At 38.8% G+C, this 57,671-nt stretch carries 39 protein-coding genes (1 of these 39 only partly in view); 25 read left to right on the top strand and 14 right to left on the bottom strand.

Annotated elements, in window-relative coordinates:
• Positions 1-44 precede the first annotated feature (44 nt).
• A complete protein-coding gene (locus tag U859_RS0120260) occupies positions 45-923 on the bottom strand; it encodes an AraC family transcriptional regulator (protein ID WP_025145142.1) in 879 nt (292 codons plus the stop codon).
• A gap of 219 nt (positions 924-1,142) precedes the next feature.
• Between U859_RS0120260 and U859_RS0120255 the strand changes: the two genes are divergently transcribed.
• The 4 genes from U859_RS0120255 to U859_RS0120240 all read left to right on the top strand — a co-directional run bounded on the left by U859_RS0120255 (position 1,143) and on the right by U859_RS0120240 (position 7,878).
• Positions 1,143-3,881 carry a DUF1553 domain-containing protein gene (locus U859_RS0120255; RefSeq protein ID WP_025145141.1) on the top strand — a complete coding sequence of 913 codons (2,739 nt, stop codon included), beginning with the start codon at positions 1,143-1,145 and terminating at the stop codon, positions 3,879-3,881.
• Between the two features lie 12 nt (positions 3,882-3,893).
• Complete coding sequence (locus U859_RS0120250; protein ID WP_025145140.1) at positions 3,894-5,405, top strand: DUF1501 domain-containing protein; 1,512 nt, start codon at positions 3,894-3,896, stop codon at positions 5,403-5,405.
• 144 nt (positions 5,406-5,549) lie between these two features.
• Complete coding sequence (locus tag U859_RS0120245; RefSeq protein WP_025145139.1) at positions 5,550-6,482, top strand: sugar phosphate isomerase/epimerase family protein; 933 nt, start codon at positions 5,550-5,552, stop codon at positions 6,480-6,482.
• Position 6,483: 1 nt separating this feature from the next.
• Positions 6,484-7,878, top strand: a complete 1,395-nt coding sequence (locus U859_RS0120240; protein ID WP_025145138.1) for a c-type cytochrome domain-containing protein — start codon at positions 6,484-6,486, stop codon at positions 7,876-7,878.
• A gap of 27 nt (positions 7,879-7,905) precedes the next feature.
• Here the strand turns inward: U859_RS0120240 and U859_RS0120235 are convergent, their stop codons facing one another.
• Positions 7,906-10,446, bottom strand: a complete 2,541-nt coding sequence (locus U859_RS0120235; protein ID WP_025145137.1) for a T9SS C-terminal target domain-containing protein — start codon at positions 10,444-10,446, stop codon at positions 7,906-7,908.
• A gap of 99 nt (positions 10,447-10,545) precedes the next feature.
• Between U859_RS0120235 and U859_RS0120230 the strand changes: the two genes are divergently transcribed.
• Both U859_RS0120230 and U859_RS0120225 read left to right on the top strand, forming a co-directional pair.
• Positions 10,546-11,883, top strand: coding sequence for a GH1 family beta-glucosidase (locus U859_RS0120230; protein ID WP_025145136.1), 1,338 nt, complete (start codon positions 10,546-10,548; stop codon positions 11,881-11,883).
• Between the two features lie 95 nt (positions 11,884-11,978).
• On the top strand, positions 11,979-12,419 hold the full coding sequence (locus tag U859_RS0120225; RefSeq protein ID WP_025145135.1) for a DUF2007 domain-containing protein: 441 nt from the start codon (positions 11,979-11,981) through the stop codon (positions 12,417-12,419).
• 481 nt (positions 12,420-12,900) lie between these two features.
• Here U859_RS0120225 and U859_RS0120215 read toward each other — a convergent pair whose 3' ends face one another.
• Positions 12,901-13,359: a lipocalin family protein gene (locus tag U859_RS0120215; RefSeq protein ID WP_025145134.1), complete on the bottom strand. Its 459-nt coding sequence runs from the start codon at positions 13,357-13,359 to the stop codon at positions 12,901-12,903.
• A 110-nt stretch (positions 13,360-13,469) separates the two neighbouring features.
• On the bottom strand, positions 13,470-15,749 hold the full coding sequence (locus tag U859_RS0120210; RefSeq protein ID WP_025145133.1) for an aconitate hydratase: 2,280 nt from the start codon (positions 15,747-15,749) through the stop codon (positions 13,470-13,472).
• Positions 15,750-15,957: 208 nt separating this feature from the next.
• On the opposite strand from U859_RS0120210, the gene U859_RS0120205 reads away from it, so the two are divergent.
• Positions 15,958-16,902 carry an erythromycin esterase family protein gene (locus U859_RS0120205; protein ID WP_084153118.1) on the top strand — a complete coding sequence of 315 codons (945 nt, stop codon included), beginning with the start codon at positions 15,958-15,960 and terminating at the stop codon, positions 16,900-16,902.
• A gap of 141 nt (positions 16,903-17,043) precedes the next feature.
• On the opposite strand, the gene U859_RS0120200 is transcribed toward U859_RS0120205, so the two are convergent.
• Positions 17,044-17,700: a polysaccharide deacetylase family protein gene (locus tag U859_RS0120200; protein ID WP_025145131.1), complete on the bottom strand. Its 657-nt coding sequence runs from the start codon at positions 17,698-17,700 to the stop codon at positions 17,044-17,046.
• A gap of 73 nt (positions 17,701-17,773) precedes the next feature.
• Here U859_RS0120200 and U859_RS0120195 point away from each other — a divergent pair, with 73 nt between their 5' ends.
• The 4 genes from U859_RS0120195 (at position 17,774) to U859_RS0120160 (ending at position 23,160) form a co-directional block, all read left to right on the top strand.
• The gene (locus tag U859_RS0120195) at positions 17,774-19,123 is read left to right on the top strand and encodes a TolC family protein (RefSeq protein ID WP_025145130.1); all 1,350 of its coding nucleotides are present in this window, start codon (positions 17,774-17,776) and stop codon (positions 19,121-19,123) included.
• A gap of 105 nt (positions 19,124-19,228) precedes the next feature.
• Positions 19,229-20,560 (top strand): efflux RND transporter periplasmic adaptor subunit, encoded by a 1,332-nt coding sequence (locus tag U859_RS0120185; protein WP_025145129.1) that lies wholly within the window; start codon positions 19,229-19,231, stop codon positions 20,558-20,560.
• Positions 20,561-20,634: 74 nt separating this feature from the next.
• Entirely contained in the window at positions 20,635-21,636 is a 1,002-nt protein-coding gene (locus U859_RS0120180; RefSeq protein WP_025145128.1) for an NAD(P)H-dependent glycerol-3-phosphate dehydrogenase, read from the top strand.
• A 1,179-nt stretch (positions 21,637-22,815) separates the two neighbouring features.
• Positions 22,816-23,160, top strand: a complete 345-nt coding sequence (locus tag U859_RS0120160; RefSeq protein ID WP_025145126.1) for a hypothetical protein — start codon at positions 22,816-22,818, stop codon at positions 23,158-23,160.
• A 57-nt stretch (positions 23,161-23,217) separates the two neighbouring features.
• On the opposite strand, the gene rimO is transcribed toward U859_RS0120160, so the two are convergent.
• From rimO to rpmB, 6 genes are all read right to left on the bottom strand, one after another.
• Complete coding sequence (gene rimO / locus U859_RS0120155; protein WP_025145125.1) at positions 23,218-24,549, bottom strand: 30S ribosomal protein S12 methylthiotransferase RimO; 1,332 nt, start codon at positions 24,547-24,549, stop codon at positions 23,218-23,220.
• A 92-nt stretch (positions 24,550-24,641) separates the two neighbouring features.
• Entirely contained in the window at positions 24,642-25,016 is a 375-nt protein-coding gene (locus tag U859_RS0120150) for a GxxExxY protein (RefSeq protein ID WP_025145124.1), read from the bottom strand.
• A 74-nt stretch (positions 25,017-25,090) separates the two neighbouring features.
• Entirely contained in the window at positions 25,091-26,053 is a 963-nt protein-coding gene (gene ftsY / locus U859_RS0120145; RefSeq protein ID WP_025145123.1) for a signal recognition particle-docking protein FtsY, read from the bottom strand.
• A gap of 83 nt (positions 26,054-26,136) precedes the next feature.
• On the bottom strand, positions 26,137-26,292 hold the full coding sequence (locus tag U859_RS31485) for a DUF4295 domain-containing protein (RefSeq protein ID WP_010599808.1): 156 nt from the start codon (positions 26,290-26,292) through the stop codon (positions 26,137-26,139).
• 97 nt (positions 26,293-26,389) lie between these two features.
• Positions 26,390-26,572 carry a 50S ribosomal protein L33 gene (gene rpmG / locus U859_RS0120135; protein ID WP_025145122.1) on the bottom strand — a complete coding sequence of 61 codons (183 nt, stop codon included), beginning with the start codon at positions 26,570-26,572 and terminating at the stop codon, positions 26,390-26,392.
• A 44-nt stretch (positions 26,573-26,616) separates the two neighbouring features.
• Positions 26,617-26,850 (bottom strand): 50S ribosomal protein L28, encoded by a 234-nt coding sequence (gene rpmB, locus U859_RS0120130; protein WP_025145121.1) that lies wholly within the window; start codon positions 26,848-26,850, stop codon positions 26,617-26,619.
• Positions 26,851-27,142: 292 nt separating this feature from the next.
• Between rpmB and acs the strand changes: the two genes are divergently transcribed.
• A complete protein-coding gene (gene acs, locus U859_RS0120125; protein WP_025145120.1) occupies positions 27,143-29,038 on the top strand; it encodes an acetate--CoA ligase in 1,896 nt (631 codons plus the stop codon).
• A gap of 70 nt (positions 29,039-29,108) precedes the next feature.
• Here the strand turns inward: acs and U859_RS0120120 are convergent, their stop codons facing one another.
• The gene (locus U859_RS0120120) at positions 29,109-30,488 is read right to left on the bottom strand and encodes a RagB/SusD family nutrient uptake outer membrane protein (RefSeq protein WP_025145119.1); all 1,380 of its coding nucleotides are present in this window, start codon (positions 30,486-30,488) and stop codon (positions 29,109-29,111) included.
• Between the two features lie 16 nt (positions 30,489-30,504).
• The gene (locus U859_RS0120115; RefSeq protein WP_025145118.1) at positions 30,505-33,594 is read right to left on the bottom strand and encodes a SusC/RagA family TonB-linked outer membrane protein; all 3,090 of its coding nucleotides are present in this window, start codon (positions 33,592-33,594) and stop codon (positions 30,505-30,507) included.
• A 198-nt stretch (positions 33,595-33,792) separates the two neighbouring features.
• On the opposite strand from U859_RS0120115, the gene U859_RS0120110 reads away from it, so the two are divergent.
• Both U859_RS0120110 and U859_RS0120105 read left to right on the top strand, forming a co-directional pair.
• Positions 33,793-33,978 (top strand): CsbD family protein, encoded by a 186-nt coding sequence (locus U859_RS0120110; protein WP_025145117.1) that lies wholly within the window; start codon positions 33,793-33,795, stop codon positions 33,976-33,978.
• Between the two features lie 64 nt (positions 33,979-34,042).
• Complete coding sequence (locus U859_RS0120105; RefSeq protein WP_025145116.1) at positions 34,043-35,092, top strand: glycoside hydrolase family 130 protein; 1,050 nt, start codon at positions 34,043-34,045, stop codon at positions 35,090-35,092.
• Positions 35,093-35,720: 628 nt separating this feature from the next.
• Here the strand turns inward: U859_RS0120105 and U859_RS0120100 are convergent.
• Positions 35,721-38,654, bottom strand: coding sequence for a M16 family metallopeptidase (locus U859_RS0120100; protein WP_025145115.1), 2,934 nt, complete (start codon positions 38,652-38,654; stop codon positions 35,721-35,723).
• 225 nt (positions 38,655-38,879) lie between these two features.
• On the opposite strand from U859_RS0120100, the gene surE reads away from it, so the two are divergent.
• The 11 genes from surE to U859_RS0120045 all read left to right on the top strand — a co-directional run.
• Positions 38,880-39,725, top strand: coding sequence for a 5'/3'-nucleotidase SurE (gene surE / locus U859_RS0120095; protein ID WP_025145114.1), 846 nt, complete (start codon positions 38,880-38,882; stop codon positions 39,723-39,725).
• A gap of 12 nt (positions 39,726-39,737) precedes the next feature.
• Positions 39,738-40,010, top strand: coding sequence for a hypothetical protein (locus U859_RS0120090; protein ID WP_025145113.1), 273 nt, complete (start codon positions 39,738-39,740; stop codon positions 40,008-40,010).
• A 149-nt stretch (positions 40,011-40,159) separates the two neighbouring features.
• A complete protein-coding gene (gene lpxB, locus U859_RS0120085) occupies positions 40,160-41,263 on the top strand; it encodes a lipid-A-disaccharide synthase (RefSeq protein WP_025145112.1) in 1,104 nt (367 codons plus the stop codon).
• A gap of 190 nt (positions 41,264-41,453) precedes the next feature.
• Positions 41,454-44,672, top strand: a complete 3,219-nt coding sequence (locus tag U859_RS0120080; RefSeq protein WP_025145111.1) for a SusC/RagA family TonB-linked outer membrane protein — start codon at positions 41,454-41,456, stop codon at positions 44,670-44,672.
• Between the two features lie 11 nt (positions 44,673-44,683).
• Positions 44,684-46,339 carry a RagB/SusD family nutrient uptake outer membrane protein gene (locus tag U859_RS0120075; RefSeq protein WP_025145110.1) on the top strand — a complete coding sequence of 552 codons (1,656 nt, stop codon included), beginning with the start codon at positions 44,684-44,686 and terminating at the stop codon, positions 46,337-46,339.
• Between the two features lie 196 nt (positions 46,340-46,535).
• Positions 46,536-47,540, top strand: coding sequence for a LacI family DNA-binding transcriptional regulator (locus tag U859_RS0120070; RefSeq protein WP_025145109.1), 1,005 nt, complete (start codon positions 46,536-46,538; stop codon positions 47,538-47,540).
• 217 nt (positions 47,541-47,757) lie between these two features.
• Positions 47,758-50,202 carry a glutaminase family protein gene (locus U859_RS0120065; RefSeq protein WP_025145108.1) on the top strand — a complete coding sequence of 815 codons (2,445 nt, stop codon included), beginning with the start codon at positions 47,758-47,760 and terminating at the stop codon, positions 50,200-50,202.
• 117 nt (positions 50,203-50,319) lie between these two features.
• Positions 50,320-52,587 (top strand): GH92 family glycosyl hydrolase, encoded by a 2,268-nt coding sequence (locus U859_RS0120060; RefSeq protein ID WP_025145107.1) that lies wholly within the window; start codon positions 50,320-50,322, stop codon positions 52,585-52,587.
• Positions 52,588-52,653: 66 nt separating this feature from the next.
• Positions 52,654-53,529 carry an ROK family protein gene (locus tag U859_RS0120055; RefSeq protein WP_025145106.1) on the top strand — a complete coding sequence of 292 codons (876 nt, stop codon included), beginning with the start codon at positions 52,654-52,656 and terminating at the stop codon, positions 53,527-53,529.
• A gap of 784 nt (positions 53,530-54,313) precedes the next feature.
• Entirely contained in the window at positions 54,314-54,874 is a 561-nt protein-coding gene (locus U859_RS0120050) for a discoidin domain-containing protein (protein WP_025145105.1), read from the top strand.
• Positions 54,875-54,999: 125 nt separating this feature from the next.
• On the top strand, positions 55,000-57,671 hold the 5' portion of the coding sequence (locus U859_RS0120045; RefSeq protein WP_240183079.1) for a SusC/RagA family TonB-linked outer membrane protein. Its footprint extends 550 nt past the window's final position; only the first 2,672 of its 3,222 coding nucleotides appear in the window; it begins with the start codon at positions 55,000-55,002; its stop codon lies off the right edge, out of view.

Genomic DNA, 57,671 nt, shown 5'->3' with positions numbered 1-57,671 from the left:
AGAGAAATATTTAAACCAAGCAGATGGTAACACCTGATTGCACGTTAATTAAACCTATTATCCCTATACTGTTTTGGCGAAATGCCCATAATACTGGAGAAAAGCCTGCTAAAATAATAAGGATCGTTGATGCCGATTTTTTGGGCAATTTCATTGATCCGTAAATTGGTAAACAGTAAATACTGGGTGGTTTTCTGGATTTTGAGCTGGTTAAAGTAATCGATAGGGGAGGTTCCTGTTTTCTTTTTAAATATGGCAGATAAATAAGATGGAGATAAGTAAACCGCTAAAGCCAGTTCTTTTAAACTCAGGATCTTTTCAATATTGTTTCGCATAAAATCAATAAGCTCTTCTACTTTATCAGGCTCAATGATTTTATCGGTCTGTTTGTCGGTATAAATAATTTCTGCAATGTAGTGGTGGAAACATAAATTGGCATAAATAATATTTTCACGGCTAAAACCTCTTTCCAATCGGTTGTAAATAGTGTTGAACAACATATTCCTTTCATCGTTAAACCCTGCATAAGCTTTATAGTGCTGTAAGGAATCTACAAGCTGGTCGGCACCAGGCCCTGAAAAGTGGAACCAATAAATAGTCCATGGTAAAATCGGATCAGCCTGATAAATGTGTGCTGTTTTTTTAGGAATAATGATGAAGTTGCCGGCCTCTACATGGTAAGAAGTACCCTGAAATTCTACATTTCCTTTACCTTCGGTACAATAAATCAAAATGTGCTGATCTGCTCCATGTTTTCTTTGTGCATAATGATTCAATGCTTTACGGTAATAGCCAATATCGGTAACAAATAAATTGTTTATGATACCGTTTGCGATGCATTGTTTTAAAACTACGTTCTTTGGAACGATAATGGATTTCTGGAAATCGAAACTATTTTTTTCTCTGATCGGGTATCTCTCCATATTGATGTTCTAAAAAAAAGTAATATAATCCATCTTTTGTGCAAATTAATACATTTTTGTGTATTATATTTTTATCCACCTTTGGTTTACAGTAAATGAAACTTAGCGATTTAGCAAAAATAATATGTTCTATCATTATTTAGAACATTGTTTAGCTTAGTTTAACTTTGTTTACAAATAAAAAACTGCTAAAAATTAAACCAAGTTTACGCTAACCAAATGTTATTGAAAAAGAAAATATTATTTGCGTCCGGTTTTACACTGGTTGTGATCACTTTAATTATCTTTTCACTCTTTTCTTCAGAAAAACAAATTGATTTTAACTCACAGGTAAAGCCTATTCTGAATAAAAAATGCATTTCGTGCCATGGTGGGGTTAAGCAGCAGGGTGGTTTTAGCGTTTTATTTAGGGAAGAAGCTTTGGCCAAAACCAAAAGCGGTAAACCAGCAATTATTCCTGGCAATCCGGAGGAGAGCGAATTTATTAAGCGCCTAAAATCCAACGATCCTGAAGAAAGGATGCCCTATAAACACCCTGCCTTAAACAATGATGAAATCGATATACTTAGTGGTTGGATAAAACAGGGGGCAAAATGGGGCAACCACTGGGCCTACGTAAGTGTAAAGCCAACCGAGGTACCTGATGTAAATAACGATTGGGTGCGCAACGACCTGGATAAATTTATTTTTGCAAAACTGGAAGAAAATAAACTCGAACCTTCTAAAACGGCTGATAAAGCTACGTTGTTAAGAAGAGTAAGTTTAGATCTGATCGGTACCTATCCGTCAGATCAGTTGGCGAAATTTTACCTCAGCAGTAAAGACGAACAGCAGGCCTATAATGTACTGGTTGATAGTTTGCTGGCTTCGCCGAAGTTTGGCGAACGCTGGGCATCAATGTGGCTGGATATTGCCCGTTATGCCGATACCAAAGGTTATGAGAGCGATCCCAACAGGAACATCTGGAGCTACCGGGATTGGGTGATTAAGGCCTTTAACCGCGATATGCCTTACGATCAGTTTATTACTGATCAGATCGCCGGCGACCTCTTTCCGAAGCCGACCGATGCCCAGTACATTGCAACAGCATTTAGCAGGAATACACCAACCAACGATGAAGGGGGAACCAATAATGAAGAATTTAGAACGGCCGCAGTTTTAGACCGGGTAAACGCCACCTGGGAAGGTCTGATGAGTACCACTTTTTCTTGTGTACAATGTCATAGTCACCCATACGATCCTTTCAAACATGATGAATATTATAAATTCATGTCGTATTTTAACAATACCAGGGATGAGGATGTGCCGGGAGAATACCCCTTATTTAAAAATTTTAACGATAGCCTGAAAAATCAGCTTAACAACCTGACGAGTTGGGTTAAAACCGTTTCGGGTAAAGAAAGGGCGTCAGAAATGGAGTTATTTTTAAAAACCGGACAGCCAGCTATAAATTCGACTACGGCCGATCAATTGGTTAATTCGGTAATTGGCAATAACAATATTGCACTGTATTTTAAAAACAGTTCATCAGCAAGGTTAAAAACGGTTAAGCTCGACAATATTGATCAGTTGATCATGCGCTATAATTGCAGCAAAGCAAATGGCATCATGAGTTTACATTTGGGCTCGCCTAACGGACCTGTTTTAAAATCATGGAAACTGGCACAAACGAGTGGTTATCAGAATGTGGAAATCGATTTTCCAAAACATGCTGGGGTGAAGGATGTGTATCTCAAATACACCAATTCTTCCGTTAAAAATCCTGACGAATTTATGGTGTACTTCGATTGGTTTTACTTTACCAGGCAATTCCCCGGAAAAGGTACTCCTGAATACTTAACATACAAAAAGACATTTAATACTTTAATGGACGCGCAGGTGCCTACTACGCCGATCATGGTCGAAAATCCATTAAGCATGCAGCGTAAAAACTATGTATTTGAGCGTGGCGCCTGGACATCAAAAGGTAAAGAAGTAAAAGCAGGTGTGCCCAATTCTCTGGCTTTTGCCATGCCGAAAAATGCACCCGATAATCGCATGGGCTTAGCGATGTGGCTTACTGATAAAAGAAATCCACTGGTATCGCGTACCATGGTCAACCGCTTATGGGAGCAGCTTTACGGCGCTGGTTTGGTAGAAACGCTAGAAGATATGGGGACGCAGGGAATGGCGCCAACTCATCAGGAACTTTTAGATTTTATGGCCTACCAGTTTATGTATAAATACAATTGGAGTGTTAAAAAAATGCTGAAAGAGCTTGTGATGATGGCTACTTACAGACAGGACAGTAAAGTTTCTAATGAATTAAAAGAAAAAGATCTTTTTAATAAGTTTTATGCACGTGGCTCGAGGGTGAGGCTGAGTGCAGAGCAGATCAGAGACCAGAGTTTAGCCGTTTGTGGTGTGTTGAGCAATAAAATGTATGGTCCGCCGGTAATGCCATGGCAGCCAGAAGGTATTTGGTTTTCGCCTTATAATGGTGCGAAATGGATCACCAGTGGAGGAGAAGAACAGTATCGTAGGGGGATTTACACTTATTGGAAACGCACTGCTCCCTATCCATCTGCAATTGCTTTTGATGGCGCTTCAAGAGTGGTGTGCAGTCCGCGACGCATTCGTACCAACACTCCTTTACAGGCTTTGGTTACGCTAAATGATAGCGTGTATATCGATCTGGCGAGAAAACTAGCCCTTCGTATGGAAAAAGTAGGTGGAAATACCAGTAAAACTAAAATTGCAAAGGGCTACGAAATGATTTTATATAAAAGCATTCCTCAAAACAGATTAAAGGTATTTGAAGACCTGTATGCTAAGGCTTTTGAGGAGTTTAAAAAGAATTCGGCAAGTGTATCGGCGTTTATGGGCGATAAACAAAAGAAATATAAGCCAGAAGAGGCAGCAATGGTATTAGTGGCCAATGCCATGCTCAATCTGGATGAAGTAGTTACTAAAAATTAATCTGATCAGGTTATGACGAGAGACGAATTAAATGCACATCGGTTAATTAAAGAAGCACACGAAGCAAATGCAAGGTTACACTCCAGAAGGCACTTTTTAAAAGAAAGCGCCATGGGGCTTGGTGCTTTGGCAATGGGTTCGCTATTGGGTAGCTGTGGTAATCTTTTTTCAGATAAACAGACAAGGATTGCCTATGATCCTGCCCATCCATTATTGCCAAAATCGCCACCACTTGTTGGTAAAGCTAAAAGTGTAATTTATTTGCATATGGCCGGTGCCCCATCGCAATTGGAATTATTCGATTTTAAACCCGAACTGATGAAAATGGATGGACAGGATTGTCCGCCTTCTTTACTGGCAGGTAAAAAATTTGCTTTTATCACCGGGGTACCTAAAATGCTTGGTCCGCAGGCTACTTTTGCCAAACATGGCCAATCAGGTGCTTTAGTAAGTGATAACCTACCCCATTTTTCTACGATGGTAGATGAGGTGACCTTTTTAAAGGCGGTAAAAACTGATCAGTTTAATCATGCCCCTGCCCAACTATTGGTTCACACTGGTTCGCCACGCTTAGGCCGGCCGAGCATGGGCAGTTGGGTAACTTATGGTTTGGGTTCAGAAAACCAGAACCTGCCAGGCTATGTGGTGTTAACCAGTGGAGGTAGTTTTCCCGATGCTGGTAAAAGTGTTTGGGGAAGTGGTTTTTTACCTTCTGTTTATCAAGGGGTACAATGTAGGAGTGAAGGCGATCCGGTATTGTTTATTAAAGACCCCGATGGAATGAACCGGGATTTGAGAAAAGCATCTATCGAAGCCATTAACAAAGCTAACGAACAGCAATATCAGGAATATAACGATCCGGAGATTTTATCACGGATAGCCCAGTATGAAATGGCCTACCGCATGCAGATATCGGCACCAGAGGTGATGAATATTAACGATGAACCAGCTTATATTCATGAAATGTATGGCACACAACCCGGTAAAGCCTGTTTCGCCAATAATGTACTGCTTGCGCGAAAACTGGTTGAAAAAGGTGTACGCTATATTCAGTTATTCGATTGGGGCTGGGATGCACATGGTGATAATCCAAACAACTCACTTAATATTGGACTGAAGAATAAATGCAGGACCATTGACAGGCCAATTACAGCTTTACTGCTCGATCTAAAACAACGCGGTTTATTAGAAGAAACCCTGGTAGTGTGGGGCGGCGAATTTGGCCGTACACCGATGATGGAAAACCGGAACGGGATACAGAATCCATTTAAAGGCAGAGATCACCATACCGAGGCATTTACCATTTGGATGGCCGGAGGTGGTGTAAAGAAAGGCTTTACACATGGCGAAACCGATGAAATAGGCTATAGTGCCATTAGTGGTAAAGTTGATGCTTTTGATATTCAGGCCACCATATTAAACCAGCTGGGTTTTGATCACGAACAATTTACCTATCCTTTCCAGGGCCGTCCGTTTAGGTTAACCGATGTGGCAGGGAAGGTAATTAGGGAGGTTGTAGCTTAATTTAGTCCGGAGTCGGTAGTCGGGAGTCGGGAGTCCGAAGTCGATTAGACTATCAAGCATGAACTATTGACCAATAATCAAAGTTCAATTACCAATTGGCTATGACCTATGAACCAATAAACTATTGACCAATGAACCAATAAAATGAACCAAACAAGAAGAAAATTTTTACAAAATACAGCGGTTGTTACGGCGGCTTCAGTGCTGGCTCCAATACAGCATATCAGTGCTAATCCTTTTAAAAATATAAAGTCAAAAGCGGGATACGAATTGTTATTTATGCAAACCGACTGGGGTTTCGAAGGTACAAGAGATGAGTTTTGTGCTGCTGCCAAAAAAGAGGGGTATGAAGGTATAGAAGTGTGGTGGCCGGGAGAGGATAAGGCTGTAAAAGAACTTTTTGATGCTGTAAAAAAATATAAACTGGAGATTGGATTTTTGTGTGCGGGATCACAATCAAATATTAAAGAACATCTTGTTTCCTTTAAAAAGAGCCTGGATGCCATTTGCGCCAATACTTATCAAAAACCTGTTTACATCAATTGCCACTCGGGGAAAGATTATTTCACCTATGAAGAAAACAAACAGATTATCGATTACGTAACGGCCAAAAGAAAATCGTCGGGGATACCTATTTACCACGAAACCCACCGTAGCCGGATGATGTTCGCAGCACCTGTTGCCCGAAATTTTGCCGAGAAAAACCCCGAGCTCAGGTTTACCCTGGATATTTCGCATTGGTGTAATGTGCACGAAAGTTTGCTGGCCGATCAAAAACAGACCATCGATTTTATCCTGGAAAAAACAGATCATATCCATTCGCGGGTTGGTCATCCCGAAGGACCGCAGGTTAATGATCCATGTGCACCAGAGTGGACAAAAGTAGTAGAAGCACACCTGGCCTGGTGGGATAAAGTGATTGAACGTAAAAAGAAAAACGGTGAAAGAATGACCATCCTTACCGAATTTGGGCCGGCAGATTATATGCCCACTTTGCCTTACACCCGCCAACCTGTTGCCGATCAATGGGGAATAAATGTTTATATGATGAACTTATTAAGAAAAAGGTATCAGTAAAATGTTAGAATTTTTCGGCCGTTTTCACCCGGTTTTTGTCCACCTACCCATTGGGATTTTATTGTTGGCCTGTATTTGTATCCTTTTGTCACTGAAGCAGAAATTTGCCAATTTAAAGCATGCAATCCCGTTAATGCTGCTTTTCGGAGCTTTAAGTGCAATTGTTTCCTGCGTAACAGGATATCTTTTAGCCAATGGCGGCGATTATGATGTTAACCTGGTGAGTTATCACCAATGGATGGGGATCAGTGTCGCTGTTTTGTCGATTATTTTATGGATTATTTATAAAAAGGTTAAATCTAACGGAGTATTAGCTGCGGTTGCGACAATTCTTGTGATATTAATTTCTATTACTGGCCATTTAGGCGGTTCTTTAACCCATGGTTCTGATTATTTAACTGCTCCATTAAAACCGGATGGTGCTAAAAATGGCGCAGCTATACCACCAATTCCTAACGTACAGGAAGCCTTTGTTTACCAGAATGCCATTCAGCCGCTTTTAAAAAACAGATGTTACAGTTGCCATGGCAGTGAAAAGCAAAAAGGCAAACTTCGGTTAGATCAGGAAGAATACATTTTAAAAGGCGGTGAAGATGGACATACAGTTGTTAAGGGAAAAGCTGATGAAAGCGAGCTAATCAAACGGATTTTATTGCCTTTAAACGATGAAGATCACATGGCGCCTAAAGAAAAGCCACAGCTTAGCACCAATGAAATTGCATTGTTAAAATGGTGGATCAACAACGGGGCCGATTTTAAAAAGAAATTTAAGGATCTCCCACAAGGTGACGATATCAAACCAGTATTGGCTAGTTTACAAAAAGGTGAAGATGCGACTGCGGAAATAAAAAATAATGACATCCCAACGGAAGAGATTTCTGCAGCTGATGATAAATCGTTGAAAAAATTGGCAGATGCAGGGGTAACGATCGTTCCTGTCTCGCAAAATACAAATTACCTATCTGCAAATTTTGTTAATGTACAAGTAATGGGGAAAGATATTTTAGACCTCCTTAAATCAATTGATAAACAATTGCTTTGGCTTAAGTTAGAAAATGCTAAAGTGAATGATCAAACATTAACTGCCATTAAAGATTGTAAAAATTTAAGCAGGTTAAACTTGAATAATACCCAAATAACCGATGCTGGTTTAGTAGCGCTGAAAGATTTAGATCAGCTGCAATCATTAAGTCTGGTAGGCACAAAAGTGACTTTAAAGGGTATCGATCAGTTAAAAAAACTTAAAAACTTAAAATTTCTGTACTTATACCAAACCAAAATAACTAAGGCCGACCTGGCTGCAATAAAAAAACTATTGCCTAAAACAAATTTAGATACCGGAAATTATAGAATACCTACATTGTCTCAAGATACTACCGTGTTTAAAGCACCTTAAATATTTATAGCAGGGTAAATGATTAAATTACCTGAGTAGCGTTACCGAACCTGAATATTTAACATTGTTATTGGATAGGTTAGTGCCCAATATGATATAATAATATACCCCAACAGGGAGATCATTGCCTTTAAAAGTACCGTTCCAGTTTTCAAAAATATTGTCGGTAAAGAAAACCCTGGAACCAAGACGGTTGAAAATCTGAATGCTGTATTTCTTGAGGTTGGTCACACCAACAAGCAGTTCATCATTTATTCCATCGCCATTTGGTGAAAATGCATTAGGGACAAAGGTAGATGCGTTTTTTTTGATGATCAGGTCGCCCTGGGTAATTGAATTTGAACAGCCGTTTTTCGAAAAAGCCGTTAGCCTAATTCTGAATAATCCATCGGTTTGATAAATGTGGGTGGGGCTTTGCTCTGTAGAGGTAAATCCGTCGCCAAAATTCCATTCATAAAAATCACCATAAAGCGATGTATTGGTAAATGTTATGGGTACCGGAGCAGAAAACTTTATGTTAAAAGTGGGTTCGGTGTAAAATTTGGCAACTGGAATTCTGGCGATAGCCGGAACAACAATTGTTGCTGGTTCGGCACTACAAGTACCTGATGTTAATACGACCCGATACTCACCTGCCACATTAAAATCAGTTACCGGAATTTCAATGGCATTTGTGGTTGAAGAATAATTGTTTGGCCCGCTCCAGGCATAAGTGATGCCTTCTTGTGCTGGTATAGATAATTTGATGATGTCTGTTAAACAAAACGAAGCCTGATTAATACTGATTTCCGGCTTTTCCGGTTTCAACTCTACCAAAATATCTTTTATAAAGGTAGAAGTGCAGCCATTATTGCTTTCAACTGTCAGTGTGATTGTTTTAGGCCCAGGATTGGTAAAGGTTAATATTTTACCGTCGTTATTGATGGCAACCTGGCTTTTTACCCCTATGCCAAAATCCCAGGTAAGCTTCGTATAATTTTTAGAAGTATTGATAAACGAAAAAGACTGGTTGGTTTCGCACCTGTTATTTACCTCAATCGAAAACATTGCTTCAGGTTTTAAATCGACTGATAAAATGTCTACCGAATTTACTTCACTCACACAATCTCCAACCTGAACATAAAGTTTATAGGTTCCTGCTATTTCCGGCCCGATTGCCGGAATTTCGGGGTTCTGGTTGGTTGAAATAAAATCATTCGGCCCTGACCAGTGGTAGGTTGCTAAATTTAAAAAAGGAGTTGATAATTTTAATACATCTCCCTGGCATAAATTAACCTTCGAAGCCGTTATAGCAGGTTTTTCTGGTGTGTTTGCTACAATAAAAGTCTGCGTTGTAACTACGTTGCATCCGTTTGTGCCTTTGGCTTCCAGAACTACAATTTTCTCTCCCGGTGTATTGTATGTTACCGTAAATGGCCCTGCTGTTGTGGCAGAAGCCAGACTCGCTCCTTCACCAAAAGACCATTTTAAAGAGGCAAAGTTTGTCGCTTTACTTTCGAAAGTATAGGCCTGGCTATCAGTACATGGATTTAGTTTTTTAACATCAATTTCGGCTGTTGGACCTGCGAAATCTGCCGTTCCACCGAATTCTATGGTAAAGCCATTATTCCCTCCAGAAAAATTATCTATTAATATAGCATAAACATGGTCCTGTTGCAGTTCTACATATTTTACAAACCCATTTTGGCCAGCCGGGCAACCTAGCGCTTCAGTCAAATCAGTTTCAGTCATACTTAGGCCGGTTTTATAATAGGAGGGGCTACAGGTTACGCCACTGCCTGATGCACACCGGATAGCATTTGCCGCATTTATTTTACTACAATCCCCGTTCAGGCCCAAATCGTAAAAAACCCAGTCAATGTCGTTTGTGGTTACAGTGGGTGTGATTACAAAAGTAAAATCGCCAGGAGCAGAAGCTTTAAACATATACCAGGCAGAGTTAGATTCTGTACCCAGGCAGGTTCCGGCCGATTCGTGATTGTTTGCCCCCGAGCCAGTTACATTTAACTGGGTAAATGTTTCTTTGGTACACAATACTGAAAATGTTCCACAATCTTGTCCTGGCTGTATCGGTGGGAAATAATTATCGATACAGAGTTTAAAAGTACCAGTAACATCGTTCGCTGCACTTACCCTAACATAGTAAACCTGTCCAACCGTTAAAGCACCCTTGTATAAAGAAATAACATTATTTGATGTCGCTTGAGTGCCTGGCTGCTCGGCAATAGAATTACTAGCCGGATCATACGAATACAAGGCAACTAATGGGCCAATTAAGGTATTTGTACTATTGGCATCAATTTTTCCGCTAACGGAGATATTTACATCAAATTTAGATGCCGTAAACTTATACCAAACATCTTTACCAACTGCCGGCCAGTTTAAAGCTTTATTATAATTGCTTGGGGTAGCTTCTAAATTGTTAAATTCCGCATCGCCACTACAATATGCACTGGTATTGGTAATGTTTATGGCATTTATCAGTTCATCATTAATGGGTGGGGCAAATTTTCCAAAGGCAGAGAGATTTAGTATGACCAAAAGAAAAAGAATTAATGAGTAGCGCATAGGTAAAAATATTAAAAATTGTTTTTATTTCGAATCATTTTAATTGTTAATGATTTGTTAATATTAAACTTGCAACTTATGGCAATTAATTGGTAAACAATGGTTAATGCGAGCGATTTTGGTCAGGATTTTTTGTGGGGGGTAGCTACTGCTGCAGCTCAGATAGAGGGTACTGCAACCCAGTATGGCAAAGGGCCTTCTATTTGGGACACCTTTACGGCGAAAAATGGGAAAATAAAAAAGAACCATAAATTAGATCCAGCCTGCGATTTTTATCACCGATACACTGAAGATATTGCCCTGGTTAAACTTTTGGGTTTTAAAGTCTTTAGGTTTTCTATTGCCTGGTCGCGGATTTTGCCTGCAGGTAGGGGAGAAATCAATCAGGAAGGCATCAGGTTTTATCATAACCTCATCGATGAATGTTTGTCAAACGGGATTACCCCTTATATCACGCTGTATCATTGGGATTTGCCCCAAGCTTTGGAAGATGAAGGTGGTTGGACCAGCTTTAGTATTAATGCTGCTTTTAATGCTTTCGTAAGTATCTGTGCTTTAGAATATGGCGACAAAGTAAAAAACTGGATCGTATTGAACGAACCTTTCGGTTATACTTCATTAGGGTATATGCTGGGCATCCATGCACCCGGCAAAACGGGCTTAAGCAATTTCTTCCCTGCTGTATTACATACTGCTTTGGCACAGGCCGAAGGCGGTAAAATTTTACGCGCAGAAATCAGCAAGGCCAATATTGGTACCACTTTTTCCTGCTCCGAAATTATCCCCAATACACAAAGCGATAGCGATATCCTTGCCGCAAAACGGGTAGACTGTTTAATGAACCGTTTATTTGTAGAGCCAACACAGGGAATGGGTTTCCCAACTGCTGATTGGGATCTGCTTGAAAAATTTCAGATCGAATATGGTACATGGCGACTTCAGGAAAGGATGAAGTTTGATTTTGACTTTATCGGACTTCAAAATTATTTTCCGCTCGTGGTAAAATACAACGCTTTTATTCCCGTAATCCAGGCTTGGGAAGTAAAAGCCAAAAGCCGGAAAAAACCACATACAGCAATGGGTTGGGAAATAAATGCGGATAGTTTTTATAACATCGTAAAGCAATTTGCTGCTTATCCGAATATCAAAAACATCATCATTACCGAAAATGGAGCCGCTTATCACGATAAGTTAGTTGATGGTAAAGTAGAAGATGCCGAACGGATTGAATATTTTAAACTTTACCTTGAAGCCCTTTTGAAACTTAAAAATGAAGGCATAAATGTTACCGGTTATATGGCCTGGACATTGATGGATAATTTTGAGTGGGCCGAAGGTTTTACCGCCAGATTCGGCTTGATTTACAACGATTTTAAAACACAACAGCGCACCATTAAAGATTCAGGTTATTGGTGGCAGGATTTTCTGAAGAAATAAAGCCTGTAGCGCGCTATGTTATGCTAGTTTTAGCCACGGATGTGCGGAAAACACGGAATATTTATATATTCAACATTTTTATCTAAATTAACCGCATGAACGATAGAACAGTTGTTTACAGCACTTTTTACAATCCGATGGAAGCCAATATTATTAAGGCTAAACTGGAAGACAGTGGTTTTGCCTGTTTCCTCGCCGATGAAAATGTAGCTACTATTCAACCCTTGTACAATCAGGCCATCGGTGGCGTAAAACTGATCGTTTTTGAAAGAGATGTAGAAGCGATCAATGCTTTGTTTGCTGAAGATAATAGTTTGAGCATTGAGTCATCCGATGAGGTAGTTGATGGTCAAAAGTTAACAGAAGAGCAGCTAGCCTGTCCAAAATGTGGATCAAAGGATGTTGGCTTTGGAATGGCTACAAAAAAGAAATTTAGTTGGTGGGTTATTCTAACTTCCGTTCTGGTTGGTGTTTTTCTTCCTTTTAAGGGGAATAAATCTTTTCATTGCTATAATTGCGGCCACGAGTTTAAATAAGTTTGAGTACATTTTTTGAAGCGCAAAGGCAATAGCAACTTTTAAGGTTGGCTCCCGTGCTTCGCTGTATCCTTACGCTGCGCTTCAGGGATGCCGCTGCGCCCGGGGCTAGAAAGTTCTTTTACTGCAAGAAAGACAAGCCTCACCTCATCGTATTCAAGCATGCATTTTGTTGAATAAAGCATTTTTGGTTAAAGTTGTTCCTGTCCCTGCTATATAAACCCGATATACGCGTATGCTGGTTTTTTTCTAACCAGCAGCAGCATTAGCGGGACCAACTCCAACCTAAGAACTACTGTACCTGCTTTCCAAATAAAAAAGGAATTACAATCTCATTTATTAGCATGCCAAAATAGCGAAAGAGATTGCTTCGCCGGCTGAAAAGCCTTCTCGCAATGACGAGTTTCATAACGAAAAATCCCGCTTTGAATGAACAAAGCGGGATTGGTGAGTGTAATATTATGAAAATTACAGTATAATGCTATAATCTATGAGCAGTGACCGTTGTATTTTCGATATGAGTTTCCCCGTTCTTATTACCAATGCTAGATTTATCGGTTCTTTTTAAAATCAGGATATTATTTGAAATAGAAAAAGTAAAACTATCGTGGTTAAAGGCTAAATTTCCACTCAGATTTAATTTATCTCCAGTAAAGGTATATTTTACCTGAACATCTTCTATGGTATTCTGATTATTTCCTAACAAATCTTTGAAATAAAAAATGGCATGTAAACTGCCGTCTTCTTTAAATTCTAGGGTTGGCCTCGGACTTTCATCTTTAGTGTCATCCTGGTCTTTTCCTGTGTTTTCGAAATTCGTGATCACGTATGAATCAACCTGCCATTTTCCAACAATAGAAATATTGTTGGGCTCGGTTTTTTTGCATGCTGTTAAATTAAATATTGTAAGGATGGCAAATGATAGTAAAAGTTTTTTCATGTTTTAAGCAAATAGAAATGTGATAAAAAATCCCGTTCTGAATTAACAAAACGGGATTTATATTATTTACATCCAGACTTCGGACTACCGACTCCGGACTTTCGGACTAATTAAAGCGCTGCCTTAGCCGCTGCTTCTGCCCTGATGATATTTAATGCACCACCAGCTTTAAACCACTCAATTTGTTGAGCGTTATAACTGTGGTTAACCAAAAATTGCTCTTCTGTGCCATCAGCATGGTGTAATACCAACGTTAATGGTTGGTCAGGAGTAAAAGTTGTTAAACCTAAGATGTCGATGGTATCATCTTCTAAGATTTTATCATAATCATCTTTATTAGCAAATGTTAAACCTAACATTCCTTGTTTTTTAAGGTTGGTTTCGTGAATACGGGCAAAAGATTTTACCAATACGGCACGAACACCTAAGTGACGAGGCTCCATAGCGGCGTGCTCACGAGATGAACCTTCACCATAGTTTTCATCACCCACTACGATTGATCCTAAACCAGCCGCTTTATAATCGCGTTGTGTTGCAGGAACCGGACCGTACTCGCCGGTTAATTCATTTTTAACGTTATCTGTTTTATCGTTGAAGTAGTTAACTGCACCAATAAGCATGTTGTTAGAAATGTTATCTAAGTGACCACGGAATTTTAACCATGGACCAGCCATAGAAATATGATCGGTTGTACATTTACCTTTGGCCTTGATTAAAAGTTTCAAACCTTTTAAGTCTGTACCTTCCCAAGGACTAAATGGATCTAACAATTGTAAACGGTGAGAAGTTGGAGAAACCAAAACCTCAACTTTAGAACCATCAGCAGCCGGTGCCTGGAAACCTGCATCTTCTACAGCGAAACCTTTTGTTGGCAATTCGTCACCAGTAGGTGGATCTAATTTAACCTGCTCGCCTTTATCGTTTGTTAACGTATCGGTTAATGGGTTAAAACCTAAATTACCTGAAATGGCAATTGCAGCAACCATTTCTGGCGAAGCTACGAAAGCGAAAGTATTTGGGTTACCATCCGCACGTTTAGCAAAGTTTCTGTTAAACGAGTGTACAATTGTATTTTTTTCTGCTTTTTCTGCACCTGTACGATCCCACATACCAATACATGGTCCGCAGGCATTGGTGAAGATTGTTGCATCTAAATCTTCGAAAGTTTTTAAGAAACCATCACGGTTGGCAGTGTAGCGTACCTGCTCAGATCCCGGGTTAATACCGAAAGCCGATTTGGTAACCAAACCTTTTGCAATAGCCTGGTTTGCGATAGAAGCTGCTCTTGATAAATCTTCGTAAGAAGAGTTGGTACAAGAACCGATCAATCCCCATTCTACTTTTAAAGGCCAGCCGTTTTTCTCAGCTTCCACTTTCATTTGAGAAACCGGAGTAGCTAAATCTGGTGTAAACGGACCGTTTAAATAAGGTTCTAATTCATCAAGGTTGATTTCAATCACCTGATCAAAATAATTTTCCGGATCAGCATAAACTTCATCATCACCTGTTAAATAGGCGGCAATTTTGTTAGCCTCATCAGCAACTTCATCTCTGCCTGTAGCACGTAAATAACGCTCCATGCTCTCATCATAACCAAAGGTAGAAGTGGTTGCACCAATTTCTGCACCCATGTTACAAATGGTACCTTTACCAGTACAGCTTAAGTTGATAGCGCCATCACCAAAATATTCTACAATAGCACCAGTACCACCTTTTACGGTAAGGATACCAGCAACTTTAAGGATAACATCTTTCGCAGCAGTCCAGCCGTTCAATTTTCCTGTTAATTTAACACCGATTAATTTAGGGAATTTAAGCTCCCAGGGTAAACCAGCCATTACATCACAGGCATCAGCACCACCAACACCAATAGCAACCATACCCAAACCACCAGCATTCACCGTGTGTGAGTCGGTTCCGATCATCATTCCACCCGGGAAAGCATAATTTTCTAAAACTACCTGGTGGATAATACCTGCACCTGGTTTCCAGAAACCGATACCATATTTGTTTGATACAGAAGATAAGAAATCAAAAACTTCAGCACTTTCAGTTTTAGCATGAGGTAAATCTATCGCAGCACCTTCTTTTGCAGTAATTAAGTGATCACAGTGCACAGTAGATGGAACAGCCACCTGTGGTCTTCCTGCCTGCATAAACTGCAATAATGCCATTTGTGCAGTTGCATCCTGCATCGCTACGCGATCTGGTGCAAAATCTACGTAATCAGAACCACGTTTAAACGCCGTTTTAGGATCTCCATCCCAAAGGTGTGCATACAATATTTTTTCAGATAATGTTAAAGGCCTGCCAACTATTTTACGCGCAGCCTCAACACGGCTACCGAAGTTTGCATAAACCTTTTTAATCATGTCTATATCAAAAGCCATCGATTTTTATTGGTTAAAAGGTAATACTTCTATTCTACTAGCTGCGAATTTACAAAAAAAATAGACCTCTTAAGGTCATCCTTAGATCATTGTATTATTTGGAAATATTCTAAATAGTTGGGGCTTAATAAATTTTTGATTTTATTGCAGATCAGCCATTAAGTTTTATGGAATCTGCTGATTCTGATCATCAATTTGATAAAAGATAATGAGAAAAATATGCTACTTGATCTTGTTGCTCGGTGCAACTTTTAATGCGAAAAGCCAGGAAAATAATGCCGAAAAGTTAAATTGGCTGAATAGAAATGCTGTCGATCTGAAATCTACCTATCTGAAAACGTTATCAGCGCAATTGGGCCAAAACGTTATTGTGGGCCTGGGAGAGGCTTCACACGGAACAGAAGAGTTCTTTCAGGAAAAAAATAAGATAGTGAAATACCTGATTACGGATCAGAAATATTCACAGATAGGTTTCGAAGTTCCGGATGAGGCAATGGCAAAAGTAAATGATTATGTGACCTCTGGTAAAGGCGATTTAAAAGTATTGCTTAAAGATTTCAGGTTGTATCATACGAAATCCTTTTCCGATCTTTTCGAATGGGTAAAAAATTATAATCTTGATCCAAAACATACCAAAATAGAAGTTTTTGGCTTCGATAATGTCGGTTACACCAATCCTTTTGAACGCGATAGCCTGATGGCAAACAATGCGGTAGAACGGCAGACAAAAACCAATGCTAAAATGGTCGTTTGGTCACATAACCTACATATGTTAAAAGATACTACAGGCGGGTATAAAGCTTTTGGCTATTTCCTGAATAAACATTACAAAACAGACTTCTTTAACATTGCCTTTGATACTTATCAGGGGAAAGTGAATACCATCAGTGTAAATGAAGATGGTACCAGTGAGGTGACGGCGCATCAGCTGGAAGTCCCAACCACAGGTTTCACCGCGCTATTTGCAAAAGCCAAATATGATAGCTTTTTCATTAATTTTCGTGGTGATAATCCTTTCTCAGGAGTAAAAGATTCAATCACCAATATCTGGGCTGATTGGAGGGCACCTTATGCCATGCCGGTAAGAGTGGGTAATGATTTTGATGCCATTATCTTTATTAAAAATACCGCGGCATCGCTTCCGTTAAACTAAAAATTCCATTTATTTCTTCGCTGTTCAAAACCGGACATATTTGTACGTTTTTGAACAGTTTTTTATTTTGTTTTATTTTAAGATTCTGATAATCAAATATTTGTTTGCTTATTTTTTGCTTGGCATAAGATTGGCTTAACGCTATAATGTTGAGAAAGTGAAACCTTTTTCAGTAAAATATGCTAATGCCCTGGGAAGTGCATAAGATAAACGGTCGAATGCTTTTAAACTATCATGAAAAACAATTATAGAACCATTTTCTGTATGTTTTACTACGTTTTGATAGCATTTTTCGGGTGCGAGATTGATATCGAAATCGCCGCTGAGCACATCCCACATTACGATGTTGAGCCCTGAGTCGGTAGTCTGAAGTCGTGAGTCTGACTCCGGACTCCGGACTTCAGACTTCAGACTCCGAATCTGACTTTTCTTAATTCTCCCATATGGTGGGCGAAAAAGATTAGTTTGCGTAAGTTTCTGGCATTTTAGTGTATTTTCGAGATAGGTTTCATCATCGGTTTTCCAGCCTTTTAAATGGTTAAAAGTATGGTTGCCGATGGCATGCCCGTCGTTTTTTACACGTTCAAAAACCTCGGGGTGTTTTACGATATTATCGCCAATGCAAAAAAATGTAGCTTTAGCATTGAAAGCTTTTAAAGTTTTTAATACAAAATCTGTAACATTGGGTATAGGTCCATCGTCAAAGGTCAAATAAATAACTTTTTCGGTGCGGGATTTATTCCATAACAGTGATGGATAATACCATTTTAGCAGAAGCGGTGATTTGATCAGGTACATTTAGAACCAAAGTTACTAAATGCCTGTACAGATTGAAATTATTAAAGTTGTTTATATAGATTTGAAACAAATTATGAAGATGTTTACCAAGAATAAGTTAATTACCGGATCTGCGTTATTAGTGGCATTAAGCTTTAGTCAGCAAATTAGGGCTCAAGATGTTATCAGTATTCAACAAGCGGTCGAAAACACATTAAAAAACAATCTAAACATCAAACAGGCTGCTTTTAGTGCTTCTTTGAGTGAAGAAAATGTGCGCCAGTCTAAAAATGCTTTATTGCCAACCGTAAATGGTACCATTAACCAATCCATGCAATGGGGTAGGAGTCAGCAGGTATCCGGTTTATTCGAAAACACTCAGAATTATAATTTAAGTCCAAATGTGAGTACCAATGTTTCGCTTTTTGGTGGTGGAACGAAAATAAACCAGATCAGGCAGAATAAAATTTTATTGGCCGCCAACCAAACCAATGTAGAAAAAGTAAAAAACGATCTTATTCTTCAGGTAGTAACCGCTTATCTTCAGGTTTTAAATAACGAAGATCAGGTTAAGGCTACCAAACAACAATTGGATGTAGCCAATTCTACTTTAAAAAGGGAGCAGGCACTTCTAGATGTTGGTAATAAAACTTTAGCCGATATTTCGCAGGCTAAATCGCAGGCGGCAACTGCTGAACTTAATTTAACCAATGCTCAAAATCAGTTAACCATATCTTATTTAACTTTGGGGCAGTTAATGGAGATCCAGCCGCCAATGACTTTTAAAGTGCAACCGCCACTGGTTAATGAATTAAATAATATTGAGAGCAATTATGTCCCTACTGATATTTACAAACAGGCGCTAAGCACATTCCCTGATATTAAATTGGCAGAACTTAATAGTAAAGCAGCAGAAAAAGCAATAGATATTGCTAAAGGTGGCTTTTTTCCCCAGATCAGTTTAGGTGGAGGTTTAGGTTCGGCCTATTATTACCAGTTTAATTCGAATTTCCCGATTTCAAAATTTACAAGTCAGTTGTCTGATAACTTTGGTCAATACGTGAGCATGGGGATTTCCATTCCGATTTTCAATGGCTTTACAACCAGATCATCGGTTAGAAAGGCAAAGATTACCTGGATGCAGCGTAAAACTGATGAACAGATTTCAAAAAATAACCTGATTAAAGTAATTAATCAGGCAGTAGCGGATCTTGGAGCAGCTCAAAGCCGCTATTCTTCAACGCAAAATGCTTTTCAGGCGCAGAAGGATGCTTTTTATGTAATCGATCAACGTTATAATGTTGGTTTGGTAAACTCTTTAGATTACAGTACAGCACAAACCAATAGAAATAAAGCCGAAATAGATTTTATCTTAGCGAAATACGATTTACTGTTCCGTGCCAAAGTGATTGATTATTATTTAGGCAAACAGATTGTTTTTTAAGACTAAAACTGAAAGCAAAGTACAATTTAACATTAAAACCTTTCAACTTACCACCTTAAAAACCTACAACTTTAATACAAACAAACGAAATACAATAAATAAATTATGAAACTGAAGCATATTATTATCACCATAGTTGCTATCGTAGCCCTTCTGGTTATACTTAAACTGGCCGGAGTGATAGGTGGAGACAAAACCGAAAAAGTAACTACAGAAAAAGCATCAGATAAAACTGTTGTAGAAACAGTTACGGCGAGTGGTAAAATCCAGCCAGAAACTGAGGTTAAACTAAGTTCGGAGGTATCTGGAGAGGTAGTAGAATTAAAGGTAAAAGAAGGCGATATTGTTAAGGCAGGTCAATTGCTTTGTAAAGTACGCCCTGATGTATTACAATCAGGGTACGAAAGAACAGTAGCGAGTTTTAATGCCCAAAAAGCCAGTGTAGCTGCAGCACAACAACAGCTTGCACAAAACCAGGCCAATTTTGTAAACTCAGAAGCTACTTATAAACGTAATGTAGAGCTTTTTAATAAAAAAGTAATATCAGCTTCAGAGTTTGATTCGGCCAAAGCTGCTTACTTAACAGCTAAAGCAAATTTAGCCAGTGCAAAAGAAAATGTAACAGGAGCTAAATTTACTTTAGAACAAACTGGTGCAAACGTAAAAGAAGCAGGTGCAAACCTGGCTAAAACCACCATTTATGCACCAGTTGATGGTGTGGTTTCGAAATTATCAATCGAATTGGGCGACCGTATTCTTGGAACCTCGCAAATGGCAGGTACCGAAATTATGCGTATCTCTAACCTGTCGTCAATGGAAGTAAATGTTGATGTGAATGAAAATGATATTACCCGCGTTAAAGTTGGCGATAAAGCTTCGATCGAAGTTGATGCTTTCTCTGATAAAAAATTCAGAGGGGTAGTAACCGAAATTGCAAGTTCATCAACCGCTGTGGGTACAGCAGTTTCTACCTCGGTAGATCAGGTGACGAATTTCTCTGTAAAGATCAGGATTACTGAAGAACTGGCAGGTAAACAACAATCTATTTTCCGTCCGGGTATGTCGGCTACGGTTGATATTGAAAGTGAATCGTTAACAGGTTTGGCCATTCCAATACAGGCCGTATTTACCGATAACGGAAAATCTGGTGAAAGCCAGGGTAACCAGGAAAATACTGATAAGCAAAAATCTAAACTAGCCGATAAAAAGGTGAAGCAATATATTTATGCTTACGATGCAAAAACCAAAAAGGTTAAAAAGACAGAGGTAACTACAGGAATTCAGAATGATCAGTTCATTATTGTAAAATCTGGTGTTAAAGCAGGACAAGAAATCGTAACGGGACCTTATTCTGCCATCCAGAACAAATTAAAAGATGGAATGATCGTAGAAAAAACCGCTAAAGACCAATTGTTTAACAAAGACGCTAAGAAGTAAGGTATATTTAACCATAATAAATAATTAAATTGTCCCGGTTTAAAACATTAAACCGGGATTTTTATTTTATAATCATGGTACCTAAAATAGCAATGATAGGGGGCGGTAGCTGGGCTACTGCCATTGTAAAAATGCTTGCAGATAATTTAGCTGAAAAGGAAATTTTTTGGTGGATGCGTAATGAAAGTGCTATAGAGCACATCAAGAAATTTAAACATAATCCTAATTATATCAGTTCTGTTGAGATTAAACTTGGTCAGGATGATCATATTTCATCTGATATCAACTCCATCATAAAATCTGCCGATTTTGTAATTTTAAACGTTCCTGCGGCATTTTTAAAAGCTACGCTATCCTCTGTCACTCCTGAGGATTTAAAAGGTAAAAAAATCGTTTCGGCCATAAAGGGTATCGTGCCTGAAGATAACCTGATTATCGGCGAGTTTATGCACGAAAAATATGGCGTTCCGTATCACGATATTTTAGTGGTAAGCGGGCCATGCCATGCCGAAGAGGTTGCTTTAGAAAAACTTTCATACTTAACCATTGCCTGTACAAACATAGAGCAGGCATCAACTTTTGCTTCTTTTTTAAACACCCGTTATATTAAAACAAACGTATCCGACGATATTTTCGGGACAGAATATGCCGCTGTTTTAAAAAATATTTACGCAGTGGCCAGTGGCATTTGCCATGGAATTGGATATGGTGATAACTTTCAGGCGGTGTTGATCAGCAATGCCATCCGCGAAATTAAACGCTTTGTAGATGCGGTTCATCCGATAGACCGTGATATTAAGGAATCTGCTTATCTGGGTGATTTACTGGTTACCGCTTATTCGCAATTTAGCCGCAACCGTACTTTTGGCAACATGGTAGGGAAGGGCTATACCGTAAAATCGGCTCAGCTCGAGATGAATATGGTTGCCGAAGGTTATTATGCCGTAAAATGCATGCATATTAAAAATCAGGCCTATAACGTAGATATGCCGATCTGTAAGGCTGTACATAGTATTATTTATGAAAACCGTTCGCCACGCATCGAGATGAAATTATTGGCAGAGAAATTAAACTAAAATTAGCGTAGGTTTACAGTTACGTTGTTTTTGATTCAATAATTAGTTTAGTAAAGCAGGGTTTTTGCTTTTCGGTTAGGACAGTCCTTCTTTCCGCTATTATCTTTTTGTGAGGGCGTGTGGAGTATTTTGGTTATGACCAAAAAAGGATAACCACTATAATAAGGTTTATTTAACAGAGGACAGTGTAAGGACAAATTAGCGTTTTGCCCCAGTATTATGCGTTTTGTTTTACTTGAACTGCCGATGAATTTAGCCTCGGGCGCAGCGGCATCCCTGAAGCGTAGCGAAAGGATACAGCGCAGCACGGGAACAAACTTAAATAGTTACTCTGGCCTTGCGCTTCAAAAAAAGAATAAATTTTTTTGTAAAGCAGGTTTTTTGCTTTTCGGTTAGGGCAGTCCTTCTTTTCGCTATTATCTTTTTGTGAGGGTGTGTGTGCAGTATTTTGGTTTGTGCACCAAAAAGGATAGCCGCTACAATAAGGTTTATTTAACAGAGGACAGTGTAAGGACAAATTAGCGTTTTGCCCTAGTATTATGCGTTTTTTTTTACTTGAACTGCCGATGAATTTAGCCCCGGGCGCAGCGGCATCCCTGAAGCGCAGCGGAGGGATATAGCGCAGCACGGGAACACACTTAAATAGTTGCTCTGGCCCTGCGCTCCAAAAAAAGAATAAATTTTTTTGTAAATCAGGTTTCTTGCTTTTCGGTTAGGGCAGTCCTTCTTTTCGCTATTATCTTTTTGTGAGGGTGTGTGGAGTATTTTGGTTTGTGCAGCAAAAAGGATAACCACTACAATAAGGTTTATTAAACAGTGGGTAGTACAGGTAAAAGCTGGCATTTTGCCCAATATGATGCGTTTTCTTTTTTGTTCTTTGCAGCAATAGTATTTTTAGCCCCGGGCGTAGCGGCATCCCTGAAACGCAGCGAAGGGATACAGCGCAGCACGGGAACATACTTAAATAGTAGCTCTGGCTTTGCGCTCCAAAAAAATAATAAAAAATTTTTGTAAATCAAGGTTTGTTGCCTTGTAGGTTGTTGCAGTCCTTCTTTCCGCTATTATATTTTTGTGATTCTGCTTAAAAAATAATAGTTTAAAATTTTATCTTTATTAGTGTAACAGAAATAAAACAAATCTATTGATCAACTGTTATCCTCTAAACAAAATATAGCTGTCATGAAAAAGAAATTAGTAATGGGTTTATTAACACTTGCCTTGTTTGGTGGTGCAGCCCTAAATGTTAATGCTCAGGAAAAGAAAAAAACAGAAGTTGGTAAAGCATTAGACCATACAGGTAAAGCTATCGGAAAAGGCGCAAAATCTGTAGGTAATAAAACAGCAGAGGTTGCTGTAAAAGGAAGTTCGAAAGTTGCAGATAAAACCTGGAAAGGTAAAATGGCACCAGATGGAACTGATGTTTACATCAACGCTAAAAATGAAAAGTATTATGTAAACTCTAAAGGTGCTAAAATCTGGTTAAAACCTAGCCAGATTAAAAACAGACCTGAGCCTAAAAAATAGAAGGCTAAAGTTTATAGAAAAAACCTCGTAGATGTTAAAACCTACGAGGTTTTTATTTTATACAATGGTTCCGTATAAATCAAAATCTTCAGCACGATCAATTTTCACATTAACAAAGCTTCCGTTTGCAGCATAACTAGTTGCAGCATCAATTAACACTTCATTATCTACCTCCGGTGAATCAAATTCGGTTCTTCCTACAAAGAAATCGCCTTCTTTTTTATCAACCAGTACTTTAAAGGTTTTACCTACTTTTTCCTGATTGATATCGAAAGAAATGCCTTGCTGAATTTCCATAATATCATCCACACGTTGTTGTTTTACTTCATCCGGAATATCATCAACCAAAGTATGGGCATGTGTTTTTTCCTCATGCGAATAGGTAAAACAGCCTAAACGGTCAAATTTGGTTTCGGCAACCCATTCCTTCATTTCTTCGAAATCGTGCTCTGTTTCACCAGGATAACCGCAGATTAGTGTGGTACGCATGGCAATGTTTGGTACTTTATCGCGGATCTGATTGACTAAATCAATGGTTTTTTGTTTGGTAGTACCACGGCGCATCGATTTCAACATATTATCAGTAATGTGCTGTAATGGCATATCCAGATACTTACAGATGTTATCGCGTTCGTTCATGGCATCTAAAATTTCCATAGGGAAACCAGAAGGGTAGGCATATTGCAAACGGATCCATTCGATACCCGGTACATCGGATAAGCGGCGCATCAGCTCGTCTAATTTACGTACACCATAAAGATCCAAACCATAATAAGTAAGGTCCTGAGCAATTAAAATAAGCTCTTTTGTGCCGTTTTTAGCCAGAATTTTAGCTTCGTTAACCAACTCTTCCATTGGCTTGCTCATGTGCTTGCCACGCATTAAAGGAATAGCACAGAAAGAACATGGACGATTACAGCCTTCGGCAATTTTGAAGTAAGCAAAGTGCGAAGGGGTAGTAAGCAAACGTTCGCCAATAAGCTCATGTTTGTAATTGGCACCTAGTTCATGTAATATATTCTGTAAATCGTTTGTGCCGAAAAAGGCATCAACGTTGGTAATTTCTGATTCCAATTCAGGTTTGTAGCGCTCAGATAAACAACCTGTAACCACCACTTTGCCAATTTTACCGGCCTCTTTAAGCTCACTGAACTGTAGGATGGTATCAATTGATTCCTGTTTAGCATTATCGATAAAACCGCAGGTATTGATTACAACGATATCGTCTTTGCCCATCTTATCTGATTCGTGCACAACATTTAAATTGTTGCCACGCAACTGCCCCATCAATACTTCCGAATCGTATATGTTTTTTGAACAACCTAAGGTAATCACATTGATTTTAGGCTGTTTAACTGCGCTTTTACTTTTTACTATTTTGGTATTCATATTATATGTGATTCCACCAATGATCAAATGATTAAGGTGATAATCTTTTTGTCGATTAATTGATTATGAGATGATTGCGTCTATTTGTTTTGCTAAACTGATAACCGTTTTACCTCACAGCTTGTGTTGCCAAAGTTAATCAATAATCCGGTTTTAATTTTGCTTGCTTTTAAGTATGATATAAGTTGACTTTGAAATAACTTAGGTTGATATCCTGTTACTGATTTTAATTCTACAATTACTTTATCTTCAACAAAAAGATCACACCTAAATTTTCCTACAACAATGTTCTCAAATACAACACCGAATTCTTTTTCAGCGGTGTAATTTAAACCTGCTTGCTTAATTTTGATTTTTAGCGCATTCACGTATATTTTCTCCAGAAATCCTGGCCCTAACTGATTATGAACTTCATAACAACAGCCTATAATGGTTTGCGTTAAAGGGTCTTTTTCATATTCGATCATACATAAATTTATATATAATCTTTGAAATCCTAATCGGTGTAATCAACTAAATCAGTGGAATCAACCACGAAGTGTTATTTAAACAAACTATTCACAAACTCTTTTTTATCAAAAAGCTGTAAATCGCCTATTTTTTCTCCTACGCCAATGTATTTAACAGGAATTCTGAACTGATCTGAAATCCCGATCACTACACCTCCTTTTGCTGTTCCGTCTAATTTGGTAATGGCCAATGCATTTACATCTGTTGCTTCGGTAAACTGTTTGCACTGCTCAAAAGCATTTTGCCCGGTAGAGGCATCCAGTACCAGCAAAATTTCGTGTGGAGCACCAGGAACAACCTTTTGCATTACCTGCTTAATTTTGCCCAGCTCATTCATTAGTCCGATTTTGTTGTGCAAACGTCCGGCGGTATCGATAATCACTACATCTTCACCACTGGCAACTGCCGATTGCAGGGTATCAAAAGCAACAGAAGCTGGATCTGAACCCATGGCTTGTGCCACAACCCTTACGCCAACGCGTTCGCCCCAAAGTTTAATCTGATCAACAGCTGCAGCCCTAAATGTATCTGCGGCACCAAGAACAACCTTAAGTCCTGATTCTTTAAGTTTATGCGCCAGTTTTCCGATGGTAGTGGTTTTACCCACACCATTTACGCCAACCACCATAATTACATAAGGTTTATGGTCGCCATATTCGAACTGACGGAAATCGTTACTGTTATTTTCTGATAACAGCAGCTGAATCTCATCACGGAGAATAAAGTTGAGCTCAGAGGTATTAAGATATTTATCTTTGGCCACGCGCTCTTCAATGCGTTTGATGATTTTTAAGGTGGTACTTACACCCACATCAGAAGTTACCAAAACTTCTTCGAGGTTATCCAGTACTTCATCATCAACAGAGGATTTTCCTGCTACGGCCTTGGTGATTTTATTGAAGAAACCATCTTTGGTTTTCTCCAAACCTTTATCCAATGCTTCCTGAGCTTCAGGCGCAGTTTCTTTCTTTTTGAAAAAATCGAATAAACCCATATCTAAAATTTGCTATAACAAAAAAAGCCCTTCCGGTTAAAACGGAACGGCCTTTAATATTTTTATATTAAAAAATATTAACCTTATTTAGATGCGATAGCATCTTTTACGTGGTCGTTGTGTACGATAAGTTCTTTGAATGAGTAAGCACCAGTTTTAGGTGATTTTACCATTGTAATAACTTTCGAATATTCTTTACCTGTACCTGTTTTAAGGGTTGCAACTACTTTCTTTGCCATGTTCTTATAATTTTAATTATTAGATTTGAGATATCAGACATTAGATTTGAGACTTGCAAATGCTTTAGTCTTTAAGCTTTGGTCTTTTATTTCTAACCTATTTAATTTCTTTATGTACGGTTACTTTTCTCAATACTGGATTGAATTTTTTCAATTCTAATCTCTCAGTAGTGTTTTTACGGTTTTTGGTAGAAATATATCTAGACATACCTGGTATGCCACTTTCTTTATGTTCAGTACATTCTAAAATAACCTGAACTCTGTTACCTTTTTTTGCCATTTTATTATAAATTGAAAACTGTTAATCTCAACAGTTAATGTTTTTTACAAAAATCCTTTTTTTACGAAACGGTTAATTGCTTCGCTAATGCCCACTTTATTGATGGTTTTAATTGCTGAAGTAGAAACTTTCAACGTAATCCAACGGTTTTCTTCAGGAATATAAAATTTCTGAAGTTGTAGGTTTGGGTAAAATTTGCGTTTGGTTTTAACGTTTGAGTGAGAAACGTTGTTACCTACCATTGCTTTTTTTCCTGTTAAATCACAAACTCTTGACATGACTTGTAAATATAGTTGTTAATATCGTCCGCTTAATTTTTTTAAGAGTGTGCAAATATCTGAATAATAATTGTAAAAGACAATAGCCTAGCTAATTATTTTTATAATTAATATCTACAGGCGACAAAGGTTTGTGCAATGCGTATTAACGACTAATATTAAATTCTTGATATATTAAAAATAAATATTTCTTATCAAACGTTTGATATTCATTTTGATACGATAAGACTATTTTTCCTTGGTATTATTTATTTAAATTAGCCGCTACTAATCCAAAATATAAAACAGAGCAATGCAAATTACATCTTTTAAGCAGTACGAAGAAGATTATAAAAAAAGCGTAGAAAACCCCGAACAGTTTTGGGGCGAAGTAGCACAGAATTTTCAATGGCGTAAACCCTGGTTTAAGGTTTTATCCTGGAATTTTAACGAACCCAGTATTAAATGGTTCGAAGGCGCTAAACTTAATATTACTGAAAACTGTTTAGACCGTCATCTTGCAACCAATGGCGATAAACCGGCCATCATCTGGGAGCCGAATAATCCAGAAGAAGAAAGTGTTACGTATACTTATAAGATGCTGCACGAGCGTGTTTGCCGTTTTGCCAATGTGTTAAAACGCAACGGTGCTAAAAAAGGCGATCGTATCTGTATTTATATGCCGATGGTGCCCGAATTAGCCATTGCGGTTTTAGCCTGTGCGCGCATTGGTGCCGTTCACTCGGTTATTTTTGGTGGGTTTTCTGCAAAATCAATCGCCGACCGCATTAACGATTCGCAGTGTAAAGTGGTGATTACCGCTGATGGTTCTTATCGTGGCAACAAACAGATTCCTTTAAAAGATGTAATTGATGATGCATTGATCGGCTGTCCAACGGTGGAGAAATGTATTGTATTAACACACATCCGTACGCCTGTTTCGATGCTGAAAGGCAGGGATGTTTGGTGGGAAGATGAAGTTAAACACGTAAACGATATCTGCGAGGCAGAAGAAATGGATGCTGAAGATATGCTGTTTATCCTTTATACTTCTGGCTCAACCGGAAAACCCAAAGGTGTGGTGCATACCTGTGGCGGTTATATGGTGTATGCGGGTTATACCTTTTCGAATGTATTCAATTACCAGCCGGGTGAAGTTTATTTCTGTACGGCAGATATCGGCTGGATTACCGGTCACTCTTATATTGTTTACGGACCGCTTTCGCAGGGGGCAACCTCTGTGCTTTTCGAAGGTATCCCAACTTACCCAACACCATCTCGTTTTTGGGATATTGTAGAAAAACATAAAGTAAATACCTTATATACTGCGCCAACTGCAATCCGCTCATTAATGAGTTATGGAGATGAGCCATTAAACGGAAAAGATTTAAGCACTATCCGTGTTTTAGGCTCGGTAGGGGAGCCGATTAACGAAGAGGCCTGGCATTGGTTCGATGAAAAAATCGGGCATGGTAAAGCGCCCATTGTTGATACCTGGTGGCAAACCGAAACAGGAGGCATCATGATTTCACCAATCGCTACGGTAACGCCAACCAAACCTAGTTTCGCTACGCTGCCTTTACCGGGTATCCAGCCGATTTTGGTAGATGAAAATGGAAATGAGATTGAAGGAAATGGGGTAATGGGCAATCTTTGCATCAAATTCCCATGGCCGGGCATGTTGCGTACCACTTACGGCGACCATGAGCGTTGCAAGCAAACGTATTTTTCTACTTACGAGAATTTATATTTCACTGGCGACGGCTGTTTACGTGATGAAGATGGTTATTATAGAATTACTGGTCGCGTAGATGATGTATTAAATGTTTCAGGACACAGAATTGGTACTGCTGAAGTAGAAAATGCAATTAATATGCATGCCGGTGTAGTAGAAAGTGCAGTGGTAGGCTATCCGCATGATGTAAAAGGGCAGGGGATTTATGCTTTCGTGATTTACCCTGAAATGCATGGCGAAGCAGAATTATCGAAAAAAGATATTTTGCAAACTGTAACACGTGTAATTGGTGCAATTGCCAAACCTGATAAAATATTGTTTGTTTCCGGCCTGCCAAAAACGCGCTCTGGTAAGATTATGCGTAGGATTTTACGCAAGATTGCTGAAGGCGATACTACCAATTTAGGCGATACCTCTACGTTGTTAGATCCAGGTGTGGTAGAAGAAATTATTGAAGCCGCTAAAAAGCTTTAGTATAAACATATTTAACAACAAAGCCTCCCGATGTAAATCAGGAGGCTTTGTTGTTTATAGGCAATTATGACTAGTAGCCTGCGTTTTGAGTCAATTTTGTATTGGCGTCAATTTCTCTTTGTGGTATTGGGAAAACTAATTTAGTCGAGTTCCATGGCAAACTACCAATATTAGTTTGGGTCCTTTTTGCATCATGCAATGAAAATCCTTCAAAAGCAAACTCAAGCTTTCGTTCATTAAGGATGTCTGCCAGGGTGGCCGTTGTTGTAGTTAAGCCAGCCCTGCTTCTAACCGTTGTCAAATCTTGCAATGGTGTTACGCCTCCAATTGGTGCTGCAGGCGCCAAACGTACATTAGATTCAGCCCTGATTAAATACATTTCTGCTAACCTGATTACCGGAACATTACCAAATTGGTTGCCAAATTTAGCGGTGAAGATATCGTCATCATCATAAAAGGCATTAATCCTGTCGTCACCTGCAGTATAGGTTGCATCAATCCAATCTTGCGATATTACCGCATCTCCACGTCCTCCAAAGGTTGATGAACCATAAAACTCATTAAAACCATTAAATCCTGTTAACGTTGTCACCTGCATGGCAAAAATATCTTCGGTTGTATTTTCTCCAGGTTTTGCTGGTTTTCCACTTTCAGGCATTTTTGGGAAAGCATCTAAAAAAGCATTGGTTAAATGATAATTACCTGAAGTAATTACACGGTTTGCAGCAGAACCAGCAGCGCTATAATTACCCATTTGCAAATATAACCGGGCTAACATTGCGGCAGCAGAAGATTTGGTGGCGAAAAAGCCGTTCGTTGCCGGTAGTTTAGCTTCAGCATCTGTTAAATCCGCAATGGCCTGATTGTAAACTGCTGTTACAGAAGCCCTGCTTACATAACTGGATTCATTTACAATGCTAGTTGGCGTTAATACAATAGGAACTCCAGGATTTGTGCTCGGCGTACCATCATTATAGGCCCTGCCAAACAGTCTAACCAGTTCAAAATAGGCAGCACCTCTTATAAACTTTGCTTCTCCCTCAACCCTGCTTTTTTTTGCGGCATCAACCTTGTCAATTGCTGCAATTACGTTGTTGGCATCATTAATGGCTGTATATCCAGAAGCCCAAACGTTATCAACAAAAACATTTGTTTTTAATAGCGATTTATTGATGGCCTGTGTTAGTTCTTCGTAAGTGCCGAACCATTCTATAGCATCAGTATTAGCCAAGAAATCTGCTATTAAAAATGGTCGCCCACCAAAGAAATTACGATTGCCAAGGTCAGAATAAGCGCCAACTAATGCACCTTCAACATCTTTCGAAGTAAGTAAGGCATTCTTTTGCTCAATGGTATCAACAGGGTTTATATCCAGTGCTTTCTTGCATGATGATAGCGTCATCAACAATATGCAGGTAAATATGATGTTATTTATATATGTCTTTTTCATTTTGATTCTTGTTTAATTATAGGCCAATGTTTATACCAAATGAAATTACACGTGGTTGAGGTGCAGAATAAAAATCAACTCCCTGATTAATGTTGGTTGATTGATAATCGGCATTAACCTCCGGATCCCATCCTTTGTAACCTGTAATCGTAGCTAAATTTTGTGCGGTAGCATATAATCTTAATTTGCTCAGTTTAATTTTTGTTAATACCGACGCTGGGAATGTGTATCCAAGTGTTAACGTTTTTAAACGGAGATATGAACCATCAGATAAGTACCTGGTAGAGTTGCCAACACCGTTACCTGCAAACAACCGGGGTTCCGGAACTGTAGTTATATCACCAGGCTTATCCCAGTAATCCATCTGATCGGCCGTTTGGTTATCGTAACCATTTGAGGCATTGGCGCTCATATACTGACCGCCTGAATTAAATATCTTATTGCCTTTTACGCCCTGGAAAAATATTCCCAAATCAAAATTTTTGAAAGAAAAAGTATTATTTATACCAAAAGTGTATTTAGGATTCGGATTTCCGGCAAATATCCTTTGTGCCTTGTTAATATCCGTTGTAGTTGATCTGTCGATATTACCAGATGCATCTGTAGTGTTTAGGTAATATAAAGCATCTCCATTGGCCGGATTTACCCCAGCATATTCAGGAAGATAGAATACGCCGATCGGTTGACCTGAAATAGCGGCATTTATTTCATTGCTGTTCAAAACCTGTCCACCCAAATTGGTGATTTTATTATTGTTAATTGCTCCTGTTATAGCTGTCGACCACTTAAATGCACCTACAAAATTTTCGGTATTAATGCCCAACTCAAAACCTGTGTTTTTTAACGATCCTAAATTTTGTGTTTTGGTCGAAAATCCTGTTGTTTGTGGAATAGGAACATCTAATAATAAGTCTGTTGTATTTTTTTGATAGAAATCAAAAACTCCTGTAATTCTGTTTTTTAAGATCCCGAAGTCTAAACCAATATCCAGCTGTTTGGTTTTTTCCCATGTTAAATCTGGATTTGCAATTCGAGAAGGTATCTGCCCGGGCAAACCGCCATAAGCACCTGTTCCACTGAATAAACCACGGGCAGAATAATTTCCGATTTCTGCATTACCTGTTAAACCATAACTTACTCTTAATTTTAATAAACTGATGGTTTCACTTTGTTTTAAGAAATCTTCTTCTGATGCGATCCAGGCTAATGATCCTGCCGGGAAATAACCATATCTATTGTTTGCACCAAAACGTGATGATCCGTCAGCCCTTACACTGAAACCAACTAAATAACGGTCGTTATATTTATAATTAGCCCTGAAAAAGTACGATAAAAAACTAAATGCACCTTCATTACTGGTTGCAATTACTTTTGTTGCTGCTGATCCTAATTTAATATAAGAATCACTCGGGAAATCCTGTCCTTCAATAGTGCTGTATTTGGTTGTTGATTTTTGATAACTTGTACCTAAAATCACATCAAAAGCACTTTTTCCAATGGCTGTGTTATAGCTGAAAAAGTTATTGGTATTGGTGTTGATTACAAAGGTTGAAATATTCTGGCCGTCTCCATTTGATGTTCCTGTATTTCTAAAGGTTAATGAGCCATAGTAACTCTCTTCGTTTTGGTTTAAATTATCGATTGAAAAATCCGTACTGAATTTTAATCCTTTGGCAATATTAATGTTTGCGAAAGCCTTTCCAATAGTTCTGTACACCGTTGCCTTATAAAAAGCATTGTCGGTACTAATAAATGGATTATAATAAACAGGATAATTGGAAGCTGCTCCAGGTAAAGTTCCACTCACCAGTCCTGACCTTGGATCGATAAACGGGGTAATCGGTGATAAAGCTACCGATTGCAGTGGACTAGAAAATGCATTATCATTTGATAGCCTATTATTGATACTGTTTGAAAAGTTAAGATTAATCCCAACTTCTAAAAAATCGGTTACTTTATTGGTCAGGTTTAGTCTGCCACTATATCGTTTATAGCTGTTTCCAATTAAAATTCCTTGCTGATCTAACGCCTGGCCACCCATGTAAAATTTAGTTTTTTCATTTCCACCGGTTAAGTTAAGATCGTATTGCTGTGTAACCGGATTATCCTGATATGATGCCGCCTCCCAGTTGGAATTTACCTTGTAGCTTTGATAATCATTATTTCCAGCCGAATACCTGTTCAAGCGTGCCTCTACGCTGGCGCTATAATCATCAAGGGCCTCCTGCAGGGTGGCATAATCTCCATTAAGAAAATCTTGATTCGCGGCTCCCTGTCCTGCTCTGCGTAATATTTTAACGTATTGTTCTGCATTTAAAAACTCTTTATGGTTAGATGGAGTGCTTATTCCGCCCAATGCATTAAATTGAATGAGTGTTTTACCTGCTTTTCCTTGTTTGGTAGTAATGATGACCACACCGTTAGATGCTCTTGCACCATAAATTGCTGAAGCAGATGCGTCTTTTAATACTTCGATAGATTCGATATCATTGGTGTTGAGGTCTGCTAATGCACTGGTTGGTGCAGTGGTGCTGGAAAAATCACCAGAAGTAATAGGAATTCCATCCACAATATAAAGAGGCTCACTACCTGCGGTTACTGACGCCGCCCCCCTTACCCTTACCGTTATGCCCTGACCCAATTTTCCATTTTGTGCTGCAATTTGCACGCCTGCTGCTTTACCCTGTAGGGCTTGTTCAAAACTGGTTACCGGTAAGTTTTCAAGGTCTTTAGATTTAACAGAAGCTACAGACCCCGTCACATCCCGTTTGTTCTGCGTGCCATAACCCACTACGACCACATCAGATAGGGTATTGTTTTCCTCATCAAGGCTTACATTAACGGTTTGCCCGGTAATGGGAACTTCTTTGGATTTGTAACCGATAAAGCTAAAAACAAGTGTTTTGGCATCATCTGATACGGTTAGTTTAAAGGCTCCGGTTGCGTCGCTCTGCGTACCAGTAGATGGCGAGCCTTTTACAAATACGCTAACGCCCGGAATTGGTCCGGAGGCCGACGTCACCTTCCCGGTAATTACTTTGCCCTGTGCGAAAGCAAATGAAATTAAACCGAGAGACAAAATCATACTTAAGAGTAGTTTTTTCATCAAATTGTTCGTTTAGTTAATAATGTTTATTAGTGAGTAGAAATTATACTCTTAATATAATTAAAAATACACATAAAACCTTATGGAATAAGGTAAAATAAGGTAGTTGTTTGGATTAAGGCACAAAAAACGAAACAAAAAGTGGTTAAGATCGTTAATTAATAGAAAAATACATTATTCACAACAAAAAACACGAGCATGGATAAGTTAGAATTAAAAGGAAAGTGGAATGAAATAAAAGGAAAGGTTAAACAAGCTTATGCTGATTTAACAGACGATGATTTAAAACACGAAGAAGGGCAGGATGATGAATTATTGGGAAAACTTCAACAAAAAACCGGGAAAGGTAGAGAAGAACTTGTAAAATGGATCAACTCACTATAATATCAATTTTACAAAAGAAACAGGCGGTCAATTTGGTCGCCTGTTTTGCTTAAAAACTTTTTTTATGCCCGATATAGCCAAAAGATTTCCCGAAAACCCAATTTTATATCCAAAAGATTTAAGTCCAGGTAGGGCAGGATTGGAAATTGTTTGTCTCTTAAACCCAGGTGTTTTTACGTTCGAAGGGAAAACATGGTTGCTTATCCGCGTTGCCGAAAAACCTGAACAAAAAGAGGGTATCATTTCTTTTCCGGTATTGAAAGAAAATGGAATTGAAATTATAGCAATCGCAGAAAACCATCCTGAACTTGATGCTACCGATCCAAGGGTGATCAATTATAAAGGTGCTGATTATTTAACCACTTTATCTCATCTAAGACTGGTTTGTAGTGACGATGGCATACATTTTTATCAGCCAGAGGGATATCCATTATTGCAGGGTGAGGGTGAAGATGAGATTTTTGGAATTGAAGATTGTCGTGTTGCCTTAATCGGCGATACTTATTATTTAACTTTTACGGCAGTTTCGGAACATGGGGTTGGCGTAGGCATGCGGACTACAAAGAACTGGAAAAATTTCGAAAATCATGGAATGATCATTCCACCTCATAATAAAGATTGCGCCATATTTGAAGAACGCATAAATGGTAAATTTTATGCTTTACACCGTCCTAGTAGTGTGGCTTTAGGAGGCAATTATATCTGGTTAGCTGAATCCCCGGATGGCATCCATTGGGGCAAACACAAATGCATCGTCAAAACCAGGCCAAACTTGTGGGATAGCGCACGTGTTGGCGCAGGTGCCGCACCGATTAAAACGGAAGCTGGCTGGCTCGAAATTTACCACGGCGCAAATGAAAAACACCAATATTGTTTAGGTGCTTTTTTAATGGATTTAGAAGATCCATCTAAAGTTTTGGCCAGAACGGAAGAGCCGATTATGGTACCCAAAGAAGATTACGAACTACACGGTTTCTTTGGAGAGGTAGTATTTACAAACGGGCATGTAGTCAATGGTGATGAATTAACCATTTATTATGGAGCCGCTGATGAATTTGTTTGCGGGGCGAAATTTTCGCTGCAGGAAATTTTGAGAGAACTGGTATATTTCTAATTACCACCAAGACGCTAAGACACGAAGTTTATTTTGCATCATGCTAACCAATGAACGGATGGCTAATGAACAAATGAACTTTTTAGCCACTGATGCTCGGATTAACACGGAATAATTTGTCTAAGTTCTTTCACCACCAAGACACGAAGACACAAAGTTTATTTTTGCATCATGTTAACCAATGAACGAATGGCTAATGAACAAATGAACTTTTTAGCCACGGATGCACAGATTAACACGGAATAATTTGTCTGAGTTTTTTCACCACCAAGACGCTAAGACACGAAGTTTATTTTTGCATCATGCTAACCAATGAACGAATGGCTAATTAATTAATGAACTTTTTAGCCACGGATGCTCGGATTAACACGGAATAATTTGTCTAAGTTTTTTCACCACCAAGACACGAAGTTTATTTTTGCATCATGCTAACCAATGAACGAATGGCTAATGAACAAATGAACTTTTTAGCCACGGATGCTCGGATTAACACGGAGTAATTTTCTGCACCATGCAACCTAATGAACCAAACAAAAAGCGGTCCCCATTTCTGAGAACCGCTCATATTTTAATTTTTTGCTTTGGGTTTTTACCTTCTACCCTCCGCCTTCTTACCTTCTACCTTAATCTAGTATCCAAAAATCTGCTCTAAGCTCAATTTAGTCACCGGACCAAATTTAGCTAAATCAGCCATGTTGATTTTCTTTTCTGAAGCAACGATACAATAGCTGTATGGTTTGCCAGAAAGGTTTGTTTGGTGAAACGATTTTACATCGTTAAAAGTTAATGGCTTTAGGTTAGCATACTCATCAATTCTTGAATCATGATCAAAACCTAATTTTTTATCTGCTAAATAGGTATAAATGATGCCATCTTTAGTAATACGGCTGGTTTCTATGCCATTTAAAGAATTGGTTTTTGATAAATCGAATGATTTGTCCGATTCAGGTAACGTGGTTAATAAGTCGTTCATACCAGCAACCGCATCATTCATTTTATCAGCCTGCGTACCTACATAAGCGATAATTGTATTTTCTTTTTCTTTACTGTTTGGAGAAGAATATACCGCAAAGGTAGAGTAGGCTAAAGCTTTAGATTCGCGGATGGTTTGGAATACCACAGAACCCATACCGCCACCAAAATAGTTATTGAATAAAGCAATTTTAGCTGAATTGGCCGGATCGTATAATCCACCATTACGTACCCAACGGATTTCTGCCTGAACCATGTCATAATCGGCAAAATAAACCTTGTTCGAATCAGTTTTGGTGTACACAAATTTCTTGATCGGCGCCGCATCTGTAAATTCTTTTGCCAATGGATGTGCTTTAACAATCTCAGCAGAAAATGCTGCTAAAGTTTTAGGTCCGTAATAAGTAATGGTGTGTTTATAATTGGTAAGGTTATGCAGGATGTAAATCAAATCGGCTGATTTCATATTTTTGATCTCATCATTCGTTAATCCATAGTTGAAAGGATTATCTTTTCCGTATTGTGCATAGCTCATTAAACCACCCAGGATTGATGATTTATTCAATTTGGCATTATCTCTCGATTTTAATAAACGGCCTTTTAAATCTTCAAGGGCTTTTTCGTTTGGCTTGCAATGTGCTAAAACATCTTCAAGTAGCGCTACCGCTTTTTCGAAATTCTCTTGTAAACCGCTGATCGATACCGTAGTCACATCAGTGCCTACATTAACGTTGTAGCTACAGGCGATGTTATAAAAGGCTTTGCTGATATCTTCTGCAGAATATTTATCGGTGCTTAAGAAAGCTAAATATTGAGCAGCATAAGGCAATAATTTGTAATTGTAAGAGCCCATATCAAAACGGTAACTCATGCGGAAAATTCCGTTTTCAGTGTTTTGAACGGCAATTACATCGGCAATGCCTGCTTTACCAAATTGAAGATCTTTTGTATAATCTAAAAATTTAGGAGCAATTGGTTTAACCGGTGCCGCAATAATTTCTTTTGTGAATGGAGAAACCTCGTTTACATTAGTTTTTACAGCAGTGATGGTTGGTTTTTCTACTTTTATAATGCTTTTATCTTCGCCTTTATGTTTTAAGATGGAAACATAATTGTTAATGAAAAACTTATTGGCAAAATCTACAATTTCTTTTTTGGTTACTTTGCCCATAGCATCGGTTGATGCCAATGTTTTATCCCACTCCGTACCACGGTTTTGAATAAAGGCATTCATGGTAAAATCGGCACGTACGTCGTTATTATCAAAGTTCTGTAGTTCAGATAATTTAATATTTGCAACAGTAGCTTTGATCAAACTTTCATCAAATTCGCCCTTTTTAAGCAATTCTACCTGCTCTAATAATAATTTTTGAGCTTCCTCTAAACTCTGACCTGCTTTTGGCGAGCCAGATAAAATGAAGATACCATAATCTTTCATCGAGTTGTAACCGGCACCTGCCCTTAACATTTTTTGCTGTTTATTAATGTTGATATCCATTAAACCAGCTTTGCCATTAGCTAAAATACTGCTGATTAAATCAAGCAATAAACTCTCGTGGGTATTTTGTGCAAAACCCCTGTAAGCAACATATAAACTTTCGGCACTTGGTCCATAAATATCAACTTTTTGAACCTGTGTTAATGGTTTTTCAGGAGCAGGATTGTATAACGATAATGGTTTAGACTTCATGTAAGCAAAATCCTTATCAATTTTTTTAATCAGGTCATCATAATTAATATCACCACTCATAATTACGGCCATATTGTTCGGCACATAATATTTATCGTAATATTTTCTGATTTCGATTAACGACGGATTCTTTAAATGCTCAATTGTACCAATGGTGGTTTGTTGTCCGTAATTGTGCGTTGGGAACAACGAATACAACATTTTCTCGTACATTTTACGTCCGTCGTTATCCATGCCAATGTTTTTCTCTTCGTAAACCGCTTCTAACTCTGTGTGGAAAATGCGGAAAACAGGTGCACGGAAACGTTCTGCCTGTACAGCTAAAAATTTATCAATGGCGTTTGATGGAAGGTCTTCCTCGTACACCGTTTCCTCTACCGAAGTATGGGCATTTGTGCTATTGCTTCCGATCGATTTCATCATTTTATCGTATTCGTTTGCAATCGAATAATTAGAAGCCTCGCCCGAAGTTTTATCGATTTCTTTATAAATCTCCTTACGTTTAACCGGATCCGTGGTTTTGTTATAAGTTTCGTAAAGTGCCTCAATCTTATCCAGATAAGGTTTTTCTTTGGCGTAGTTTAACGTTCCGAATTTATCCGTTCCTTTAAATAAAAGGTGCTCTAAATAATGCGCTAAACCGGTATTAGTCCTGGGATCGGTATTACTACCTGCCCTAACCGCCATTTTATAGGTGATATTTGGCTCTTTGTTATTTTGGGATAAAATTACCGTTAGGCCATTTTTTAGGGTATAAAAACGGGTTTTGGTCGGATCGTTGGTTACATATTTGTAGGCGTAGCCACCCGAAGTTCCTGTTTTCCACTGATAGGTTGTTTGAGCATTCGCTAAAGAACCTGTAATCAGAAAACAAGCCAAAGTAAATAGTTTGAATTTCATTGAATTGGTTTTGGTTTTTATGATCATGAGGGTGTATTTGGTTGATGATAGGAAGACCAAATACAGCGTTCATTTGTAATAAGTTATTTATTCAAATATATATGCTTTCTGTTATCGAATGAAAATAATTTTTATTTCGGAACTAAAAAGTCAGGAATAAATGATTTTAGCATATAAATCAAGGTTTATTGTGCCTTGAATTTATAAATCTGTATTTTTACCGGCATGACAAAGCAGGGCACAAAACCAAATATTTTAGTTGTAAACGACGATGGTATTACAGCTACGGGTATCAAAAATTTAATGGAAGTAATGCAAGGGTTGGGGAATGTAGTGGTAGTTGCACCAGATAGTCCTCAAAGCGGAATGGGACATGCCATCACCATTGGAAAACCAATCCGTTTTGATAAAGTTGACCTTTATGAGGGGGTAGAAATGTACAAATGCAGTGGAACTCCTGTTGATTGTGTTAAAATTGCCGTAAACAAGATTTTTAAGGGTAAAAAACCTGATTTATGCGTATCTGGAATCAACCATGGATTGAATAACTCAATTAATGTATTGTATTCTGGCACCATGTCGGCTGCGGTAGAAGGAGCCATTGAAAAAATTCCATCTATTGGTTTCTCTTTAGATGATTTTGCTGCCGATGCCGATTTCAGTCATACCAAAAAGTACATAAAAAACATATGCGAACAGGTTTTGGCCAATGGTTTACCAGAGGGTACCTTATTAAATGTTAATTTCCCAAAAGGCGACAACTTAAAAGGGGTTAAAATCTGTCGTCAGGCCAATGCAAAATGGATGGAAGAGTTTGATGAAAGAACAGATCCTTACAAACGTCCATATTATTGGTTAACTGGTGTTTTTGAAAATTTTGATAAAGGAGAGGATACCGATGTTTGGGCTTTAGAACATAATTATGTTTCTATTGTTCCCGTTCAGTTTGATTTAACCGCACACCATGCCATCCAGGCCCTAAACAGTTGGGATTTTACCGGTAGTGATGATGCTAAATCTGAAAGTGCAGGCAAAAAAGTTTCGGCACCCGATGGCATTAATTTAGGTTAGGCAACTGCTATTATGATTGATCGGTTAAAAAGATTAAATAATTCGGTATGGGTAGGTTTGGGCATTGGTTTGCTTATCCCTGCAATTTTTTGTTCCATCGCATGGTATATTATTCACCATGTGGCCTACCTTGCCAAAGCCGATTTGTTGTACATCGGTGGGATTGCAATAAACGCCTACACCATGCAAACATTTTTTAAATACAATAAAGAAAATATCGGCAGGGGCATATTGGCTGCAACATTTTTATGCGCTTTTGCGTTTTTTGCCTACAAAGTTTTTTGAAAAACAGCGTCATTGCGAACTGAAGAAGAGGATGGTGAGCGGGCGTGAAGCAATCTATCCGGAATAAAGAAGGATTAAGTAATAAAAACAACATAAAAGATTGCTTCGTCGTGCCTCCCCGCAATGACGATTATACCATAAATTATAACATGAAGTACTACCTCGTAGCCGGAGAAGCCTCAGGCGATTTACATGGCGCCAATTTAATGAAAGCCTTAAAAACTGAGGATAGCGAAGCTGTGTTCAGGTATTTTGGTGGCGATAAAATGCAGGCAGAAGGTGGCGGGTTGGTTAAACATTATGCCGATATGGCTTTTATGGGTTTTACCGAAGTGCTTTTAAATTTAAGGACCATTTTTAGAAACCTCAAGGCCTGTAAAGAAGATATTCTAAAATGGAAACCCGATGTGTTGATCCTGATCGATTTTCCGGGTTTTAACCTGAAAATTGCTGAATTTGCTAAAGCTAATGGTATAAAGGTTTGTTATTATATTTCGCCTAAAGTTTGGGCCTGGAATCAAAAAAGGGTACTCAAAATAAAAAGAATTGTTGATCACATGTTCTGTATTTTGCCTTTCGAGGTCGATTTTTACATGGAATGGGGCATGAAGGTAGATTATGTGGGCAATCCGCTTTTGGATGAAATTGCACAGTTTACGCCAGGTGTAAACTTTCGTGAAAACAATCAACTGGGAGACGAAAAAATTATTGCCCTGTTGCCCGGTAGCCGTAAACAGGAAATAGAGCGCTTGCTGCCGGTAATGTTAAGCGTTACAGAAGAATATCCGGAATATACTTTTGCCATTGCAGCTGCCCCAACTTTTACCGAAGCTTATTACCACCAGTTTACCGGAAATAAAAAAGTCAAACTGCTGTTTAACAATACTTATAATTTATTGCATCATGCCCATGCTGCAATTGTAGCATCGGGAACAGCTACACTGGAAACTGCCTTATTTAAAGTGCCACAGGTAGTGGTTTATAAAGGGGGTACCATCTCAATCGCCATTGCAAGGATGCTGGTGAAAATTAAATTCATCTCGTTAGTTAACCTCATTGTAAACAAAAAGATTGTATCCGAGCTGATTCAGGAAGATTGCAATACCCAAAAGGTTAGCGAAGAACTCAAGATTATCTTAGCAGGCGAGGGTAGAAACGAAATGTTAAAGCATTATGATGAGCTCCTTTCGTTAATGGGTAAACCTGGTGCCTCGGCAAAAACTGCCAGGTTAATTTCTACATATTTACACTAAACTAAGTTTTCCCGCTAACGTAACATTTTAGGTTGGTTTTGATTTTTTTTAAAACAAAACGGCCTTTAATGCGTTACTAAATCGTTTTGCGGAAATCCTAATTAAAACTAATTAATCTCATTGCTCTTATTAATTTGGTGAAATTTGGCCGCATTGCGTAACTAATTATAAACTAAACTAGTGAGTGCCAATGAAAAACATTTTACTCAGGATGTCAGGATTCCTATGCCTGATCCTACTTTCAAGCCCCCAGTTGTTTGCGAAAATTACGAGCGAAAAAATCAGTTTCAACCGTTATTATTTTCAGCAGGATACAACTAAAAAACAAGACACAACCAAAAAAGTTCCGGTTGCCAAACCTGCCGATACGGTAAAAGTACCGCCGAATCCTCTTGGTGGCTCGCCTCCGGTTACTACTCCGGCTCCCGTACCAGCAACAGCCCCTGCAACACCAGCTGCTGCCCCTACAGCATCTACCGGCCAAAAAACAATTACAGGTATTGTTGTAGATGAGCAGAAAATCGGTTTACCTGGTGTCGGGATTAAAATCCAGGGCAAAACAGGTGGTAGTGTAACTCAGGAAAACGGTAAGTTCAGTATCAACGTAACTTCCCCAACCGATGTACTGGTATTCAGTTATATCGGTTACCAAACGAAATCTGTTCCGGCAGGTAATGGTGCGACGCCATTAAACATTAGTTTGGTGCCATCCCAGTCACAAAAATTAGATGAGGTTGTGGTTGTTGGTTATGGAACACTGAAAACTAAAGAAGTTACCTCTTCAGTTGCCCACGTAGATACCTCGCAGTTTAGGCAAAGTGGTGCCCGAAGTGCATTGGATCTTGTTCAGGGGAAAGTTGCAGGATTAAACATTACCAGGGCAAACAGCTCAAATCCCAATTCAGGGCCAAGTGTCCAATTGCGTGGAGTGGTTTCTGTAGCTGGTAGTGCAAGCCCGCTTTATGTTATTGATGGGATCCCTGGTGGTAACCCCGATCTTTTGCAGCAAGATGATATCTTATCTGTCGATGTGTTAAAAGATGGTTCTGGTGCAGCAATTTATGGTACCAGTGCAAACGCCGGTGTAATTTTAATCACCACCAAAAAAGGTAAGCCAGGTCCGCCAACATTTGCCTACTCAAATTATTTCCGTAAGGAATTTGTTCAAAACCGGTTAGATTTTTTAACTGCAGATGAGTTTAGGGCCAAAATCAATGCTGGTGAAATTAATGCTATTGATTATGGAGGAAGTGAAGATCTGTATGATAAATTGGTAAATCACAACAATCTGTCTCAGAACCATAACCTTGCACTTTCTGGAGGAACAGATAAAACAAGCTATAGAGCAAGTTTAAATTATCGCGATTTACAGGGTATTGCCTTAGAAAATGGCAGGAAAGAATATACCGGAAGATTAAACATCAACCAGAAAGGTTTTGATGATAAATTAAATATCCAGTTAAATCTGGCCACGAATGTAAATAATGCCAATTTACTTTCCAATGGTCTTACCGCGCCATTTTTTGATAATGAATTAAATGGAAGTGGCTGGGAAGAAGAATTAGCTAAAAATCCTACTAAGCAGATTTATAATCCTGATGGTTCGTTTTATTACGATAACCAGAGTACCAATCAATATGCAAGGCTTTTTACCCAAACAAGCTATCGCAAACAGCAAACCACCTCTGCTGATGTGAAAGCTGATTTCGACATTGTAAAAGGTTTAAAGGCGTCGGTATTTGGGTCGTTACAGCGGGATAATTTTGTTGATGGTGGTTATGCACAACTGAATAGTGAAAACTCCATAGAAAACAGTGATTACCCGGGTGGCGGATATGCTTTCAAAAATAATTTCCTTTCACAGGGTTATGCTTTTGAGCCAACCTTACAATACACTACAACATTTGCCAGCAAACATTCTATTACCGCTTTGGCAGGTTACAGTTATCGTTATAACATCGAAGAAGGTACCAAGGCTAATACACGGGGTTTCTTGAACGATCAGTTTAATGAAGATAACCTGGGTGCCGGACAGGCACTGGCCGATGGCAAAGCAGGTATGGGCAGTTATAAAAACGATAATACACTAATTGCCTTTTTTGGTAGAATTAACTACTCCTACGATAATAAATACCTGTTACAATTAATTTTAAGACATGAAGGTTCATCCAGATTTGGAGACAATAACAAATGGGGTAATTTCCCGGCTGTTTCTGTGGGTTGGAATGTTACCGAAGAAGGGTTTATGAAAGATGTAAAGTGGGTTAACTACTTAAAATTAAGAGCAGGTTTTGGTGTAACCGGTAATTCTGGTTTTGCCAATAATGCATCAAGGGTGGTGCTTAGTGGAGGAGGTAAATACCTGTATCCTGATGGCAGTTATAGAGAAACTTATGGTCCACAATATAATCCAAACCCTTTTCTTAAATGGGAATCTAAAAGCGAAACCAATGTCGGCGTTGATTTTACCTTGTTTAACAGTAAGCTGACCGGATCCATAGATGTTTTCGACAGAACAACGAAAGATCTGTTGGATTTATACACTACACCTCAACCTCCTTACGTTCAAAGTACCATTTATGCCAATGTTGGTAATATCTCATCAAGGGGTATAGAACTTGCCCTGAGCTATCAGGCCATAAAAACTAAAGATTTTACTTTTAGTATGGATTTTACCGGTAGTACCATCAAAAATACCTTAAATTCTTACTCTAACGACTCTTTTGCCGTTAAATACAGGACTTTCGGCGGAATAGGTGGTTCAGGCGATCTAGGAGATGCTATTACCACTTATGAGGGTGAAGAAGTGGGTGTTTTTTATGGTAAACGTTTTGCAGGTTTTGATGCAAATGGAAAGTGGTTGTTTTATAATAGAAACGGTGTTCCGGTACGTAACGACCAAATAAACAATTCAAAAGATAAGAATGTATCGGATTTAGCGCCGATAGGAAATGCTATTCCGAAATATTATGCATCTTATACCGCTAATTTCACTTATAAAAATTTCGATTTCAGGGTGTTTTTAAGGGGTAAATTCGATTACGATATCTTAAATGCAACTGCATTAACTTATGGAAATCCGGCTATTACAGGTTCCAATTACCTGAGAGAAGCGTTTGGGAAATATAGCCAGATCAATGATACTTATATGTACTCCGATTATTATATAGAAAGTGGTACAAACGTAAAAATTGATGAGGTTACCCTGGGTTACAACTTTAAGTTAAAAACAAAATATATCCGCAACCTGCGCGTATATGCCACCGGCCAGAATTTAGCAACCATTACAGGGTACAGCGGTAACGATCCTGATTTTGTTCAGGATACAGGCTTAGGCCCTGGTGTCGATAACCGCGGTGCTTATCCAAGTACCAGGTCATTCTTATTTGGTGTTAACGTAGGGTTTTAATAGATAACAAAATGAAAAATAAATCAATCATATATACAGCCCTTGCGCTAATAGTTGGTATGGCTTCTGCCTGTACCAATTTAGATGAAAATGCATACGACGTTATTCCGGCTGAGAAATTTTATAACAATAAAAACGAGGTAATTTCTGCTGTGTTAAGACCATATACCCATGCAAATGCCTGGGTAACACCTTCCGGACAGGATGGATGGTGGCGTTTGGCCGAACTTTCTGCAGATCAGCTGGCATGGCCAACTAAAGGGCCGCATGGTGAAGATGGCGGTAAATGGAAAAGACTACATTATCATAGCTGGACGGTAGATGAGGCAGGTATAAACAATGCCTGGACCCTGATGTATGCCGGCGTTGGCTACTGTAATGATCCAATTACCAATATAGAATCGAGAGATATTTCTGCCATGGGCATTAGCCAAAAGGAAAAAGACGAATACATTGCAGAACTGAAATTGTTACGCGCATTCCATTACCTTAAGCTAATGGACCTATTCGGTAATATTCCATTATCAACCAGTGTTGCAGATCCTATAAATCCTGTTTTACCGAATACCACCAGCCGGAAAGATGTTTTTGCCTTTATCGAAAAGGAAATAAAAGATAACATCAATAATGTACCTAAACTATCAAGGGCACAACTGGGGAGAATGAGCCAGGCAAGTGGTTATGCGATGCTGGTAGAGCTATACCTCAATGCAGAAGTGTGGACAGGTACCGCCCGTTGGGACGACTGTATTGCTGCTGCCGATAAATTGATTAATAATGAAGGTGGCGGACAAAGTGGTAATATGGCGCTGGATCCGAACATTTCAGATCAGTTTAAAAATACCAACGATTTATCAAAAGAGGTAATTTTCTCTATTGCTTACGATTTTACAAGAGCCAAATTTGAACCATCATGGACTGGCGAGTTTTATCACTTTGCACAAAGAGATATTTATGGTGGGGGCAGAAATGGCAATGATGGGATTGTATTGATTCCTGGAGTTTATACCACTTTTGAAACCGACGACCTTCGTAAAACCAATTGGCTTTTGTTTGGTCCGCAATTTAAATTTACCGACCCTGCCTCACCGGTGCAAGGTACCGTAGAATATGCAGGTAAAGCACTTTCATTTGTAGATAATATCCAAAAAAATACTAAAAACTCTACCGTAAGTAATATGAGTGAAGGAGAAGAAAACAGCGGGGTGCGTTTTAATAAATATAAACTGGGTAATTCTTTGCCTGGCCTTGTTAACGGTGTGCGTGTAGAACCAGATCCAAACTATAACAATACTGATTGGAATGTGTACCGTTTAACCTGGATTTATTTTGCTAAAGCCGAAGCCATCATGCGTAAAAATGGCGGAACTGCCACAGCAGATGCTGTAACTTTGATCAATACCTGCAAACAAAGGGCTTATACAACGGCTACCTGGCCGGCCCATGCTTATACAACTGCTTCGTTAACTTTAGACGAGCTTTTGGCAGAACGTGGAAGGGAATTTATTTTCGAAGGTTTTAGAAGAGACGATCTTATCCGTTTTGGAAAGTTTAGCAATACCAAATGGTGGGATCATGAGATATCTACACCAACAAGGTCGTTATATCCAATTCCTCAGCGACAAAGAGATTTTAATCCAAAACTCACACAAAATCCTGGATATTAATTTTGATACAAAAGGCGCTTCATAAGCGCCTTTTGCTGTTTTATACCTCATTTTTTTATCCTGCCCACCTTTAACAACTGTTTCTAAAACGATTAACATAAAAAATGTTAAATTGCGTTTTTATAACGGGCAAAAAATTAAAAGCTATAATTTTTATTTAGCTTTGAATCGATTAACTTAAAAGAATTCCAGCCAAATGAAATCGCTTTCTATCAAAGATATAGCTGTTAAAGCCAATGTATCCATCACCACAGTTTCCTTTATTATTAATGGTAAAGCAAAAGAAAAATCGATCAGTGAAGCGGTTATAGAAAAGGTAGAAAAAATTATTGCGGAGAGCGGCTATAAACCCAACCAGATTGCCAGAAGTTTGCGCACCGGAAACTCAAACATCATCGGCCTGATCATTGAAGATATTTCCAACTCTTTCTTCTCCAGGATAGCCAGGTTAATCGAAGATAAAGCCTATAAAAGAGGTTATAAAATCATCTACTCCAGTACCGAAAACAGTGTTGATAAAGCGAAAGAACTGATCAATATGTTTAAATCGCGTAAAGTTGATGCCTATATTATTTCGCCTATTAAAGGAATAGAAGAAGATGTAAAAATGCTATTGGAAGATGGTAATCCCGTAATCTTTTTTGACAGGAACCTGCCCGATATCAATACCAGTTACGTAGGGGCCGATCATTTTAATGCTTCTTACCAATCCATCCAGAGTTTTATCGATCAGGGCAAAAAAAACATTGCCCTTGTTACCACTGATATCAACGTAGAGCAGATTGTAGAACGTTACGATGGTTATAAAAAAGCTTTGGAAGACAATGGCATCAAATACGATGAAAACCTAGTTTTAAAAATCCATTTTAACCAAGAAGAAAGCGAAACCATCAGCCAGATCAAACAACTGCTTGAACAGAAAAAAATCGATGCCGTTTTATTCGCAACCAACTACCTTGCCATCAGCGGTCTAAAAGTGTTAAAACAGATCAATAAAAAAATAGGAGATGACTTTGCTGTTATTGCCTACGATGACCATGAAGCCTTCGAACTGCATACACCGGGAATATCAACCGTACAGCAACCTTTGGAAGAAATTGCAGAAAATGTAATCAAACTGATCCTTAAACAGCTTTCTTCTAAAGCGAAACCCGAAAACCAGCAGATCATTATTCCTGCCAAACTCATCATCAGAGATTAATATTTTGTAACTTAAATATTACGAAATGTGGTTTTAATATGATTTTTAAATTCTCTAATATTGGATTAGTAAAACGTTTTACTTTATTGCGGCTTTAGAGAGCGAAAATCCATCTTAACTAGAATTATCATCCTCATTTTCATTCAATCAGAATAAATATTTGGTCGGTAAATTAAGTAAAACGATTTATCCATTGCAAAGAACCAAATATTGAACTATGAGAAACCTTTCCTTACTGGCATTTTGCCTTTTTTTTTATTTCACGCTTAAAGCACAAGATAAAGCCCCGGCTTATCCACTGATTACGCATGATGCTTATTTCAGTATCTGGTCTTTTGGTGATGGCTTAAATAAATCGGTTACCAAACACTGGACGGGCAAGGAACAGTCTTTATTGGGTGTGATTAAAGTTGACGATCAGTTTTACCGTTTTATGGGCGAAGAGAGTAAAAGCTTTAAAACCATACTCCCAGCTGCCGACGAAGTGAAATATCAGGCCAGCTATACCTTCGACCAGCCTGAAAAAGGTTGGGAAACCAATACTTACAATGATGCTGCCTGGAAAAAAGGCGATGCTCCATTTGGCGATGACCGTGCCGACAAAACAAAGTGGAATACCGACGACCTTTATTTCAGAAGGACTTTTGAAGTTGCAAACCCAACATCAGCAAAAAAATACCTTAAACTCAATCATGATGATAATGTTAGGGTTTACCTCAACGGGAAATTAATTTACAGCAAAAACGGCTGGGTTTCTGATTATATCTACCTTCCTATTGAAGATGGTGTTTTACTAAAAGGTAAAAATATATTGGCCATCCATTGCAAAAATACCGCAGGCGGCAGGCATTTAGATGCCGGGATTGTAGAAGGGGAAGCTCAGGAGGTAAAAATTGCGCCTGCAACCCAAACTAACGTTACCGTACAGGCTACCACAACAAAATATAGCTTTACCTGTGGTAAAGTAGCTTTAGAAGTGAGTTTTACATCACCATTATTGCTTAACGACATTAAAATAACCGCCAGGCCGATCAGTTATATCAATTATTCGGTAAAATCAACTGATGGCAAAGCGCATAAAGTTGATGTTTTCTTTGGAGCCTCATCAAATATTGCGGTGAATACACCAACTCAGGCTGTTTCTGCCTGGAAAAGTACAAAAAATAGCCTTTCCATCCTTAAAACAGGTACAGTTGAGCAGCCCATATTAAAAAAGCGTGGCGATGATGTAAGGATCGATTGGGGTTACTTGTATGTGGCTGTTCCTTCAAAGTTTAATGCCACGCAGTTTATCGGTACCCAGAATGAGAGTTTGAAAGCTTTTATGGCGGCAAAATATCCCATTAAAAACCAGGTTTTAAACGCCAAAAACTTAAACCTAAACAGTGTGATTCCTTTCGGATCCGTTTCTTCTGCTGCGATAGAAAAATATGTGATGCTGGGCTACGATGATTTAAAATCGGTAGAATACTTTGGCGAAAAACTATCGCCGGTTTGGAAGCAATCGGGTTCGCAACTATTTGAAGATCAATTGGCAGATGCTAATCATCAATATCCATCTTTAATGGCTAAATGTGCTGCTTTTGATGCCAAACTTTATGCTGATGCGAAAAAAGCTGGCGGTAGTGAATATGCTGATATGTGTAAATTAGCTTACAGACAAGCCATTGCAGCCCATAAAATCGTTTATGCACCCAATGGCGATATCCTTTTCCTTTCTAAAGAAAACTTTAGTAACGGGTCAATCAATACGGTTGATGTAACCTATCCATCCGCGCCACAATTTTTAGTGTACAATCCCGAATTGCTAAAAGGGATGTTGAACGGTATTTTCTATTACTCTGAAAGTGGAAAATGGAAAAAACCTTTTGCCGCACACGATTTAGGTACTTACCCTTTGGCAAATGGCCAAACTTATGGCGAAGATATGCCTGTAGAAGAAGCCGGAAACATGATCATTTTAACGGCTGCCATTACCAAAGCAGAGGGAAATGCAAAATATGCCGAAAAACACTGGGAGGTAATGTCGGTATGGGCCAATTACCTTTTAAGAGAAGGTTTCGATCCGGCCAACCAGTTATGTACCGATGATTTTGCAGGCCACCTGGCCCGTAATTCGAACTTATCGGTAAAGGCAATTGTAGCTTTAGGCGGTTATGCGCAAATGGCACAGTTACTAGGTAAAACTGATGTGGCTACTAAATACCGTACAGCTGCTTTACAAATGGCGCAGAACTGGATGAAACTGGCTGATGATGGTGATCATTATGCTTTAACCTTTAATGATAAAAATACCTGGAGCCAGAAGTACAACCTGGTTTGGGATAAACTTTTAAAGTTGGATCTCTTTCCAAAAGAAGTGTACAAAAAGGAGATTGATTTCTATTTAACCAAACAAAAAGATTTCGGACTGCCCTTGGATAGCCGCAGAACCTATACCAAATCAGATTGGATTATGTGGACCGCAACCCTGGCGGATAACGAAGCAGATTTTCAAAAATTTATTAGCCCTATTTACCGTTATGCTACCGAAACCGAGAGCAAGGTACCATTGAGCGATTGGCACGAAACCACCAATGGTAAAATGACAGGTTTCCAGGCGAGGAGTGTGGTTGGCGGTTACTTTATTAAAATGCTGGCCGATAAATGGAATATTAAATAAAAACATCAATCAGCTTTGCCTGCAACCATTTACCTATGCAGGCAATAGCTGATTTTTAAAATATATAGCCTGATTTATACCGGCTGAAAAGAACAACACACACAAGTAAACACACAAATGAAACTTAAATTAATCGCATCCATTTTATGCTGCATTGCTGCCAAAGGGTTATTGGCACAGCAGAAAGATTGGGTCCACTATGTAAACACACTGCAGGGAACCAATTCCAAACACGAACTCACCAAGGGAAATACCTATCCCACAACTGCTTTGCCTTTTGGTATGCACACCTGGACGCCACAAACCGGCAGAAATGGCGATGGCTGGAAATACCAATATTTTAAAGATAAAATCAGGGGTTTTCAGCAGGCACATCAATGCAGCTCGTGGACAAGGGATTACGCCGTATTTTCTTTAATGCCAATGGTTGATGAACTGGTTGTTGACGAGAACCGGCGTGAAACCCGGTTTAGCCATAAAGATGAAGTTGCGAAACCGAATTATTATAAAGTAAAGTTCGAAAACGAGATTACTACAGAAATTTCTCCAACAGAGCGCGGTGCACACCTGCGTTTCAGCTATCCAAAAGGCAAAAGGAGTTTCCTGATCCTGGATGGATACACCAGGTTGAGTGGTGTGCAGATCTATCCCAAAGAAAATAAAATTACCGGATGGGTAAATAATGGCGAAGGTTTTAAACGTGGCTGGAAAAGTTATTTTGTGATCCAGTTTGATCAGCCCATTAAATCTTATGGTACCTGGGAGAACAAACGCAATACGGTAAATAAAGATTCGCTAATTGCCGAAGGATTAGGAAAAGGTGCATTTGTACAGTTCGAATCGGGCATAAAAGTTCAGGTTAAAACCGCTTCCTCTTACATCAGCTTAAAACAGGCCGAACTTAATTTAAAAAGAGAATTAGGAAATGATAAAACCTTAGAGGATACCAAAGCCAATGCTGCTGCGGTTTGGAATAAATCGCTTGGTAAAATAGAAGTAGAAGGTGGATCGAAAGCCGATATGGAAACCTTCTATTCTTGCTTTTTCAGAGCAAGTTTATTCTCAAGAAAATTTTATGAAATCAATGAGGCTGGAAAACCTTATTATTTCAGTCCTTACGATGGTAAGGTACATGATGGGTATATGTTTACCGATACTGGTTTCTGGGATACCTTCCGTGCGCAATTTCCATTAAATACCCTGGTACAGCCCGAAATGCATGGGCGTTATATGCAGGCCATGCTTGATGCTTACGAGCAATGCGGTTGGCTGCCTTCATGGTCGTTCCCCAGCGAAGCGGGTAGTATGATCGGTAACCATGCCATTTCTTTATTGGCTGATGCCTGGGCAAAAGGAATCAGAACTTTTGATCCGAAGAAAGCGCTGGATGCCTATTATCACGAAGCCATGAATAAAGGACCATGGGGGCCTGCAAACGGTAGGGATGGGGTAACCGAATATAATCAATTGGGTTATGTGCCTTATCCAAAATATAGAGAAGCCACGGCTAAAACACTGGAGTATGCCTACGATGATTATTGCGCTTACCAGTTGGCTAAAATGATAGGAGATAAACATTATATGGAGGTTTTTGAAAAACCAATGTATAATTATAAAAACGTTTACGATCCTGCTACACGGTTTATGAGAGGCAAAAATGCAGAAGGCAAATGGTCGCCAAATTTCGACCCGACAGAGTGGGGCGGACCTTTTACCGAAGGCAACGCCTGGCATTGGCAGTGGTCGGTTTTTCAGGATACCAAAGGCTTGATTAATTTGATGGGTGGGTACAACAATTTTACTGCAAAGCTGGATTCTGTTTTTACCGAACCCAATAACGTTAATGTTGGTTCTTACGGTGGCATGATCCACGAAATGACTGAAATGGTAATGGCTAATATGGGGCAATATGCACATGGAAATCAGCCTATCCAGCATATGGTATATCTATATAATTATGCCAACCAGCCCTGGAAATCACAATTTCACGCCCGCAAGGTGATGCATAAACTCTATGATGCTACTGAAAATGGTTATCCTGGTGATGAAGACCAGGGGCAAACCTCATCGTGGTATGTATTAAGTGCTTTGGGTTTTTATAGCGTTACACCAGGTACCGGCGAATATGTTTTAGGTAGCCCAATATTTAAAAAAACGACCATTAACTTAGAAAATGGCAAAAAATTCGTGATCGAAGCACCCGCAAATGATTCGGATCACGTTTATATCAAATCTGCCAGCTTGAATGGTAAAAATTTCACTAAAAACTTTATCAATCATAGTGATATTTTGAAAGGTGGGGTATTAAAATTAGAGATGAATGTTAAACCTTCGTTAAATAGAGGACTTTTAGAAGAAGATAAGCCATTTTCGCTGAGTAAATAGATATTGAATCGCTATTTTTGGCGCGTTGATGAAAATTAGTAAAAATAACAGAAATATAGATATAGAATGGAAAAGCCTGTTGCATTAGGTGTAGATATTGGCGGCTCGCATATTACAGCCGCATTGGTGGATTTGGAAACAAGAACTTTGGTGAAGGATTCCATCAAGCGTAGCCCTGTGGACTCACAGGAGAATAAAGAAGTGATTTTATCCGCATGGTGCGATATTATCAGCAAAGCTTTTCAAAACATTAAAAACGGTGCGCGGAACGTTGGGATTGCCATGCCCGGACCATTTAATTACAATGAAGGGATTTCATTAATCAAAGATCAGGATAAGTTTAAATCACTTTATCAGGTTAACGTTAAAGAGGAATTGTCCAAACGTTTAGATATCCCTGCAGAAAATATTCATTTTATAAACGATGCTGCGGGTTTTTTACAAGGTGAGGTTTTTGCCGGGGCTGCAAAAGGAAATGCAAGTGTGTTGGGCCTAACATTGGGAACAGGGCTTGGATCCTCACTTTGTTTAAACTATAAAGCTTTTGATGCTGACCTTTGGAACTCCGAATTTTTAGACGGAATTGCTGAAGATTATTTATCTACGCGCTGGTTCGTAAAACGTTTTAACCAACTTAGCGGTAAAACGGTAGACGGCGTAAAAGAACTTGTCGAAATAGTAGAAACCGATCATTTTGCTACTCGGGTATTTATGGAATTTGGCTATAACCTTGCCCAGTTTTTGATTCCGATTATAAAAAAGCATAAAATAGATACCGTAATTGTTGGTGGCAATATTGCACAATCTTTTAGTGCTTTTGCACCTGAACTTATTGCCACACTTAAGGGCAATGGTATAGAAACCGATATTAAAATTTCGGAACTTAAAGAACATGCTGCGTTAATTGGTGCGGCAAGCTGTTGCGATTTAAGTTTAACTTAAAGTGTTTTATCAGAGTATTTTACATTTTTTTTAATTCAAGCTAAAACTAACCGCAGAATTGCAATTTTAATAAAGTAATTCTGTGGTTAATCTCCATTTTTTCTTTTTTCTTAAGAAAAAGGCACTTTTTGTAGGATATTCTCATTCATATTTCTTTTAATCTGGCCAACAGGCGTATTTTTTTAATATATCCGGAATAAAAAAAAATAAATAATTCTTGATTTATTAATAATATGCTTATTATTGTTTAATAAAACGTTTTAGTCTTCAGTTATTTAAGCATTTTTATTTAGCTAATACAAAAGCAAAGTGTTGATCGTTGATCAAGGCTTTTTTTTACAAAACAAAACTAAAACGTTTTAGTTTAACCAAAAAGTAACTAACCATTCATAAAATTAAAGGAGAAACTAAATGGAATAAATTTTACATCCTAAAACACCCTATTCTGCCCTACAGAAAACAACGAACTAATCAAACACCAAACCAAACTGATCATGACTAAAAACTTACCAAACCAGCTCCGGCTATGCCATGCGCCTTTAGTGTTTTCTTCGTAATACAAAAGAAGCTAGCGTTTAATTAACTGAAAATCATATCGCCGTAAACCGGCAGTTTGTACCATTAACCCCCAATTAACTTATACAGGGGTTAATATGCTGAATGAGTGATTTTCTGCACATTTTATCATTAGCTTTTTTTTTAACGGATTGAATTCCTGATCTATAATGGATCATGTGGCTAAATATTGCACATTTTATAACCAACAAACAATAAATTATCAATTATGAATCTTTTAAAAATGACCAAGAAAGCTGTCGGGCTCTGCTTTGCTTTAGCTTTACTTCTTGGATGTGGTAAAGAAGAGTATCCTGCAGTGGATCTTTTTACCTGGAAAGCAAAGGTAGATGTGACCGCTAAGGCCGCGCTTTCTGTTAACATTGAAAACTCTGGCGGTGCCTCGGCAGGAGAAGGATCGTTAAAAGTGGTGGATAATGACATCAACACAAAATTCCTGATCAATCCTTATCAGGCGAGCCTTTATCTTCAGTTAACCTTTCCTTCACCTCAACAAGTGGCATCTTATACTTTAACATCAGGTGGTGATGCTCCTGATAGGGATCCTAAAAACTGGAAGTTAAGTGGCTCTACAGATGGTAGCAACTGGGTAGATCTTGATACAAGAACAGGTGAAACATTTTCGGGCCGTAACATGACCAAAACCTATAATTTCAAAAACAAAGTCCTGTATAAATACTACAGACTTAGTATTACGGCAAATAATAACGGTTCTCTGTTCCAGTTGTCTGAGTGGCGTGTAATTGAAGTGCCTGAGGAGCAACAGTAATTTATCACTATTGCTGTAAATAAGACAAATTAAGATTTATTCTGCCAGTTAATGTGGCAGGCAATAAAATTTTCAACTGATCAATAGACCCAATAACAGTATTTCTGTTAACAACAACTAATTTTATGATGAAAAAAAATACAAATTTAACTGGGGGAAGGCTCAGGCTTAAAGATTGTGCTTTTAAGGCTATCGCTTTTACATTAGCTTTAAGCAGTGGTTTTTATGCAACAGCTAATGCTTCTGCCATTAATATAAACAGTTCGGTTGCGGTTAGTCAAACCAGGGCCGATATTGTAATCCGAGGAATAATTAAAGATGAAACAGGCGCACCATTGCCAGGAGCAGGTGTAAAAGTTAAAGGTAGTTCTACCAGTGCTGCCGCAGATGTAAATGGTGCCTTTACCATTACCGTCCCAGGTCAGGATGCCATTTTAATTGTAACTTATGTAGGTTACGATACAAAAGAGATCCCTGTTGGCACGCAAACGGTATTGGATATCCGTTTAAAAGAAACCGTTGGCGCCAATTTACAGGAGGTGGCTATTGTGGGTTTTGGTACACAGAAAAAAGAGAGTTTGGTAGGTGCACAATCTTCGGTTAATGTTGCCGATTTAAAACAACCGGTTTCGAGCATGAGCCAGTTATTGGCAGGCCGTATACCAGGTGTGGTTAACGTATCTAGAAATGGTGAGCCAGGTGCAACCGGATCTGATATTTTTATCCGTGGTATATCTTCGTTAACAGGTACCGATAGGGGGCCGCTTGTCATTATCGATGGTGTTCCAAACCGTAACCTGAACGATATCAGTGTATATGATGTAGAGAATTTTACTGTACTGAAAGATGCTGCTGCAACAGCGGTTTATGGTATCCGTGGAGCGAACGGTGTAATTTTAATCAATACCAAGCAAGGTAAAATTGGTACGCCGAAAATCAATGTGGAATATTATGAAGGTGTGAGTCGTTTCACTAAAAGACCGCAGTTAATTGATGGTGTGGATTATATGAACCTGGCTAATGAAGCTAAATATTCAGATTATTTAAGGGCAGGTGCAGCAGGCGCATTTACACCAGCATACTCACTAGATGCTGTTCAGAAAACTGCGGCTGGTACCGATCCGGTACTTTATCCAAATGTAAACTGGTTTGATGCTATTTATAACGATTTTGGTAGAAACAGATCGGCAACAGCTAATCTTTCAGGTGGTGTAAGCAATGCAAAATACTACGTTTCATTGGGATATTATGGCGAAGATGGTTTATTTAAAACCGATGAAGCCGTAAACTCTGCTGTAAAACAGAATTATGGCCGTTATAATGTGAATGCCAACTTAAACTGGGATATTACAGGTACCACCAAGTTGGACTTAGGTATAAAAGGGATTTTGGGACAGAACAACTACCCAAGCAGCTATAGTGCACAGGATATCTTCAGCCAGGCTTTCCAGATCAACCCAACTTCATTCCCGATCCTTTTTCCGAATGGAACTCTGCCGGGTGTTAGTCCCCAGGCCGATCAGCGTAACCCTTATGGGGATATTACCAGGAACGGATATAGAGTTGGTTATAATACCCAATTATACTCAAATATTCGTTTGACCCAGGATCTAAAAGAACTGACACCGGGTTTATCTGTAACTTCAATGTTCTCTTTTGATGTAAGCAATAGCAATTTTATTAACAGAACGAAGAGAGAAACCATATACCGGATTAGCCAGTCCGATCCTTATATCACTCCAGGGGATCCAAATTCAGGTTATAAATACATACAGGTACTTCAGGGGCAGGATTTCTTGAATTATGGCATTAATAACAGCGGTGATAAGAAAATGTATTTTGAGCTTGGGGTTAACTACAACCGCACGTTTGGAAAGCATGCTGTGAGCGGTTTATTATTGTATAACCAGAATGATAATACAAATCCATTTGCCGGTAACTTAACCCTTTCGCTACCATATAGGTTGCAGGGTATGGTAAGTCGTGCTACTTATGCTTATGATAATAAGTATTTCTTCGAATTTAACATGGGCTATAACGGTTCAGAAAACTTTGCACCTAACAAACGTTATGGTTTTTTCCCTGCATTGGGTATCGGTTGGTTGCTTTCGAGCGAGAAATTTTTCGAACCACTTAAAGATGCTATCCAAATGGTTAAATTCCGTTATTCTGATGGTATTGTTGGAAGTGGTGGCAGTGGCTCGGGCTATGCAGCAAACGAGGGAGACCGTTTTTATTATTTAACCAAAGTTGGCGGGGCTGCGAGTTATACTTTTGGTCAGAATGGATCAATAGTGCCGGGTAATAATACCTCTACAGGAGGTTTAGGCGTATTAGCTTATGGGGTTGATGTAACCTGGGCTGAAACACGCAAACAGGATCTGGGTTTTGAGTTGAAAACCCTGAACAATAACCTTTCATTCATTGTTGATTTCTTCAAAGAAAGAAGAAAGAACCAGTTTATCACAAGGGGAACGGTACCGAATTATATCGGTTTGGCCAATACCCCAATCGGTAACCTGGGTATAGTAGAAAATAAAGGTATTGATGGTACCATACAGTACGATACCCAATTTGGTAAAGATTGGTCGCTTAATTTAAGAGCCAACTTTACCTACAATAAAGATAAAGTAATTGAGAACGATCAGGCTCCACAGGCTTATCCATGGATGGAGCAACGAGGTCTTAACATACTGGCCGCTACAAGGGTAGGTTATATTGCTGAAAAATTATTCGATAGTCAGGCTGAAATCAATGCCAGCCCTACACAGTTTGGAACCTTGATGCCGGGCGATAT

This window comes from Pedobacter jeongneungensis, assembly GCF_000633455.1.
In the GTDB taxonomy this organism is placed as follows: domain Bacteria; phylum Bacteroidota; class Bacteroidia; order Sphingobacteriales; family Sphingobacteriaceae; genus Pedobacter; species Pedobacter jeongneungensis_A.
The sequence above is the reverse complement of the archived record's forward strand: the minus strand, read 5'-3'. Positions and strand labels throughout refer to the sequence as shown.

What these genes read in the sequence shown, in the direction of transcription:
- U859_RS0120260 (WP_025145142.1), bottom strand. Translation starts at nt 923, where the DNA reads ATGGAGAGATACCCGATCAGAGAAAAAAATAGTTTCGATTTCCAGAAA.
- U859_RS0120255 (WP_025145141.1), top strand. Translation starts at nt 1,143, where the DNA reads ATGTTATTGAAAAAGAAAATATTATTTGCGTCCGGTTTTACACTGGTT.
- U859_RS0120250 (WP_025145140.1), top strand. Translation starts at nt 3,894, where the DNA reads ATGACGAGAGACGAATTAAATGCACATCGGTTAATTAAAGAAGCACAC.
- U859_RS0120245 (WP_025145139.1), top strand. Translation starts at nt 5,550, where the DNA reads ATGAACCAAACAAGAAGAAAATTTTTACAAAATACAGCGGTTGTTACG.
- U859_RS0120240 (WP_025145138.1), top strand. Translation starts at nt 6,484, where the DNA reads ATGTTAGAATTTTTCGGCCGTTTTCACCCGGTTTTTGTCCACCTACCC.
- U859_RS0120235 (WP_025145137.1), bottom strand. Translation starts at nt 10,446, where the DNA reads ATGCGCTACTCATTAATTCTTTTTCTTTTGGTCATACTAAATCTCTCT.
- U859_RS0120230 (WP_025145136.1), top strand. Translation starts at nt 10,546, where the DNA reads ATGGTTAATGCGAGCGATTTTGGTCAGGATTTTTTGTGGGGGGTAGCT.
- U859_RS0120225 (WP_025145135.1), top strand. Translation starts at nt 11,979, where the DNA reads ATGAACGATAGAACAGTTGTTTACAGCACTTTTTACAATCCGATGGAA.
- U859_RS0120215 (WP_025145134.1), bottom strand. Translation starts at nt 13,359, where the DNA reads ATGAAAAAACTTTTACTATCATTTGCCATCCTTACAATATTTAATTTA.
- U859_RS0120210 (WP_025145133.1), bottom strand. Translation starts at nt 15,749, where the DNA reads ATGGCTTTTGATATAGACATGATTAAAAAGGTTTATGCAAACTTCGGT.
- U859_RS0120205 (WP_084153118.1), top strand. Translation starts at nt 15,958, where the DNA reads ATGAGAAAAATATGCTACTTGATCTTGTTGCTCGGTGCAACTTTTAAT.
- U859_RS0120200 (WP_025145131.1), bottom strand. Translation starts at nt 17,700, where the DNA reads ATGTACCTGATCAAATCACCGCTTCTGCTAAAATGGTATTATCCATCA.
- U859_RS0120195 (WP_025145130.1), top strand. Translation starts at nt 17,774, where the DNA reads ATGAAGATGTTTACCAAGAATAAGTTAATTACCGGATCTGCGTTATTA.
- U859_RS0120185 (WP_025145129.1), top strand. Translation starts at nt 19,229, where the DNA reads ATGAAACTGAAGCATATTATTATCACCATAGTTGCTATCGTAGCCCTT.
- U859_RS0120180 (WP_025145128.1), top strand. Translation starts at nt 20,635, where the DNA reads ATGGTACCTAAAATAGCAATGATAGGGGGCGGTAGCTGGGCTACTGCC.
- U859_RS0120160 (WP_025145126.1), top strand. Translation starts at nt 22,816, where the DNA reads ATGAAAAAGAAATTAGTAATGGGTTTATTAACACTTGCCTTGTTTGGT.
- rimO (WP_025145125.1), bottom strand. Translation starts at nt 24,549, where the DNA reads ATGAATACCAAAATAGTAAAAAGTAAAAGCGCAGTTAAACAGCCTAAA.
- U859_RS0120150 (WP_025145124.1), bottom strand. Translation starts at nt 25,016, where the DNA reads ATGATCGAATATGAAAAAGACCCTTTAACGCAAACCATTATAGGCTGT.
- ftsY (WP_025145123.1), bottom strand. Translation starts at nt 26,053, where the DNA reads ATGGGTTTATTCGATTTTTTCAAAAAGAAAGAAACTGCGCCTGAAGCT.
- U859_RS31485 (WP_010599808.1), bottom strand. Translation starts at nt 26,292, where the DNA reads ATGGCAAAGAAAGTAGTTGCAACCCTTAAAACAGGTACAGGTAAAGAA.
- rpmG (WP_025145122.1), bottom strand. Translation starts at nt 26,572, where the DNA reads ATGGCAAAAAAAGGTAACAGAGTTCAGGTTATTTTAGAATGTACTGAA.
- rpmB (WP_025145121.1), bottom strand. Translation starts at nt 26,850, where the DNA reads ATGTCAAGAGTTTGTGATTTAACAGGAAAAAAAGCAATGGTAGGTAAC.
- acs (WP_025145120.1), top strand. Translation starts at nt 27,143, where the DNA reads ATGCAAATTACATCTTTTAAGCAGTACGAAGAAGATTATAAAAAAAGC.
- U859_RS0120120 (WP_025145119.1), bottom strand. Translation starts at nt 30,488, where the DNA reads ATGAAAAAGACATATATAAATAACATCATATTTACCTGCATATTGTTG.
- U859_RS0120115 (WP_025145118.1), bottom strand. Translation starts at nt 33,594, where the DNA reads ATGAAAAAACTACTCTTAAGTATGATTTTGTCTCTCGGTTTAATTTCA.
- U859_RS0120110 (WP_025145117.1), top strand. Translation starts at nt 33,793, where the DNA reads ATGGATAAGTTAGAATTAAAAGGAAAGTGGAATGAAATAAAAGGAAAG.
- U859_RS0120105 (WP_025145116.1), top strand. Translation starts at nt 34,043, where the DNA reads ATGCCCGATATAGCCAAAAGATTTCCCGAAAACCCAATTTTATATCCA.
- U859_RS0120100 (WP_025145115.1), bottom strand. Translation starts at nt 38,654, where the DNA reads ATGAAATTCAAACTATTTACTTTGGCTTGTTTTCTGATTACAGGTTCT.
- surE (WP_025145114.1), top strand. Translation starts at nt 38,880, where the DNA reads ATGACAAAGCAGGGCACAAAACCAAATATTTTAGTTGTAAACGACGAT.
- U859_RS0120090 (WP_025145113.1), top strand. Translation starts at nt 39,738, where the DNA reads ATGATTGATCGGTTAAAAAGATTAAATAATTCGGTATGGGTAGGTTTG.
- lpxB (WP_025145112.1), top strand. Translation starts at nt 40,160, where the DNA reads ATGAAGTACTACCTCGTAGCCGGAGAAGCCTCAGGCGATTTACATGGC.
- U859_RS0120080 (WP_025145111.1), top strand. Translation starts at nt 41,454, where the DNA reads ATGAAAAACATTTTACTCAGGATGTCAGGATTCCTATGCCTGATCCTA.
- U859_RS0120075 (WP_025145110.1), top strand. Translation starts at nt 44,684, where the DNA reads ATGAAAAATAAATCAATCATATATACAGCCCTTGCGCTAATAGTTGGT.
- U859_RS0120070 (WP_025145109.1), top strand. Translation starts at nt 46,536, where the DNA reads ATGAAATCGCTTTCTATCAAAGATATAGCTGTTAAAGCCAATGTATCC.
- U859_RS0120065 (WP_025145108.1), top strand. Translation starts at nt 47,758, where the DNA reads ATGAGAAACCTTTCCTTACTGGCATTTTGCCTTTTTTTTTATTTCACG.
- U859_RS0120060 (WP_025145107.1), top strand. Translation starts at nt 50,320, where the DNA reads ATGAAACTTAAATTAATCGCATCCATTTTATGCTGCATTGCTGCCAAA.
- U859_RS0120055 (WP_025145106.1), top strand. Translation starts at nt 52,654, where the DNA reads ATGGAAAAGCCTGTTGCATTAGGTGTAGATATTGGCGGCTCGCATATT.
- U859_RS0120050 (WP_025145105.1), top strand. Translation starts at nt 54,314, where the DNA reads ATGAATCTTTTAAAAATGACCAAGAAAGCTGTCGGGCTCTGCTTTGCT.